Raw genomic sequence first — 57,129 nt, 5'->3', positions numbered from 1 at the left:
TTGACCGCCTTGGCGGCGTCGTCAAGCTTGTTCTGCTGCAGGCCCTGCAGGGCCTTCTGGTACTCGACATTGGCCGAGGCCAGCTTGCCGCCCTGATCCTTCTGGTACCACTGCCAGCCGGCAATGGCACCGATGGCGATGACTACGCCACCGAGGATGCTGGCGCCATTCTTCCGCAGCCAGCTGCGGACGCGTTCACTTTGTTCGTGCTCGTCGAGCAGATCGTCGATCGCCATGCGTACTCTCGCCCCGCCCATCGGGAGGGACCATTGGGATTATCGAAGGTGGTGAAACCGCGCCTCAGTGCGAAACCGGGACCACGGAGCCTTCAGAGGATACCTGAAAGCGTGCCACGTTGGCTCGCTGGTAGGGGGTCAGATCGACGATAGCGCCGTTCTGCTGAACCTGGACCGCCGAGGCGTTGCCCAGGGTCACCCGGGTCACCTGGCCCGGCGTGAAGCTGCGGGTTTCGCCGGACCTGATCAGCGCCTTCTCGACGGTGCTGCCGTCCGGGCCGCCGATGTCGACCCAGCTGTCGCCGCTGAACTGCATTTCCAGCGTGTTGCCAGCCGCTGCCGGGGCCGGGGCCGGACGCGGCACCGGCGCCAGCGAGGCCACGTACGGGGTGGCGGCCGGCTTGCTGGCCGGGGCGGTGGCCGTGTCAGCCGGGGCCGCGGCGTCGGTACCGGCGGCGGCCGGGGTCACCGGCACGGCCGCCGGGATCGCATCCAGCGAGGCGGTGTTCGGCAACGGAGTGGCGCTGTCGTCGAAATGGCCGCGGGTGGCGAACCACACCGGCACTGCCAGGACTGCGGTGATGCCGACATACAGCACGCGCCGGCCGAGGTTCTCGGCGATGCGGCGCGCACGCGGGGTATGGGTATGACTGACCAGGGTGGGCGGAACCACCGGGCCGACCTGGGCCTGTTCCAGCAGCTGGCCTACGTCCACGTCGAGCAGGCGCGCATAGCTGCGCAGCTGGCCACGCACGAACACCGGCGCCCCCAGCTTCTGCCATTGTTCCTCTTCCAGCGACTTGACCACCTGGACCGGCATGCGCAGGCGCGAGCCGACATCTTCGAGGGTCAGTCCGGCCGCTTCACGGGCCTGGCGCAGGCGGGTGCCGCAGCCGGCCGCAGTCTCGAGAGCGCTCACAGTCTGGTCATCAATCACAATGCATCAACCCTGGAGTTAGGAGCCCGCTTCCTGCGGAAATTCCTGTCGAATCCGCTGCAGATAACGATCAGATGCCGCCCGATCGCCCAGCTTCACTTCGATTTGAGACGCAAGTTGTAACACGGAACGCGTTGCGGGTGCAGCCGCAATCCTACGTTCGGCGAAGGCCCGGGCCTCCATGTAGCGGCCCTGGCGGTAGCTCAGCTGGGCCATCGACTCCAGCGCGACCGGGTTGGCCGGGGCCGCCACGAGCGCCGCACGCAGGTCGCGTTCGGCACGCTCAAGCTGGCCCGCATCCAGTGCGCAACTGCCGGCATTGGCCTGCGCTTCGCCCGGGGTGGGATAGCCCGGCGCCTGCAGCGCGCGGTCGAACCAGACCAGCGATTCGGCCGGCCGGCCCTGCTGGCACAGCCAGGCACCGTAGTTGTTGAGCACGTCGCCGCGCTGCGGCGCCAGTTCGGCGGCCTTGCGGAAGTTCTCGCCGGCCTGGCCGGTGCGGCCACGACGGTCGTCGATACCGGCCTGCAGCACCAGCGCGTCAGGGGCCTCGGGCGCCAGTTTCAGTGCGTCGCGCACCTTGCGCTCGGCGGCATCGAGGTTGCCGACCTGCATGTCGCGGGTCGCCAGCGTCAGCAGGTCGCGCCAGCGCACTTCGCGCCGGACGCTTTCCGGGTCACCGACCGAATAGACCGGGGCCTGGCTCGGGCCGAGCTTGGCCTTGGGATGGGATTTGCAGCCACCGACCGCGACGGCCAGCACGCCTGCGCACAGCACCAGCCAGAGGCGGTCAGGCCGCGGCATCGCTCCCCTTCCCCGCCTGCAGCGTCTTGTTGAACTCCGCCTGGCGGCGGGTGCGGTCCATCACCTGGCCCTTGAGCTGGCCACAGGCGGCGTCGATGTCGTCGCCACGGGTGCGGCGGACCATGGTCAGCACGTTGCTGTCGAGCAGGATCTTCTGGAAGGCGCGGATGTTGGCCTCCTCGGAACGCTCGTAGCGGGTGCCCGGGAACGGATTGAACGGGATCAGGTTGACCTTGCCCGAATCCTTGGCCTGCACCGCGTTGTCGAACTGGCGCATCAGGCGCGCCAGCTCGCGGGCATGCTCGGGCTTGTCGTTGATGCCCTTCATCAGCGTGTATTCGAAGGTGACCGATTCGCGGCGCTTGTTGGCGCGCAGGTAGCGGGCGCAGGAGGCCATCAGCTCGGCGATCGGGTACTTCTTGTTGAGCGGCACCAGGGTCTCGCGCAGCGCATCGTTCGGCGCATGCAGCGACACCGCCAGCGACACGTCGCTCTCGGCGGACAGGCGGTCGATCTGCGGCACGAGGCCGGAGGTCGACAGGGTCACGCGCTTGTTGGCCAGGCCGTAGCCCAGGTCGTCGCGCATCACGCTCATGGCGCGCACGACGTTGTCGAAATTCATCAGCGGCTCGCCCATGCCCATCATCACCACGTTGGTGAGGCGGCGCATCTGGTGCGGCACGTTGCCCAGGTGGCGCGCGGCGACCCACACCTGGCCGATGATCTCGGCGGTGGTCAGGTTGCGGTTGAAGCCCTGGGTGGCGGTGGAGCAGAACGTGCAGTTCAGGCCGCAGCCGACCTGCGAGGACACGCACAGCGTGCCGCGGGTCTTGTCCGGGATGTACACGGTCTCGATGGCGTTCTTGCCATCCACGCCCATCGCCAGCAACCACTTGTGGGTGCCGTCGGCGGAGGGCTTGTCGAACACGATGTTGGGGACAACGACCTCGGCATGGGCCTGCAGCTTGGCGCGCAGGACCTTGCCGAGATCGGTCATTTCATCGAAGTCGGTGACGTAGCGATGGTGGATCCACTTCATCACCTGGTGGGCACGGAACTTCTTTTCGCCGAGAACCTCGACGAAGAACTTCTCCAGGCCCGCGCGATCGAGGTCGAGCAGGTTCTGCTTGCCAGCCGTGGGTGCCGACTTCGGCAGCGGCTGGATGGCGGGGGACTGTACGACCTCGTTCACGGCATTACTCTCAGCGCGAGACGACTTCGGTGGCGGCGAAGAAGTAGGCGATTTCAATCGCGGCATTCTCGACCGAGTCCGAGCCGTGGGCGGCGTTGGCATCGATGGATTCGGCGAAGTCGGCGCGGATGGTGCCCGGCGCGGCTTCCTTCGGGTTGGTGGCGCCCAGCAGGTCGCGGTGGGCCAGGACGGCGTTCTCGCCTTCCAGGGCCTGGATCATCACCGGACCGGAGATCATGAACTCGACCAGCGCGTTGAAGAACGGACGCTCGCGGTGCACGGCGTAGAAGCCTTCGGCTTCACGGCGCGACAGCTGCTTGTACTTGGCGGCTACGATCTTCAGGCCGGCCTTCTCGAAGCGGGCGTAGATTTCGCCGATGACGTTCTTGGCAACGGCGTCCGGCTTGATGATCGAAAGGGTGCGCTCCAGCGCCATGGGATGTCTCCAATGGAATCGGGCCGCGGATGGCCCGAAGGGTAACATGAAAAAAACCCGCGTCGGAACGCGGGCTTAGCCTGATAAACGTAGGCGAATTGTAAGAGATAAAGCGCTGGCGTGGTAGTGCTGGCCGCTGGCTGGCATTGGGTGCCATTCAACCTCGGGGCTGCCGGCCAGCGGCCGGCCCCACCCCATTCACCCACCTGAGTGAAATCTGACCGGACCGGTCGATTTTGCTGCACTGCAAAATGCCATACGCTACCGTCTGGTCCTAGTATCAAACAATCGTTTGATTAAGGTCTGCCCGCCGATGGCCAAACCCGCCCACTTCTCGACCAAGGACCGGATCCTCGGCGCGGCCGAGGAGCTGTTCGCACAGCACGGCTTCGCCGGTACCTCGCTGCGCCAGGTGACCAGCCAGGCCGACGTCAACATCGCAGCGGTCAACTACCACTTCGGCTCCAAGGAAAACCTGGTCAACGAGGTATTCCGCCGCCGCATGGACGAGATGACCGGCGCCCGTCTGGCGCAGCTCGAGCGCGCCCGCAGCGAACACCCCGGGCAGCTGCGCCCGGTGCTGGCCGCCTTCGTCGAACCGGCACTGGCACTGGCCCAGGACCGCCAGAACGGCGGCGCTTTCGTGCGCGTGATCGCCCGCGCCTACGCCGAGAAGAACGACAACCTGCGCAAGTTCCTGTCCGACCACTACGGCCACGTGCTGCGCGCGTTCGGCAAGGCCATCGGCGAGTGCGTGCCCGGCCTGAGCAAGGAAGAGCTGTACTGGCGCCTGGACTTCCTGGCCGGTTCGCTCACCTATGCCATGGCCGACTTCGGGCTGATCAAGCGTCCCGCCGGTGTCACCGAAGCGGCGCATCGTGCCCATGCCGCCCACGAACTGATCCATTTCGCCGAAGCCGGGTTCCGCGCCGCCGCACGCGCCAGCGCCCTGCCCGCTTCCCTTGATTCCACCCAGTAACTGCTGACCAACAAAGGCCTTACACCATGTCCAATTCCCTGCTAGTCCGCCGCGCCGCCGTGCTGGGTGCCGGCGTCATGGGTGCCCAGATCGCCGCCCACCTCACCAACGCGGGCGTCGACACCGTGCTGTTCGACCTGCCTGCGAAGGAAGGCCCGGCCGACGGCATCGTGCTGAAGGCGATCGCCAACCTGGGCAAGCTGAGCCCGGCGCCGCTGGCCAGCAAGTCGCTGGCCGAAGCCATCACCCCGGCCAACTACGACTCCGGCCTGGAGCAGCTGAAGGACTGCGACCTGATCATCGAGGCCATCGCCGAGCGCATGGACTGGAAGCAGGACCTGTACAAGAAGATCGCGCCGTTCGTGGCCGACCACGCGGTGCTGGCCTCCAACACCTCCGGCCTGGGCATCAACAAGCTGGCCGACGTGCTGCCCGAGCAGCTGCGGCACCGCTTCTGCGGCGTGCACTTCTTCAACCCGCCGCGCTACATGCACCTGGCCGAGCTGATCCCGGCCACCACCACCGATGCCGCCGTGCTGGAAGGCCTGGAAGAGTTCCTGGTCACCACCCTGGGCAAGGGCGTGGTGTACGCCAAGGACACCCCGAACTTCATCGGCAACCGCATCGGCGTGTTCTCGATCCTGTCGACCATCCACCACACCCAGCAGTTCGGCCTGGGCTTCGATGAAGTGGACGGCCTGACCGGTCCGCTGGTCGGCCGCCCGAAGTCGGCCACCTACCGCACCTCCGACGTGGTCGGCCTGGACACCATGGCCCACGTCATCAAGACCATGGGCGACACCCTGCCGAACGACCCGTGGCATGCATTCTTCAAGTCGCCGAAGTGGCTGGACGCGCTGATCGCCAAGGGCGCGCTGGGCCAGAAGACCGGTGCCGGCATCTTCCGCAAGGTCGGCAAGGACATCGTCGTGCTGGACCTGGAGAAGCAGGACTACCGCCCGGCCGATCGCACCGCCGCCCCGGAAGTGGTCGAGATCCTGAAGATCAAGAATCCGGCCGAGAAGTTCGCCAAGCTGCGCGAAAGCCAGCACCCGCAGGCGCAGTTCCTGTGGGCGACCTTCCGCGACCTGTTCCACTACAGCGCCTACCACCTGGCCGACATCGCCGAGACCGCGCGCGACGTCGACCTGGCCATCCGCTGGGGCTACGGCTGGTCGCTGGGCCCGTTCGAAACCTGGCAGGCCGCCGGCTGGAAGCAGGTGGCACAGTGGATCGCCGATGACATCGTCGCCGGCAAGAGCATGAGCAATGCGCCGCTGCCGGACTGGGTGTTCGATGGCCGCGACGGCGTGCATGCCGCCGAAGGCAGCTACAGCCCGTCGCGCAACGCCAAGCTGCCGCGCTCGTCGCTGCCGGTGTACCAGCGCCAGCGCTTCCCGGACCCGCTGCTGGGCGAGACCTTCGCGCCGGGCGAGACCGTGTTCGAGAACGACGGCCTGCGCATGTGGCATGACGGCGATGGCATTGCGGTGGTCAGCTTCAAGACCAAGATGAACACCGTGTCCGACCAGGTGCTGGACGGCCTGCAGGAATGCGTGAGCCGCGCCGAGAAGGACTTCCAGGGCCTGGTGATCTGGCAGCAGAAGGAGCCCTTCTCCGCCGGTGCCGACCTGGCCGGTGCGCTGGGCCTGCTGCAGGCCGGCAAGGTTGACCAGTTCGAAGAAATGGTCGCCAACTTCCAGCGCACCAGCCAGCGCATCAAGTACTCGCTGGTGCCGGTGGTGGCCGCCGTGCGTGGCCTGGCCCTGGGTGGCGGCTGCGAGTTCCAGATGCACAGCGCCAAGACCGTGGCCTTCCTGGAAAGCTACATCGGCCTGGTCGAGGCCGGCGTCGGCCTGCTGCCGGCCGGTGGCGGCCTGAAGGAACTGGCCGTGCGCGCCTCACAGGCCGCCGGCCCGGGTGGCGACGTGTTCGCCGAACTGAAGAAGACCTTCGAGACCGTGGCGATGGCCAAGGTGTCCAACTCGGCGGTCAACGCCAAGGAACTGGGCCTGCTGCGCAGCACCGACAAGGTGGTGTTCAACAGCTACGAGGCCCTGCACATCGCGAAGGCCGAAGCACGCGCCCTGGCCGAAGCGGGCTACCGCCCGCCGCTGCCGGCACGCCGCATCCAGGTGGCCGGTGACGTCGGCATCGCCACCTTCAAGATGATGCTGGTCAACATGCTGGAAGGCCGCTTCATCAGCCCGTACGACTACGAGATCGCCGAGCGCATCGCCACCGTGCTGTGCGGCGGCAAGGTCGATCGCGGCACCCTGGTCGACGAAGAATGGCTGCTGACCCTGGAGCGCAAGCACTTCGTCGAACTGGCCCAGCAGGAAAAGACCCAGGCCCGCATCGCGCACATGCTGAAGACCGGCAAGCCGCTGCGGAACTGACGGAAGACATCGGTAGTGCCGGCCGCTGGCCGGCAACCTCTTCCAACCCCTATTCAAGAGATCATTGCAATGACCAAGCAAATCCAGGACGCCTACATCGTCGCCGCCACCCGCACCCCGGTTGGCAAGGCGCCCAAGGGCATGTTCCGCAACACCCGCCCCGACGACATGCTTGCGCACGTGCTGCGCAGCGTCGTCGCCCAGGCCCCGGGCGTGGACGTCAACCGCATCGATGACGCGATCATCGGCTGCGCCATGCCCGAAGCCGAGCAGGGCATGAACGTGGCGCGCATCGGCGTGCTGCTGGCCGGCCTGCCCAACACCATCGCCGCGCAGACCGTGAACCGCTTCTGCTCCTCCGGCCTGCAGGCCGTGGCGCAGGCCGCCGACGCGATCCGCCTGGGCAACGCCGACCTGATGCTGGCCGGCGGCACCGAGTCGATGTCGATGGTGCCGATGATGGGCAACAAGATCGCGATGGCACCGAGCGTGTTCGACAACGACCACGTGGCCATCGCCTACGGCATGGGGATCACCGCCGAAAAGGTGGCCGAAGAGTGGAAGGTCTCGCGCGAAGACCAGGACGCCTTCGCCCTGGCCTCGCACCAGAAGGCCATGGCCGCGATCCAGAACGGCGAATTCAAGGACGAGATCAGCCCGTACGAGATCGTCTCGCACCTGCCGGACCTGGCCGATGGACAGCGCATCATCACCCGCAACAAGATCGCCGACACCGACGAAGGCCCGCGCCCGGATTCCTCGGCCGAAGGCCTGGCCAAGCTGCGCCCGGTGTTCCGCAACGGCCAGTTCGGCGGCACCGTCACCGCCGGCAACTCGTCGCAGATGAGCGACGGCGCCGGCGCCGTGCTGCTGGCCTCGGAGCAGGCGATCAAGGATTACGGCCTGACCCCGCTGGCGCGTTTCGTCAGCTTCTCGGTGGCCGGCGTGCGCCCGGAAGTGATGGGCATCGGCCCGATCGCCGCGATCCCGAAGGCACTGAAGCAGGCCGGCCTGACCCAGGACCAGCTGGACTGGATCGAGCTCAACGAAGCCTTCGCCGCGCAGTCGCTGGCGGTGATCCGCGACTGCGGCCTGGACCCGGCCAAGGTCAACCCGCTGGGCGGCGCGATCGCCCTGGGCCACCCGCTGGGCGCGACCGGCGCGATCCGCACCGCGACCCTGCTGCACGGCCTGCGTCGTCGCCAGCAGAAGTACGGCATGGTGACGATGTGCATCGGTACCGGCATGGGCGCGGCGGGTATTTTCGAAGCGCTGTAAGGTTCAAAGCGTTGCCTCGATGGGCTTCATGGCGTGGGTCGGGTTGGCAGGGCTGCCCGGGACACGCCGTGAACCCTTCCATGGGGGCTCGATGGCGCCATCCATGGCGCCAACGGTCCCGGGCAGCCCTGCCAACCCGGCCCTTCCAGCCTCCCCGCGGCGGAGGGATGAGCAAAGGCAGGGTCAAAGGCCGGGGTCAGATCCCTTTGCTGCGCAAAGGGCTCTGACCCCAACCCACGAAAAAAGGCAGCCGGTGGCTGCCTTTTTGCTTTTGCCTTTGCCTTTGATTCCGCCCTTCCCGTCCGCGCCCGCAGGAAACCTGACAGGCGGGACGGGTGGGCCGTTGCAGGACCGTTGGCGCCATGGATGGCGCCATCGAGCCCCCATGGACGGGTTTACGGCGTGTCCTGCAACGGCCCACCCGTCCCGCCCATCACGTATCAATCAAAGCGCTGACGGAGCGCTTGATAAACCCCTTATTCCGCCAGCATCGCCGCCAGCTTCTCCCGCGCCGGGCCGGCCAGCTTCGGGTTGTCCAGCGCGAAGCGGATCGTCGCCTCCACCAGGCCCAGATGCGTGCCGCAGTCGAAGCGGGTGCCCTCGAAACGATAGGCGTCGACCTCTTCGGTCTTCAACAGCTCGGCAATCGCATCGGTCAGCTGGATCTCGCCGCCGGCACCGGTCTGGGTCTGTTCCAGCAGCTCGAAGATCTTCGGGCTCAGTACATAACGGCCGACCACCGCCAGGTCGCTCGGCGCGTCCTCCGGCTTCGGCTTCTCGACGATCTGCGAAATGCGGCCCTTGCGGCCATCGAACGCCTCGGTGGCGACGATGCCGTAGCTGGCGGTCTTCTCGTGCGGCACGTCTTCCACCGCAATCACGCTGGCACCGCTGGCCTCATTGAGGTCGGCCATCTGCTTCAGCGCACCGGCGCCGCGGTTCCAGATCAGATCGTCGGGCAGCAGCACCGCGAACGGCTCGTCGCCGATCACGGCCTTGGCACACAGCACCGCATGCCCCAGGCCCAGCGCCTCGGCCTGGGTCACGAAAATCGCGCGCACGCCATTGGGCAGCACGTGCCGGATCAGCTCCAGTTGCTCCTGCTTGCCGGCACGCTCGAGCTTCTGCTCCAGCTCGTAGGCCTTGTCGAAATAGTCGGCCACCGCGTGCTTGTAGCGGTTGGTGATGAACACCAGGGTGTCGCAGCCGGCCTCGATGGCTTCATCCACGGCGTACTGGATCAGCGGCCGATCAATGATCGGCAGCATCTCCTTCGGCACAGTCTTGGTTGCTGGCAGAAAACGCGTCCCCAGGCCTGCCACCGGGAATACTGCCTTGCGAATTCGCTTGCTCATTGGTGCCTGTTCGCCTCACGTGCCGGAAAGGGCACGACTTTAGCGGATGAAATGTAAGCATCCTGTTCGATTGGCGAGAATTCCGGCATCGTCGCAAACAGGATTTCCTGGATGCTGGCCGTGTCGTAGCTGGCAATCGCCTCACGCAGGCGCGGCACGTTGCCCAGCACCAGGTCGCGCGAGAACGCACGCACGCCAGCCTCGAGAATCTTGGGGTGCGCGGTCGAACGGTAGTCCTCGTCCGAATAGAACAGCGTCTCGTGCAGTTTCTCGCCCGGACGCAGGCCGGTATAGATGATCGGGATGTCCTTGTACGGCTGCTTGCCGGTCAGGCGGATCATCTGTTCGGCCAGCACGCGGATCGGCACCGGCTCGCCCATGTCGAGCGTGTAGATCGCGCCATGCGACGCGGAGGCGGCCGCCTGCAGGATCAGCTGGCAGGCCTCGGGAATGGTCATGAAGTAACGGCTGACTTCCGGATCGGTGACCGTGACCGGGCCACCGCGCAGGATCTGCTCGCGGAACAGCGGCACCACGCTGCCGGCCGATGCCAGCACGTTGCCGAATCGCACCGTGACAAAACGGGTATGCGTGGACTTCTGGTCCAGGCTCTGGCAGATCATCTCGGCGTAGCGCTTGCTCGCGCCCAGCGCATTGACCGGGTCGACCGCCTTGTCGGTGGAGATGAACACGAAATGCTCCACGCGGGCTTCCAGGCAGGCGCGGGCCACGTTCTCGGTCGCGAGGATGTTGTTGCGCACCGCTTCGCGCAGCTGGCGCTCCAGCACCGGGACGTGCTTGTAGGCGGCGGCATGGAAGGCGGTATCGACCGGATGCAGCGAGAGCGCGTGGCGGATCACCGCCGGGTCACCGCAGTCACCCAGCACCGCCTCGATCTCGACATCGGGGAAGCTGCGACGCAGCTCGCCCTCGATGGTCAGCAGCAGCAGCTCGCTGATCTCCAGCAGGATGATGCGACCGGCACCATGCCGCGCGCACTGGCGGCACAGCTCCGAGCCGATCGAACCACCGGCGCCGGTCACCATCACGGTGCGCCCACCCAACCAGCCGCGGATCAGGTTCCAGTCCGGCATGATCGGCTTGCGCCCCAGCAGGTCCTCGATCGCCACTTCCTTCAGCTGGCCCGGCAGCGACTGGCCCTGCAGGATGTCACTCAGCTTGGGCACGGTACGGAACGGCACGCCGGTGCTTTCGCAGATCGCCACCACGCGCTGCATGCCCGCAGCATCCAACGAGGGCATGGCGATGACCAGCAGCTTGGCGGCAGTCTCGCGGACCACCGTCGGTGCGTCGTCCAGGGTGCCGAGGATCGGCAGGCCCTGCAGCTTGGCGCCACGCAGGTGCGGTGCATCGTCGAGCAGGCCGACCGGCTCGAAGTTGCCGGAACGGCGCAGGTCGCGCACCAGGGTCTCGGCCGCCTGGCCGGCACCCAGGATCAGCACGCGGCGGGCGCTGGAATCGGACTGCAGCGCCTGGTAGTCCTTCCAGGCCCGGTACAGCAGGCGCGGCGCGCCCAGCAGGGCCGACAGCGCGAACGGATAGATCACCAGCACCGACATCGGCACGCCGTCGAAGCGCTTCCACATCAGCACCAGCACGATGGCCACCATGCCGATGAAGCTGGCCTTGAAGATGTTCAGCAGGTCGCTGACGCTGGCGAACCGCCACAGGCCGCGATACAGGCCCACGCGCCAGAACACCAGGCCCTGCAGCAGCAGCACCAGGGTGGTATCGACGTTCCACAGGGGCAGCGCCGGGGCGTTGGGGAGGATCGAGTAGCGCCCCGCGTGGAGCAGCTGCCAGCATGCCCAGACCATGAAAAGGTCGTGGCAGACGATGGCCGAACGCGGCATCAGGCCGAGGATTCTGTCCCGCCAGGGTGAAGCCATAAGTCAGGTATTTCCTTGTCGGTAGCGCATTCCATTGCGCAGGAGGAGCCAGAGGACGCTCAGCGCGGTGAACCACGCGATCGCCACGGCAGCCTCCCACCTCGGCTGCAGATTGGAGCAGACATTGAACACTGTAATGCTGAACAGGCCCAAAGCAAAGTACATCCCTGTCACCTGGGGGTGACTGGCTCCTGCCTGCACCGCGCGCTGGTAGACGTGCTGGGTATGGGGTTCCATCCAGCGTTGTCCTGAAATGATGCGCGCCAGCAGTGTGAAGCCCGCGTCCACGAGGAACGGCGAAACCGGTACCAGCAACAGGATCCAGTTGATATCGGTACGCACGCTGGCGAGCGCCAGCACGGCCGCGACCGCATAGCCGAGCGCTCCACTTCCGACATCGCCCATGAAGATCCGGGCCCGCGGGAAGTTGAACGGCAGGAATCCCAGGCAGGCCAGGCCCAGCGCCACCGCAGCCAGCGAGTACGGCCACGGCAGCACCGGCGCCAGCCCCAGCATCGCTACGACTGCCTGGCTGGCGGCGATGCCGTTGATGCCGTCCATGAAATTCCAGATGTTGATCAGCGAGGCAGTGAACAGCAGCACCAGCGCGGCCAACAGCCAGCTTCCGCCGTTCGCCTTGACCAGGCCGGCCAGCAGCGCCGCAGCGATGAAGTGCACCAGCAGGCGACGCATCGCCGGCAGGGGCTTGTGGTCGTCCCACCAGCCGATGCCGGCCACCAGCACCAGCCCAAGGCTGGCCACCAGCAAACTGGGAGTCGCTTCGGGCCAGGCCCACATGGCCACGCCAGCAGTCACCAGCAGGCTGATGACGATGGCGATGCCGCCACCGCGCGGGGTGGCAACGCTATGGCTGCGGCGTTCGCCGGGCTGGTCCATCAACTGCCGGCGCAATGCATAGCCGCGTGCCGCCCACGTCAGCAGCGCGCTCAGCAGGGCGAGCGCCAGCAGCGCGCCCATCACAAGCCAGGGCATGGATCAGAGCACCGCGTAATTCAGCAGCGGCTTGACCGTCCCCCACTCCTTGCAGCTCGGGCACTGCCAGTGGTGGGTACGCGCGCCGAAGCCGCAGCGGGTGCAGCGATAGGCCGGGTTGCGCACCAGCAGCTGGTCGGTGATGTGCTTGAGGTCGTGCAGGGTGGCCGTGGAATCGGCGCCCTCGGCCAGGGTCAGGTCGATCAGCGCGGACTCGCCACGCACCGACGGACGATCCTTGAGCTGGCGGCCCAGGTAGGCACGCGCCGGCGCCACGCCCTCCTGCTCTTCCATCAGCCGGGTCAGCGCCAGTACCGGGGCGATGCCGCGGTAATGCTCGGTCATCTCCGACAGGAACGCGCGCGCGCCTGCCAGGTCGCCAACCTTGCGGTAGTTCTGCATCAAGGCCGGCAGCAGTTCCGGCAGGTATTCGGGATCGTTGCGCGCGGCGCGCTCGAAGGCGCGTACGGCCGCCTCCGGGTTGCCGGCGTCGGTCTCCAGGCGGCCCTCGATGATGCCGGCGCGCACCGACATCGCGTCGGCCTGGTAGGCCCGCGCAATCGCTGCCCTCGCCTCTTCCAGCTTGCCGGCGCCACGGAACCGCTCGGCCAGTTCGCATTCGAACTGCCCGATCAGCTTGCCCATCGGCTCGCCGGTGACATCCTCGAAACGGGTGGCGTTGTCGATCGCCTTTTCCCAGTCGCGCTCGGCCTGGTAGATGCCGATCAGGTGCTTGAGCGCCTGCGGGGCGCGCTGGTCCAGCTGCGCCAGCTCGGTGAACACGGTCTCTGCGCGATCCAGCAGGCCGGACTTCATGTAGTCCTCGCCCAGCGCCAGCAGAGCCTGCACGCGCTGTGCATCACTGAGGTCGTGACGGTTGACCAGGCCCTGGTGCAGGCGGATGGCACGGTCGACTTCGCCGCGGCGGCGGAACAGGTGGCCCAGCGCGACCTGGGTCTCGAAGGTTTCCTTGTCCAGCTCGGCAATGTGCAGGAACAGCTCGATGGCCTTGTCCGGCTGCTCGTTGAGCAGGTAGTTCAGGCCCCGGAAATAGGTGCTCGACAGGCGGCTGACCTGGCTGTCACCGTGGCGTTGGCCGCCGCGACGTCCGATCACCCACCCGGCCAGTGCGGCCAGCGGAACGAACAGGAAGAACCAGAACCACTCGGTGACGAAATCCATCTTCGATCAACGTCCATCAAAAGATTGGTTGGAAGCGACCGGTGCCGGCGAAGCGACAGCGGACTTGTTGGCGCGGCGCAGCTGGCCGTAGAGCGGAATGACCACGCTCACCAGCACCAGCCCGGCACCGACCACCACACCGACCAGCAGCGCGGCGATCAGGGCCACGCCCACCGAGGTGTGCAGTTGGGTAAACAGCAGGTTGATCGACATCGCGGTCATGTTGACCGCACCAATGATCAACCCAAGGATCAGCACCGCCAGCAGGACCAGCAGACGAAAAACCTTCATGCGACAGCTCCAGTGGCAGGAGTCCGTAGCTTATCCGACTCGCGGCTGGATTCGCACGCGGTGGCGCGACGGCAGGCTCAGGCCGGATCGGCGTCCAGCGGCAGCACGCTGCTGACCCGCTCGCGCAGTTCCTTGCCCGGCTTGAAATGGGGGACATGCTTGCCCGGCAGGGCAACCGATTCGCCGGTCTTCGGGTTGCGGCCCAGGCGCGGCGGACGATAGTGCAGCGAGAAGCTGCCAAAACCACGGATTTCGATGCGATCCCCGGCGGACAGCGATCCGCCCATCATTTCCAGCAACGACTTCACCGCCAGATCGACATCATCGGCCTTCAGGTGCGCCTGCCGGCGCGCAAGGATTTCGATCAGTTCGGATTTGGTCATCACCGGCTCACATCAGGGGCATCTCAGCCTGAAACGGCCCGGGCAGAAGCCCGGGCCGTCCAGGAAACAACAAACAGCCTAAGGCCGATTACTCGGACTTGTTGCCGTTCAGCTGCGCACGCAGCAGCGCGCCCAGCTGGGTGGTGCCGCTGGAAGCCGAAGAGGACTGGTATTCCTCCAGCACTTCGCGCATTTCCGCGTCGTCCTTGGCCTTGATCGACAGCTGCAGGGTACGGCCCTTGCGGTCCATGCCCACGAACTTGGCTTCGATCTTGTCGCCGACCTTCAGGTGCTGGGTGGCGTCGTCAACGCGCTCGTTGGCGATGTCGCGGGCCGAGACGTAACCTTCGATGCCGTCAGCCAGCTCGATGATCGCGCCCTTGGCGTCGACTTCCTTCACCACGCCTTCGACCTTGGAGCCCTTCGGATTGGCGGCCATGTACTGGCCGAACGGATCCTGCTCCAGCTGCTTCACGCCCAGGGAGATGCGCTCGCGCTCCGGATCGACAGCCAGGACGACGGCGTCCAGGGTATCGCCCTTCTTGAAGTTGCGAACGACGTCTTCGCCGGTGGTGTTCCAGCTGATGTCGGACAGGTGGACCAGGCCGTCGATGCCGCCGTCCAGGCCGATGAAGATGCCGAAGTCGGTGATCGACTTGATCTGGCCCGACACCTTGTCACCCTTCTTGTGGGTGGCAGCGAAGGTTTCCCACGGATTGGCGGCAACCTGCTTCATGCCCAGCGAGATACGGCGACGCTCTTCATCGACGTCCAGCACCATCACTTCGACTTCGTCACCCACCTGCACAACCTTGGACGGGTTGACGTTCTTGTTGGTCCAGTCCATCTCGGAGACGTGCACCAGGCCTTCGACGCCCGGCTCGATCTCAACGAACGCACCGTAATCGGTGACGTTGGAGACCTTGCCGAAGACGCGGCTGTTGGCCGGGTAACGACGGCCGATGTTGTCCCACGGATCCTCGCCCAGCTGCTTCAGGCCCAGCGAAACGCGGTTGCGCTCGCGGTCGAACTTCAGCACGCGGACGTCCAGCTCGTCGCCGACGTTCACGACTTCCGACGGGTGACGCACGCGCTTCCACGCCATGTCGGTGATGTGCAGCAGGCCGTCGATACCGCCCAGGTCCACGAACGCGCCGTAATCGGTCAGGTTCTTGACGACACCCTTCAGGATCGCGCCTTCCTGCAGCTTGTCCATCAGCTGCTCGCGCTCTTCCGAGTGCTCGCTTTCGACGACAGCGCGGCGCGAGACCACGACGTTGTTACGCTTGCGGTCCAGCTTGATGAGCTTGAACTCGAGTTCCTTGCCTTCCAGGTAGGCCGGATCGCGCACCGGGCGCACATCGACCAGGGAACCCGGCAGGAAGGCGCGGACATCCTTGATGTCCACGGTGAAACCACCCTTGACCTTGCCGCTGATGCGGCCGGTGATGGTTTCGTTCTTTTCCAACGCTTCTTCCAGCTCGTCCCACACCATCGCGCGCTTGGCCTTCTCGCGCGACAGGACGGTTTCGCCGAAGCCGTTCTCGATCGAGTCGAGGGCGACCTTGACGATGTCGCCTTCGGCGACGTCGATTTCGCCAGCGTCGTTACGGAACTGTTCGATCGGCACGATGCCTTCGGACTTCAGGCCAGCGTTGATCACCACGACGTCGCCGCGGACTTCAACAACGGTACCGCTGACGATGGCGCCCGGCTTCAGCTTGGCCAGGTTGGCCTGGCTGGCTTCAAACAGTTCGGCAAATGATTCGGTCATTAGATTTACTCTGTTGGACACATGGGTCGGTGGCGTCCCCTTCAGGGGAATGGCGACCGCCCGCCTGTTGGTCGACCCCGGAAACGCAGGTCGTGTGTAGTAGGAAAACCGCCACGCATCATTGCGCGACGGAGCGGGTACAGCACTGCTATGCGCGACCACCGCCGATGCTGCTGGCAGTGCTCCCACGCGAACGGATCAGGCAGCCGGAACCGGAAGCAGATCCATCACTCGGGCAACGACATCATCGATGCCGATGCCTGTGGTGTCGATGAGGACAGCATCGTCTGCCGGCTTCAGGGGCGCCACGGTACGCTGGGCATCACGGGCGTCGCGGGCCATGATCTCGCGCAGGAGGTCATCAAAGTTAACAGAAACCCCCTTGTCTTTCAACTGCTTATGCCGGCGCTCGGCGCGCTCCTCGGCACTGGCGGTCAGGAAGACCTTGTAGGAGGCGTCCGGGAAGATCACCGTGCCCATGTCACGGCCGTCGGCGACCAGGCCGGGCAGCTCCCTGAATGCGCGCTGGCGCTCCTTCAGGGCGGCCCGGACCTCCGGGATGGCCGCAATCGCCGAGGCCAGCGCGCCGGTGGTCTCCAGGCGCAGCTCGTCGGTGGCGTCGGTGCCATTGACCATGACCCGCATGGCATCGCCCTGCTCGACAAACTGGACGTGGGTGTCGAAGGTGCAGCGGACCAGCGCCGAGGCATCGGAGGTGTCGATGTCGGCCCAGCTCGCGGCCACGCCCACCGCCCGGTACAGCGCGCCCGAATCCAGGTAATGCCAGCCCATCCTGCGCGCGATGATGCGGCTGATGGTACCCTTGCCGGCCCCGGATGGGCCGTCGATGGTCAGGACGGGAGCGAGTGGATTCATGGGGGTCCCATAGCGTGTGAAGAGGCCATTCTAGCCCCTGCCAGACGCCCCGAGCGGGATCTTTTGTGCAACCACTTGAAACCATGAGGAAAAGCCCGGTAGAATGGCGGGCTTGAACGAGCGTCAACTGCCGATTGTCTTTCGCATATCGCGGCCACGCTCCACCCGAACAACTACTGTTTACGCCGAGGTATGCCATGAAAGTCCTGTCCTCCCTGAAGTCGGCGAAGGCCCGTCACCGTGACTGCAAGGTCGTGCGTCGTCGTGGCAAGATCTTCGTCATCTGCAAGTCGAACCCGCGTTTCAAGGCGCGTCAGCGCTAAGCCTCACAGCCTCCTGGCTGCGGCGGGCCCTACGCGGGGCCGACCCGATGCAAGAAACCGCCTTCGGGCGGTTTTTTGTTTATGCGGCTTTTTCCTGCCGTTTTTGCTGTAATCGCCTTTCTTGACCACTGGGGAGTAGATCGAGATGAAGCGTTACCTGTCCGCCCTGGCCGTGATGGCCACCCTGGCCGCCGCCACACCGGCACTGGCCGATACCCTGCTTGTCGACCGTGCCCGCGAGAAGCCGGCCGGCGCCCTGCCCGTGCGCGGCCAGAGCATGCAGCAGGTGCAGGCGCAGTTCGGCGCGCCCAGCGAGCAGCTGCAGCCGCGCGGCGGGCAGAAGCGGCAATGGCCGACCATCAACCGCTGGGTGTACCCGCAGTTCACCGTCTACTTCGAGAAGCAGAAGGTGATCGACGTGGTGGCCAACCAGGCGGACCCGAACGAAATCGGCCCGAAACCGCCGATCCGTTGATCCCCTTACCCGCCGTGGGCGGGCCTGTGTAGCGAGACCATGAACCAGACCCTTCGTTTTCCTGCCGAGTGGGAAGCCCAGAGCGGCGTCCTCATTGCCTGGCCCACCGCCGACACCGACTGGGCCGACCGCCTGGGCCAGGTGGAAGAGACCTACATCGCCCTGGTCGCGGCCATCACCCGCTTCCAGCCGGTGCTGATCTGCGTGGCCGACGACGATGTGGAGACCTATGCCGAAATGCGGCTGCGTTCCAACCGCATCGACATGGACAAGGTCCACTTCACCACGGCCGCCTACGACGATACCTGGCTGCGCGACTCCGGCCCGATCACCCTGCGCCGCGCCGACGGCGGTTTCCAGCTGCTGGACTTCCGCTTCACCGGCTGGGGCGGCAAGTTCGACGCCACCCTGGATGACCAGCTGGTGGGCGTACTCGACCAGGCCGGCGTGTTCAACGATGCGCCGGTGCGCAGCATTCCGTTCGCGCTGGAAGGCGGCGGCATCGAGACCGACGGCGAAGGCACCTTGCTGACCACCTGGAAGTGCCTGCACGAACGCCACCCGGACCGTGACCGCGCCAGCCTGAGCGCCGACCTCGCCGACTGGCTGCAGCAGGACCGCGTGCTGTGGCTGGACCACGGCTACCTGGAAGGCGACGACACCGACGCGCACATCGACACCCTCGCCCGCTTCGCCTCGACCGACAGCATCGTCTACCAGGCCTGCGACGACGAGAGCGACTCGCACTACGCCGAACTGCAGGCGATGGGCAACGAGCTGGCTGCACTGCGCACCAAGGATGGCCAGCCGTACCGCCTGTTCCCGCTGCCGTGGGCCCGGCCGGTGATCGACGAAGGCCGTCGCCTGGCCGCGTCGTACGCCAACTACCTGATCGTCAACGGCGCCGTACTGATGCCGGCCTATGGCGACCCGGCCGACGACCTGGCCCGCGACGTGCTGGCGCAGGCCCACCCGGGCCGCGAGATCGTGCAGGTGCCCTGCCGCTCGCTGATCTGGCAGAACGGCAGCCTGCACTGCATCACCATGCAGCTGCCGGAAGGGCTGTTGAAGGCCTGAGAAAAGGTCGTGCCGGCCGCTGGCCGGCAACCAGGCAATGCCTGATGGATTGACGGGGATGCCGGCCAGCGGCCGGCACGACCATCACCCATTCAGCGCGCGACACGCCGCCGCCGTCCATCCGCGCTAACATGCAGGTTTTCCCCCGCAGGAACGCCCCGCATGAACTCGCGCAGCCCCCTTACCGTCGCCCTGATCCAGGAGCGCAACCACGGTGACGCCGCCGCCAACCTGGCGGTGATCGAAGCACGCGTGGCCGAGGCGGCTGCGCAGGGTGCCAAGCTGGTGCTGCTGCAGGAACTGCACAACGGCCCGTACTTCTGCCAGCACGAGTCGGTGGATGAGTTCGACCTGGCCGAGCCGATTCCGGGCCCGAGCACCGAGCGCCTGGGCGCGCTGGCGAAGAAGCATGGCGTGGTGCTGGTCGGCTCGCTGTTCGAGCGCCGCGCTGCCGGCCTGTACCACAACACCGCCGTGGTGTTCGAGAAGGACGGTACGCTGCTCGGCAAGTACCGCAAGATGCATATCCCGGACGACCCTGGCTTCTACGAGAAGTTCTACTTCACCCCGGGCGACATCGGTTTCACGCCGATCGACACCTCGGTGGGCCGCCTGGGCGTGCTGGTGTGCTGGGACCAGTGGTACCCGGAAGCAGCGCGGCTGATGGCGCTGGCCGGCGCAGAACTGCTGCTGTACCCGACCGCGATCGGCTGGGACCCGGACGATGTGCAGGACGAGAAGACCCGCCAGCGCGACGCCTGGGTACTGAGCCACCGCGGCCATGCCGTGGCCAATGGCCTGCCGGTGCTGAGCTGCAACCGCGTCGGCCATGAGGCTTCGCCGCTGGGTGCTTCGGGCATCCAGTTCTGGGGCAACAGCCACGTGCTGGGCCCGCAGGGCGAATTCCTGGCCGAGGCCGGTACCGAGGCCACCGTACTGCTGTGCGACGTCGACCTGCAGCGCAGCGAGCACGTGCGCCGCATCTGGCCGTTCCTGCGTGATCGCCGCATCGATGCCTACGGCGACCTGCTCAAGCGCTACATCGACTGAGCCGGAGCCCGCGCATGGCCGTCCTCATCCGTGATGCCGGCCCTGCCGACATCAATGCGATCACCGCGATCTACGCGGTGGAAGTGACCGACTTCGTCAACACCTACGAGTACGAGATCCCCGACGCGACCGAGATGCTGCGCCGCATGCGCGACATCGTCGATCGCGGCTTCCCCTACCTGGTCGCCGAGATCGATGGCCAGGTGGCCGGCTATGCCTACGCCAACACCTACCGCACCCGCGTGGCCTACCAGTGGACCGTGGAGAACTCGGTCTACGTCGATGCTGCGTTCCAGGGCAAGGGCGTCGGCACCGGCCTGCTGCAGGCGCTGATCGATGCCTGCGTGGCGCGTGGCTACCGGCAGATGGTGGCGGTGATCGGCGAACCGACCAACACCGCTTCAATCAAGCTGCACGAACGCTTCGGCTTCGAGCTTGTAGGCGTGTTCCGTGGCCTCGGCCGCAAGCATGGCCGCTGGCTGGATACCGTGCAGATGCAGCGCGCGCTCGGCGACGGCGCCGACACCGCACCCTCCAATGAATGAACCCATGACCGAAACCCTTCCCGAGACCGGTGACGACCTGTTCGCCGGCCAGCCGGTGCGCGTTGTCGAACGCGACGGCGTGCGTTACACCCTGCTGGGCACCGCCCACGTTTCACGCGCCAGCGTCGAGGCCGTGGAAAAAGCCATCGACAGCGGCCGCTTCGATGCAGTGGCTGTCGAGCTGGACCCGCAGCGCCTGCAGGCGCTGAGCGACCCGGACACGCTGGCCAAGCTTGATCTGGTCGAAGTGATCCGCAAGGGCCGCGTGGCTCTGTTTGCGGCCAACCTGGCGCTGTCCGCCTACCAGCGCCGCCTGGCCGAACAGCTCGACATCGAACCCGGTGCCGAGCTGAAGCGTGCGGTGGAGCTGGCCCGCGAGCGCAACCTGCCGGTGCACCTGATCGACCGCGAGGTCGGCCTGACCTTCCGTCGTGCGTCGCAACGGCTGGGCTTCTTCGGCAAGCTGAAGCTGGTTGCCGGGCTGGGCGCCGGCCTGTTCTCGTCGGAAGAAGTGGGCGAGAACGAGATCGAGAAGCTCAAGCAGGGCGACATGCTGGAGTCGAGCTTTGGTGAGTTCGCCAGCGAGAGCCCGGCGCTGTACGAAACCATCATCGGCGAGCGCGACCGCTACATGGCCACGCGCCTGCGCGAGGAACACACCCCGCAGCAGCGTGAAGTGCTGGCGGTGGTCGGTGCCGGCCATCTTGCGGGTCTCGCGCGCTACCTGGAAACCGACACCGAGGCCCCGGCACCGCTGCGCGCCGAGCTGGAGGCGGTGCCGAAGAAGCGCAACATTCCGTGGTTCACGCTCGGCATCCTGGCCATCGTGGCCACCGGCATCGGCGTGGGCTTCTACCGCGGCGGCCTGGGCGTGGGCACCGAACTGCTGGCGACCTGGGCGATGTACACCGGCGGCCTGGCGGGCCTGGGCTGCCTGCTGGCCGGCGGCCATCCGCTGAGTATCCTCACCGCGATCGCGGTGGCCCCGTTCAAGCCGTTCCGCCTGAGCATCCCGACCGGCGCCTTCTCGGCGCTGGTGGAAGCACGGCTGCGCAAGCCGGCCTACGAGGACTTCCTGAAGCTGCGCGACGATGCGCAGAGCCTGAAGGGCTGGTACCGCAACCGCGTCACCCGCGTGGTGCTGACCTTCATGCTGACCAACATCGGCAGCATGCTCGGCCTGTGGCTGACCACGTTCAAGGTGTGGGGCAAGGTGGCGGGATAACCCCCCAACACTCGTGGCTATACTCGGCGTTTAAGGAAGGAACACTCCAATGGATGCATACGATGCGCTGATGCGCGATGGTTTCGTGGTGGTGCGCCAGGCGATTGCACCCGCACTGGTCCAGGACATCAACGAGCGCATCGCGCGCTTCAAGCAGCGCAATCCAAAGGCGGTGTCGCGAAACCTGGACGGTCACAAGCGCATGTATCGGGTCGTCAACCTGCACCTGGCAGTGGATGCGATGACGCGCCTGCTCACTGACAACCCGGCCATCGACGTCTGCGATCGCTTCCTCGGCGAACCGACCACGCTCTACACCAGCCTCTACTACGAGCGCGGATCGGAGCAGTCATTGCATCGCGATACGCCAGTGTTCTGCACGTCCCCGGGCGAGCGCTACATGGGGGTATGGACCGCGCTGGATGCGGTTGACGAAAGCAATGGCCCCCTGCGCGTGGTTCCGGGCAGCCACCTGTTGCCGCCCATCGATGTGCAGGCACTGCGACGCGAAGTCTTCGGCGACGGCCCGATCAGCGCCATGTCGCCGGAGGGCTGGGCCGCCTATCAGGATGCGGTGGCGCGCCAGTGCGAAGACGCTGGCCTGAAGCCGCAGTCGGTGCACGTGCAGCCAGGCGATGTGATCGTCTGGCACCCGCAGCTGTTCCATGGCGGCGCGCCGCATCCCTCTGCCGGAACCCGCCGCAGCGTGGTCATGCACGTGACCCCGAAGTCGATGCCCGTGGGTCACATGGATGTTTTCTACGGGCAAACCCCTCCGCTGGCCAAAGCGCCCTGGCGCTATTACCGGCGTGGGCAGCGTGAGATCGCGCGATTCGGGCAGGTGGATTTCGGTCACGAGTACACGCGCCGGACCTGGTTCCTGCGCAAAGCCTGACTCAAGCCAAAAAAATGGGGGAGGCCGCCCCACTACGACCGGCCTCCCCCACACCACAACGCGTTGTCGCGCACTACAGCCGGGCAGCGCCCGGCTCTACCCTCTCCAGGCCACGCGCACGGCGGATCAGCCGCGTCACGGCAGTGCGCAGGTCATCGAGCACCGCGTAGATCGTCGGCAGGAACAGCAGGCTGACCACCGTCGAGAACGCCAGGCCGCCGGCAATCGCGCGCGCCATCGGCGAATACTCCGGGCCGTTGCCAAACATCTGCGTATCGGTCAGCGAGATCGGGATCATCGCCAGGATCGCCGTGCCCATCGTCATCATGATCGGGCGCAGGCGTTCGCGTGAGCCTTCCACCAGCGCCTGGGTGCGGCCCATGCCGCTGCGCCGCAGGTTGTTGATGTGCTCGATCATCACGATGCCGTTGTTCACTACCACACCCATCAGCACCAGGATGCCGATGAAGGACATGATCCCGAACGAGGTGCCGGTGATCCAGAACAGCCAGAACACGCCGAAGATCGAGAACAGCACGCCACTCATGATCGCCGCCGGGAACAGCAGCGACTCGAACACCGCCGCCATCACCACGTAGATCATCACCAGTGCGATCAGCAGGTTGAACACCATCTGCTGCATGGCTTCGTCGTCGTTGCCGTAGTCGCCGCCGTCGAAGGTGAAGCCATAGCCGGCCGGGAAGTTCATCGGCTTGAGCACGGCTTCGATCGCCTTGCGCCCGTCCGGCGCGGTGACCTTCTCGGCCAGGTTGGCCTTGATGGTCAACGTCGTCTGACGGTTGGTACGGCCGATCTGGGTGGCCGATGAACCAACGTCCACGGTGACCAGGCTCAGCAGCGGCACACTGCGGCCATCGCCGGTGCGCACGCTGAAACCGGCCAGGTCTTCCGGGCTGCTCTGCTCAGCGCCGGCAAAGCGCACCCACACCGGCACTTCATTGTCACCGCGGCGGAACTCGCGCATTGGGGCACCGCGCAGCGCCAGGCCGACGAAGCTGGCCACCTGTTCGGCGTTGAAGCCGAACGCTGCGGCACGCTCACGGTCGACGCGCACCTTCAGCTCGCCGCCCTTCTCGCCGTTGTCGATGCGCACGTCACGCAGCTCGGCACGCTGCGCCAGCAACGGCACCACTTCCTGGCCGATCTCCTGCAGCATCGAACTGGAGTCGCCCACCAGCTGCACCTGCACGCCCTGGTTGCCGCCACCACCGCCATCGCCCCCCTGGTTGCCGACGAAATAGTCGGTGCGGGCGGACTTCGGCAGGCCCTTGCGCAGCTCTTCCTGCAGCGCCTTGATGTCCTTGGCGTACTTCTCGTCCAGGGTGACCACCGTGGAGCTGCCCTCCTGCTCGCTGTACCAGGAGTACACCTGTTTCACGTGCAGGCGCTCGCGGTTCTGGTCGATCCAGTTCTCCACCCGCGCCACTTCCTCGGACATCTGCCGGTAGGTATAGGCGCCCTTCCACATGTAGCCGATGAAGATGTCCTTGCCGCCCTCGCCCCCGAACATGTCGACCTTGGTCAGCTTCATCGGCACCAGGCTGACCAGTACCACCAGCAGGATGCCGAGCAGGCTCCAGCCGCGGTGGTGCAGCGACCAGTCCAGCAGCTGCGCGTAGCGGCGCTGCAGCCGCGCGATCAGGCCGGTCTGCGAGTGCACCAGCTTGGGCGTGGCCATGCGCGCGGACAGCATCGGGATCAGGCTGACCGCGACCAGCCACGAGGCCAGCAGCGAGACCGAGATGGTGATCGCGATCTGTGCCATGAAGATGCTGATGTTGTTGGTCTCGCCGAACAGGTTCGGCACGAACACGATGCAGTGGCACAGCGTGCCGGCGCTGAGCGCGATGGCCACGTTGCGGGTGCCGATGATCGAGGCCAGCCGCGGCTGCCCCGGCATGCGCTCGCGCTCCTGGTAGATGCTCTCGACCACCACCACCGCATTGTCGACCAGCATGCCGACGGCCAGCAGCAGGCCCATCATGGTCAGGATGTTGAGTGTCACCCCGACGAAGTACATGAAGCCCAGGGTGATGGTGAAGCAGATCGGAATGGCCAGGGTCACCATCAGCGTCGACGGCCAGTGGCGCAGGAAGAAGAACAGCACGGTGACCGACAGGATCAGGCCGACCGCACCGGCTTCGGCCAGTTCCAGCAGCGAGGAGGTTACCGCCTTGCCCTGGTTGTCGATCACCTTGATCTGCACGTCACGCATCGACGGCTGCGCGCGGATCGCCTCGACCTCGGCCAACGCCGCACGCGAGACGTCCACCAGGTTGGCGCTGCGCTCCTTGAAGATGTCCAGGCCGACGGCCGGGTTGCCGTCCAGGCGGCGCCCGTAGTTCATCCGCGCCGGCTTCAGGCGGACGTCGGCGATATCACCCAGGCGCAGGCCCTTGGCGTTGATCACCAGGTCGCGCATTTCCTGCAGGTCGGTGATCTCGCCCACCGGCTGCACGCGCACGCGCTGGCCGTTGTCGTCGATCTGCCCGGCCGAGATCGAGAAGTTCAGCGTGCGCAGGCGCTCGCTCAGCTCGTTGATGCTCAACCCATGCGCGTTGAGCCGGTTCGGGTCGATGGCGATCTCCACCTCGTTCGGCGGCGCACCGGTGATATCGACGCGGGCCACGCCCGGGATGCGCTCGATGCGCCGCTTGAACTCACGGTCGAGCATGTCATAGGCAGTGGTGAGATCGGTGGTGCTGGCCAGCCGCACCTTCAGCACGGGCTGGTCGCTGCTGGACCACTTGAACACGTTGTAGCGCTGCAGGTCGTCGGGCAGGTCACTGCGGATCGCGTCGATACGCTCGCGCGCGTCGGACGCGGCAATGGCGATGTCGCGGTCCCAGTCGCTGAACTCGATGTAGATCAGTGCCGCCTCGGACGTCGCCGACGAACGCATCCGCTTGATGCCGGTCATCGTCGCCAGTGACTCCTCGACCGGACGGATGATGGTCCGTTCCACTTCCTCCGGGGTCGAGCCGGTATACGGAATCTGCACGAACAGGAAGGGCGCGGAGATGTCCGGCAGCGCCTCCAGCGGCAGCCGGAACGAAGCGATCAGGCCGATCACCACCAGCGACACGAAGCACATGATGGTGGTGACCGGGCGGCGGATGGAGAACTCGGCAACACTCATGCCGGCTCCTCCACGCCTGCCGCGCCGCCCTCAGCGCCGTGCAGCCCTGCGCCGGCATGCTTGCGGCCGCGCTCGCGGTAGTAGGCATCGCCACGACGATCCATCAGGTCGTACACCACCGGGATCACCAGCAGGGTCAACAGGGTCGACACCAGCAGGCCGCCGATCACGGTGATCGCCATCGGCGCGCGCACCTCAGCACCCTCGCCCATCGCCACCGCCAGCGGCAGGAAGCCGAACAGCGTGCACAGCGTGGTCATGATGATCGGCCGCAGGCGCGAGCGCGCACCTTCCACCAGCGCCTCTTGCTTGGCCACACCGGCCTCGCGCAGCTGGTTGACCTTGTCGATCAGGATGATCGCGTTCTTGGTGACCAGGCCGACCAGCAGGATCAGGCCGATGAACACCACCACCGAGATGGGCTTTCCGGTCAGCATCAGCGCCAGGATCGCACCGACCAGCGCCAGCGGGATGGTGAACAGGATCACGAACGGATGCAGCAGCGACTCGAACTGCGAGGCCATCACCAGGTAGACCAGGAAGATCGCCAGGCCGAAGGCGAAGATCAGCGACTTCGCCGCCTGCGCCAGCTCCTCGCCCTGGCCACCGATGTGCAGGCCCACGCCCGCGCCCAGCGGCTGCTCGGACACCATCTGCTGCACTTCGCGCATGGCCGCGCCGAGGTCGATGTCGCGCAGGTTGGCCGACACCACCGCAACCCGCGTCTGGTCGGCACGATGGATCTCGCTGGGGCCGGTGGTGGCGACCACGTCGGCCACCGCGTCCAGGGTCACCGGGCGGGTGCTGCCCGGGTTGACGATCAGCCGGCGGATGCTCTCCACGCTGGCGCGGTCACCTTCCTGCGCACGCACCAGCACGTCGATCTTGCGGTCACGGAAGCTGTAGCGGGTGGCGACGTCGCCACGCACCTTCTTCACCACCACGTCGGCGATCTGGCGGGTGGTCAGGCCCAGCGCACCGGCGCGCTCCTGGTCGAAGCGGATCTGGATTTCCGGGAAGCCCTCCTCCACCGTCGACTTCACGTCGGCGTAGTGGGCGTTGCCGCGCAGCATCGCCGCCAGGCGCTGGCCGGCCACTTCCAGGGTCGCCATGTCCTGCCCGCGCAACTCGATTTCCAGCGGCGTGGAGAAGCTGAACAACGCCGGCCGCGCGAAGTCGACCTGCGCGCCCGGATGCTGGCTCATGGTGCCGCGCAGGCGCTCGGTGATTGCCGCCTCGGTCTGGGCATTGCCACCACCGGCCATCACCACGGTCAGCTTGCCGATGTTCTCGCCGCTCTCGGTGGGGCTGGCGTCCAGGCGGGTGCCGCTGCCGCTGACACCGTACAGCGAAGCCACGCCCTCCCCCTTGCCATGCGCCAGTTGCAGCTCACGCACCAGCGCGTCGGTCTGCTTCAGCGGCGTGCCGGCCGGCAGCTTCACGGTCATCTCGAACCGGTCCTGCGCCAGCTGCGGGATCAGGTCGGCGCCGAGCATCGGGACCAGCGCCATGGTCGCCACGAAGATGATCGTGGCCACGCCCAGCACCTTGCCCGGATGTGCCAATGCGCTCGGCAACAGGCGCAGATAGCCGCGCTCGGCACCGGCGTAGGGCTTCATCGCCAGATCACTGGCCTTGCGCATCACCGGCCCGACCACCGCCACCACGCCACGCCACAGGCGCACCACCAGCCAGGCCAGCGCATAGAAGCCCCAGCGCACGCTGGCGACCACGCCACGGCGACCCAGCGCGACCGGCTTCTGCCAGCGTTTCTGCGGCTGCCACGCTGCGTTCGGTGCCTCTTCCGGGAACGCCAGCGGCGGCCGTCCCTTCAGCGAGCTCAGCATCGGGATCAGGGTCATCGACACCAGCAGCGAGATCGCGATGGCGATCGCCACGGTCAGCGCCTGGTCGCGGAACAGCTGCCCGGCGATGCCATCGACGAACACCAGCGGCAGGAACACCGCGATGGTGGTCAGGGTCGAGGCGACCACCGCCATGCTCACTTCACGGGTGCCGGCGATCGCCGCCTGCAGGATGCCCAGGCCACGCTCACGGGCCTTGGCGATGCTCTCCAGCACCACGATCGAATCATCCACCACCAGGCCGGTGGCCAATGCCAGGCCGCCCAGCGACATCACGTTCAGGCTCAGCCCGAGCTGGCCCATGAAGAAGAACGTGGCGATGATCGAGACCGGCAACGACAGGCTGATCACGAACGTGCTCCAGCCATCGCGCAGGAACAGGAAGATGATCAGGATCGCCAGCAGGCCACCGATCACGGCATCCTTCTTGACGTCGGCGATGGCGTGCTCGATGAAGCGCGACTGGTCCTCGATGGTGGTCAGCTCGACGTCCGACGGGAACGTGCCCTTGATCTGCTCCAGCCGCTTGCGCAGCGCTTCGGCGGTGGACACGGTGTTGGCGTCACCTTCCTTGTAGATGGCCAGCTCGACCGCCTCCTTGCCGCCCAGGCGGATGATCGCTTCGCGCTCCTTGTAGCCCTGGCGCACGGTGGCGACGTCCTTCAGGCGCACCGGCACGCCGTTGGCGACGACGCTGGAGCCCGCACCTGACGATGCGCTCTGCGCCGCCGACGCCGCGGCGATGGCCGCTGCCGAACCGGTCGACGCGGCGATGTTGAACATCTGCTGCAATGCCGAGTCGGCCGCGCTGCCGTTCGAGCCCTGGGTGGTCACCAGCAGGTTGCGGATCTCCTCCAGGTCGGCGAACTGGTTGACGGTACGCACCAGGAAGCGCTGCGATCCTTCCTCCAGGCGGCCGCCGGAGATGTTGATGTTCTCGTCTTTCAGGCGCTTGATGACGGTGTCGATCGGCAGGTTCAGCTGCGCCAGCTTCTGCTGGTCGATGTCGACCTGGATCTCGTCCTCCAGTCCACCGCCGACCTTCACTGCCGCCACGCCGGTGACCGGCTCGAGCTTCTTCTTCAGGTCTTCATCGGCATAGCGGCGCAGGCCGGTCAGCTCGCGGACCGCGTCGGCATCGCTGGCCGGCGCGACCTTGTTGGACAGCACCAGGCGCATGATCGGCTCGGTGGACGGATTGAAGCGCAGCAGCACCGGGGCCTTGGCCTCCAGTGGCAGGTTCAGCGCTTCCATCTTGTCGCGCACCTCCAGGCTGGCCTGGTCCATGTTGGTGCCCCAGGCGAATTCCAGCACCACGTCGCTCTGGCCGGTGCGCGAGACCGACTTCAGCTTGCGCAGGTTCTTGACCACGCCGACCGCTTCCTCGACCGGCTGAGTGATCAGGGTTTCGATTTCAGTCGGCGCCGCACCGGTGTATTCGGTGCGCACGGTCAGCGTCGGGTAGCTCAGGTCCGGCAGCAGGTTGACCTTGAGGTTGCCCAGCGCGATCAGGCCGAACAGCAGCAGGGTGACCGTGCACATGGCGATGGTCACGCGGCGGCGGGTGGCAAATTCCACCAGGCCGCCGCGCATGCCGGCGGCGGCGCCGTCGCTCGCCGGCGAGGCACCGTGGTCGTGGCCCGGGGCAGTCATTGCGTGCTCCCGGCCTTGGCTGCCGGCTTGGCGGCCGTTGCGACCGTCTTCGCCTTCGGGTCGGCAATCACCTGCACCGCGGTGCCGTCGCGCAGGGCGACCTTGCCGGCGGTGACCACCTGATCACCGGCCGCCAGGCCATCACGGATCTCCACCCACGGGCCCTCGGCGTAACCCAGTTTGACCGGAACGCGTGCGACCTTGCCTTCGCGCACGCGGAACACCGCCGGCTCACCGTCGTCGAGCAACGCCAGGCGCGGCACCACCAGCGCATCGGCACGCTGGTCGTAATCGATGCGGATGCGCCCGAACATGCCGGGCTGCAGCGCGTGTGCTGCGCCGTCGAAGGCGCTGACCACGCGAAACGTGCCACTGCCCGAGTCCACCACCGGCGCAATGCGGTCAACGGTGCCGGTGAAGCTCTGCCCCGGCAGCGCGTCGGCCGCCAGGGTCACCGGCTGGCCGGCGCGCAGGGTGGCCAGCTCGCGTTCGGGCACGTTGAGCGTCGCCTCCAGTCGCGAGTTGTCGACGATGCGGAAGATCGGCGTATTGATCTGCACGAAGTTGCCGGTCTTGATCGAGCGCGAGGCGATCACGCCGGAAATCGGTGCGACCACGGTGGTATAGGACAGTTCCAGCGTCGCCAGGCGGTACTGCGCGCGGACGTTTTCCAGATCGAAACGCAGCTGGTCGACATCGGCGGCGCTGACCATCTGCTGGCCGACCAGCTTCTGTGCGCGCTGGTAGTTGTTTTCCAGCTTGCGCATCTGCGCTTCGCTCTGTGCCACCGCCAGGCGCGCGCGGTCCGGGTCCAGCCGCACCAGCGGCTGGCCGGCGGTGACCCGCTGACCTTCCTCGACCAGCACCGCCAGCGCCACGCCGGAGGTCTTGGCGACCACCTGCGATTCGGCGCGTGGCTCCAGTGCGGCGGTACCGGTGTAGCTGGCCGCGACCGCGCGATGGCTGGCCACCGCCACCTCGACCGGGACCGCATCGACCTTCTTTTCCTCCTTGGTCTCGGCGGCCTTGGCTTCGGAATTGGGCCCTGCGGCGCAACCGCCCAGCAGCAGGGAGGTGGAGATCAGCAGTGCGGCAGCGCAGATTCCGCTGCGACGGCCGGACAGGAAGGTTGGGTGCGACATCGTCAGGTCCCTGGAGGATGCGTGGACAGGTGTGGTAGCAAAGTAATGCACCACTTCACGGCAACACCATATCCCAAAGGTCATGGTGCCTTCACGCCGCCGGTCGGCCCGACCCCGTTTCAGCTAGATGAAACCTGAGGCTATACTCGGGTCGTTCCGTACCCCACGCCGGAACGACCAGACCCGAATCCCCGGAAACGACACCATGCGCCCGCAGCCGCTCGCCGCTTGTCTCGCTCTGGCCGTCCTCCTGCCCCTTGGGGCCGCCGCACAGCCCGCTCCTGCTCCTGCTCCTGCTCCTGCTCCTGCTCCTGCTCCTGCTCCCGCTCCTGCTCCCTCCACGCCTGCCCCGGCCCCGGCTCCCGCTGCGGCGCCTGCGCCTGCCGCGCCCACCGGCAACTTCGACAATGGGCGCGTCCTGGCCTACACGTGCCAGGGCTGCCATGGCATTACCGGCTACAAGAACGCCTATCCCAGTTACCGGGTGCCGAAGATCGGCGGCCAGACCCAGCAGTACCTGGCCCAGGCCCTGACCGAGTACCGCCAGGGCAAGCGCCGGCATCCGACGATGCAGGCGCAGTCGATGAGTTTCAGCGAACAGGAGATCGCCGATCTCTCTGTTTACCTGTCCACCGTCAAGTAAGGCCCGCCCATGTCGAAAGCCGCGCATCCGATGCGTCACGCCATCGCCCTGTCCGTTGCCCTGCTGCTGGCGGCCTGTTCACAGTCGCAGGTGGAAAACAGCGAGACCTCCGCCGCCGACCCGGGTCATGCCAGCGGCGAGCACGGTTCTTCGTCCTCGGCCGGCCTGCCGACCGGCCGCGAGGCCGCCGGCGAAGCCCGCGCCAAGGTGAAGGGCAAGGCCACCAACCAGAGCTGCATCGACTGCCATGGCGCCGACGGCAACGCACCGATCGACCCGACCTACCCCAAGCTGGGTGGGCAGTACGGTGACTACCTGGCACACGCGCTGCAGGCCTACCGCGCCGGTGATCGCCAGCATGCGCTGATGACGCCGCAGGCGAAGGACCTGAGTGATCAGGACATCGCCGATCTGGCGGCGTACTTCGGCAGCCGGCCGAGCCAGCTGCGGGATCTGCACGGGGTCAAATGACGGCCGGCCCCCCAGTGGGGGCGGACCTTGGTCCGCACGGACCGTTGATTGGTGGGTGCGGACCGTTGCTCCGCACAGATCCGGATATCCACGCATGGCGTGGATCTACTGATTCTCCATCCGATCAATCGGCGCAGCCGCTGGCGCCGGTCAACGCTCAGCCGTCCAGCTCTTCCCAGCGCGCGTAGGCGGCATCCAGCTCGGCCTGCACCTTGGCCAGCTGCTGGGTGTGCGCCGTCACTTCGGCGCTGCTGCGGGTATAGAACGCCGGATCGTTCATCGCCGAGGTCAGCCCTTCGACGTCGCTTTCCAGCTTCTCGATGGTCTTCGGCAACTGTTCCAGTTCGCGCGCTTCCTTGTAGGCCAGCTTGCGCTTGGGCGCGGCGGGAGTCGCAGCCGCCGCCGCAGCCGGTGCAGCGGCCGCCGGCTTGGCGGCCGTAGCCGCCGCGGGCGCCGCCACGCTGGCCGCATAACGCTGCCAGTCGCTGTAGCCACCGACGTACTCGCCGATCACGCCATCGCCTTCCATCACCAGCGTGGAGGTCACCACGTTGTCGATGAAGTCACGGTCGTGGCTGACCAGCAGCAGCGTACCGGTGTACTCGCCCAGCAGCTCTTCCAGCAGCTCCAGGGTTTCCACGTCCAGGTCGTTGGTCGGTTCGTCCATCACCAGCAGGTTGGACGGCTGCGCGAACAGCTTGGCCAGCAGCAGGCGGTTGCGCTCGCCACCGGACAGGCGGGTGATCGGCGCACGCGCGCGCTCGGGGGTGAACATGAAGTCCTGCAGGTAGGCATGCACATGCTTGCGCTTGCCGTTGAACTCGAGGAAATCGCGGCCTTCGGCCACGTTCTCGATCGCGCTCCAGTCTTCGCGCAGCACCGCGCGGTACTGGTCGAAATAGGCGATCTGCAGGTTGGTGCCGGCGTTGACTTCGCCCTTGGCCGGCTGCAGTTCGCCCAGCAGCAGCTTCAGCAGCGTGGTCTTGCCGCTGCCATTGGGGCCGATCAGGCCGATGCGGTCGCCGCGCATGATGGTGGTGGTGAAGTCGCGGACCATGGTGCGCTCGCCGAAGGCGAACGAAATGTCCTTGACGTCGATGACCTTCTTGCCGGAGCTGATGCCCTGCGCGGCTTCCATCTTGACGTTGCCGCTGAGATCGCGGCGCTGCGAACGCTCCACGCGCATCGCCTTCAGGCGGCGCACGCGGCCCTCGTCGCGGGTGCGGCGCGCCTTGATGCCCTGCCGGATCCAGACTTCTTCCTGCGCCAGCAGCTTGTCGAAGCGCGCGTTTTCCTGCGCCTGCGCATTGAGCCGTTCCTCGCGGCGGCGCTCGTAGTTGGCCCAGTCGCCGGGCCAGCTGGTGACCTGCCCGCGATCGATCTCGACGATGCGGGTGGCCAGTGCACGCAGGAAGCGGCGGTCGTGGGTGACGAACACCACGCTGCCACTCCAGCCCTTCAGGAACGCTTCGAGCCAGTCGATGGCTTCGATGTCCAGGTGGTTGGTCGGTTCGTCCAGCAGCAGCACGTCCGGGCTGGAGACCAGCGCGCGGGCCAGCAGCACGCGGCGCTTCATGCCGCCGGACAGGCGGCCGAACTCGGCCTCGCCGTCCAGGTCGAGCTTGGTCAGCGTTTCGCTGACGCGCTGGTCCAGGCCCCAGCCGTTGGCGGCGTCGATCTTGGCCTGCACGTTGCCCAGGGCTTCGCCATCGAACACCTCGGCATGGCTGAGGTGGTGGAACTCGGCCAGCCACTGGCCCAGTTCGCCCAGGCCATCGGCAACGACGTCGAACACCGAGCCGGCCGCGCCGTGTGGCACTTCCTGCTCGAGGCGAGTGACGCGCACGCCCTGCTGCACGCGCACTTCGCCGTCATCGGGCTTGTGGTCGCCTGAGAGCAGCTTGAGCAGGGTGGATTTGCCGGCGCCGTTGCGGCCGATCAGGGCGATGCGTTCGCCCGGCTCGATCGACAGTTCGGCCTTTTCCAGCAACAACGGGCCGCCGACGCTGAAGTCGACGTTCTGCAGAGTAATCAGAGGCATCCGGACATTGTACGGGTTGGGGCCCCGGCCGGGTTGCACCCATCACCCGCGGTAGTGCCGGCCGCTGGCCGGCAACCTCAGCGGCAACGTCAAACGCTGGTTTCCTGTGGGACGGCGGGGTCGGATCCCGTTGCTGCGCAACGGGCTCTGACCCCGTCATGGAATGCGCGCAGTGTAAGACCGATCCCGGCTATCCCACCTCCCCCAGCAACGCCTGCAACCCCGGCAGCCAGTGCTTGCCCGGGTGGCGTACCAGCCAGAGCGTGCGCTGCAGGGGCGGCAGCGGAGTCTCGAGTACGCGCAAGCGGCCGAGGGCCAGCGGCTCTTCCAGCGCATGGCGCGAGAGACAGGCCAGGCCGAGGCCGGCGATGGCGGCCTGCTTGATCGCTTCGGTGTTGCCCAGCTGCAGGGTCTGCGCGAAGCCGCGCAGGTGCGGCAGCAACGCCTGTTCGACCGCTTCGCGGGTGCCGGAGCCCGGTTCGCGCAGCAGCCAGCGTGCGCGCCGCAGTTCATCCAGCGACCAGCGTGCGCGGGCATCGGCGGCGGCCACGATCACCAGCGGGTCCTGCTGCCAGGCGGTCACCTGCAGGCCACGCTCGTGGCAGGGGCCTTCGATCAGGCCCGCGTCCACATCCAGGCGCTGCACGGCGGCGACCACCCCGGCACTGTTGTCGATGCGCAGGTCGACCTCTGCCTGCGGGGCGTGCCGCAGCAGCTCGGCGATGCGCGGCGGCAGCAGGTAATTGCCGATGGTGGTGCTGGCGGCCAGTACCAGCCGCAGCGGTGCCCCCTGCGACGGGTCGCCACCGGCGGCCAGCTGCCGCTCCAGATCGGCGGCATTGACCAGCAGGCTGCGCGCCGGCTCCAGCAGTGCGCGGCCATGGCCGTTCAGGGCCAGGCGACGACCGATGCGGTCAAACAGCGGAGTACCGAAATGCGCCTCCAGTTCCTGCAGGGCGGCACTGCTGGCCGATTGCGAGAGCGCGATGGCCTGGCCCGCAGCCGTGGTACTGCCGTGATCGGCGATGGCCACGAAGACTTGGAGCTGGCGCAACGTCAGGCGCATGGCCGTTACCTTCTGGACAGGTAGATTTCACTCATATTATTCGTTTTACAGGTCAACGGCTGGGGCGCACGCTTGCCCCATCACTCCAGCCCTGCACTGCCATGAACGCCCCCGCTCTCTCCTCCTGGTCCCTGCCCGCCCTGCGCCAACGCTGGCAGCCTCGCCTGCCCGGCCTGCTGCTGGTGGGCCTGGTCGCGGCGGCGTCGCTGTACCTGGCCGAGCTTCCCTGGCTCCAGGCGCATGGCCTGAGCGCGCTGACCGTGGCCATCGTCGCCGGCATCGTGGTCGGCAACACCGTCTACCCGCGGTTGGCACCGGGCAGTGCGGCCGGTGTCGGTTTCTCCAAGCACTGGCTGCTGCGCGCCGGCATCGTGCTGTATGGCCTGCGCCTGACCTTCCAGGACATCGGCCACGTCGGCGTGGCCGGCGTGCTGATGGACGTGCTGGTGGTCGCCAGCACCTTCGGGCTGGCCTGCTGGCTCGGGATGCGTGTGTTCAGGATGGAGCGCGAGGCCGCCATGCTGATCGGCGCCGGCAGCGCGATCTGCGGCGCGGCGGCGGTAATGGCCGCCGAGCCGGTGGTGCGCGGCCGCGCTGCGCAGGTCACCGTCGCGGTCTCTACGGTGGTGGTGTTCGGCACGCTGGCGATGTTCCTGTACCCGGCGTTGTATGCGCTGGTGCAGTCGCACGGCTGGCTGGCAATGGACGCACGGCAGTACGGCCTGTTCACCGGCGCGACGGTGCATGAAGTGGCACAGGTGGTGGCGGCCGGCCGCGCGGTCAACGAAGCAGCGGCCGACACCGCGGTGATCACCAAGATGGTGCGGGTGATGCTGCTGGCGCCGTTCCTGGTCGCGCTGTCGCTGTGGCTGGCGCGTGGCGGCAAGGCCAGCGCCGACGGCAGCAAAGCGCGCATCGTGGTGCCGTGGTTCGCGTTCGGTTTCGTGGCGGTGGCCGGTCTCAACTCGCTGCATCTGCTGCCGGCCGGCCTGCAGGCCGGGCTGGTGCAGCTGGATACCGTGCTGCTGGCGATGGCGATGGCCGCGCTGGGCCTGACCACCCACGTCTCGGCGCTGCGCCAGGCGGGCCTGAAGCCGCTGCTGCTGGCGCTGATCCTGTTCGCCTGGCTGCTGTTCGGTGGCCTGGCGATCCACCAGGGTGTGCTGGCGGTGCTGGGCTGAGCGGGCGCGTGCCGACCCGGGCCGGCATACCGCCGGAGATCCACGCCATGCGTGGATGCCGCCCCCCACCCCATCAGGCGGGACCGGCCACGCAGGCAGGTACAATGCGCCATGACTGACTTTTCGACCCTGCCGCTGAGCCCGGCCCTGCAGCCTGGCCTGGACGCCCTCGGCTACACCACTCTCACCCCCGTGCAGGCGCAGAGCCTGCCGGCCATCCTGGACGGCCGCGATGTAATCGCGCAGGCGCCGACCGGCAGCGGCAAGACCGCCGCCTTCGGCCTGGGCCTGCTGCAGGCCATCGACCCCAGCGTGATCCGCGTGCAGGCACTGGTCCTTTGCCCGACCCGCGAACTGGCCGACCAGGTCGGCAAGCAGATCCGCAAGCTGGCCACCGGCATTCCGAATCTGAAGCTGTTGCTGCTGGTCGGTGGCGTGCCGCTGGGTCCGCAGCTGGCTTCGCTGGAGGGCCACGACCCGCACGTGGTGGTCGGCACGCCCGGCCGGGTGCAGGAACTGGCGCGCAAGCGCGCGCTGAATCTGGGCGCGGTGCGCACGCTGGTGCTGGACGAGGCCGACCGCATGCTCGACATGGGCTTCGAGGAGCCCATCCGCGAGATCGCCGGCCGCACCCACAGGGATCGCCAGAGCCTGCTGTTCTCCGCCACCTTCCCCGACAGCATCCGCGCCATGGCCCGTGACCTGCTGCGCGAGGCGGTGGAAGTGACTGTGGAAGGCGCCGACCAGGCCCCCGCCATCCGCCATCTGTTCTGCGAGGTTGAGCCGGCGCACCGCCAGAAGGCGCTGGCCGGCCTGCTGCTGAAGTACGCGCCGGAATCGGCGGTGGTGTTCTGCAACACCCGCAAGGACGTGGACGAAGTGGCCAACTCGCTGCAGCAGTTCGGCTTCTCCGCACTGGCCCTGCACGGTGACATGGAACAGCGCGACCGCGAGGAGGTGCTGCTGCTGCTGGCCAACCGCAGCTGCAACGTGCTGGTGGCCAGCGACGTGGCCGCACGCGGCCTGGACGTGGAAGCGCTGGCCGCAGTGATCAACTACGAACTGCCGACCGACGTGGAGAGCTACCAGCACCGCGTGGGCCGTACCGGCCGTGCCGGTGCCAGCGGCCTGGCGATCAGCCTGGTGGCCGGACGCGAGAAGACCCGCGCCGAAGCGATTGAAGCGCAGATGGGGCAGCCGCTGGACTGGCAGAAGACGCCGCTGGCGACCTCGCGCCCGGCCGAACTGCCGCAGGCCGCGATGCGCACCCTGCGGATCGACGGCGGCAAGACCGACAAGCTGCGCCCGGGTGACATCCTCGGCGCGCTGACCGGCGACGCCGGCCTGTCAGCCAAGTTCATCGGCAAGATCGCGATCTTCCCGACCCGTTCCTATGTGGCGATCGCGCGCGAGCAGGCCAACAAGGCCGTGGCCCGGCTGGAGGCCGGCAAGATCAAGGGCCGTCGCTTCCGCGTGCGGATGATGTGATTGAGGCCGCGTTGCCAACCACGGTTGGCAACGACCGGCTCCCGGCCATTCGCCAGTGTGGATGCCAACCCGGGTTGGCACCCAGCCCCTAATCAGAACACCAGTTCGGTGTGCAGCGGCAGGCCAGCTTCCCAGCGCGCGCGGCCACCCAGGCCGTCCAGCTCGACCAGCACGCCGGCACCAACCACATCCACACCCAGGCGGCGCACCAGCGACAGTGCGGCGACCAGCGTACCGCCGGTGGCCAGCACATCGTCGATGATCGCCACGCGCGCGCCGGCCGGCAGCGCATCGGCATGCACCTCGATGCAGTCGCTGCGGTATTCGAGCGTGTATTCCTCGCGCAGCACCTGGCCGGGCAGCTTGCCCGGCTTGCGCACCGGCACGAAGCCCACCCCCAGTTCCAGCGCCATCGCGGCGCCGAGGATGAAACCGCGCGATTCGATGCCCACCACGGCATCCAGCTTCTGATCGCGCCAGCGATCGGCCATCGCAGTGATCGCGCCGCGGAAATCCTCGCCGTGGGCGAGCAGCGGCATGATGTCCTTGAACAGGATGCCGGGCTTGGGGAAGTCGGCGATGTCGCGCAGGCGGGAGGACCAGGCGGAGACGGCCATGGTGGCGTCGGTCATTGCAGCTACCAGCGTGTATGGCGGCATAGGGTAACCGGTTCGCTCGCGCGCTGCCCGTTCCCGGTACCTGCGCGCCAATGCGTTCCATCAATGGCCACGTGCCGTCACGCCAAAATCGCACACGCGTGCGATAATCGCCCTAACCGGTCATTCACCCAGCCTGCGCCATAAGCAGGCCGACGCCTGCCCGCCTTCATCGGCCCGCAGCCGCCCGGGATGCCGATGGTCCCCGCCACGCTCTGCGCGCGCGGGCCTTTCCCCGCCTGCGCGCGGGTTACTGCAATGAGGTTCATGCAACGTGGACGAGACGACGAAGGTTCCGGCCCTGTGCCGTGTGCTGGTGGTCCTGCTCGGCATCCTGGTGACGCTGTTCGGCCTGGCTCTGCTGGTCGGCGGGGTTCGCCTGGTACAGCTGGGGGGCAGTTGGTATTTCCTGCTGATGGGCGCGGTGTCGGCGGTGGCCGGCCTGCTGCTGGTGCTGCGCCGGCCGAGCGGTGCGCTGCTGTATGGCCTGGCCTTCCTGGCCACGCTGCCGTGGGCACTGGTCGATGCGGGCTGGAATTTCTGGCCGCTGGTATCGCGGCTGGTGATGCCGGCGGTGCTGGCCCTTCTGGTCGCGCTGGCGTGGCCGGTGCTGCGTCGCAGCCGCGGCCAGGTGGCCGGCCGCGGCGCCTATGGCGTTGCCGCCGTGCTGCTCGTCGGCCTGCTGGGCACAGCGCTGTCGGCGTTCCAACCCCGACCGCTGCAGACTGCGCAGGGTGCGACGCCGCCGGTGGTACCGGTGGCCAAGGGTGCCGAGCAGCGCGACTGGATGCACTGGGGCAACACCACGGCAGGTACCCGCTTTGCCGCGCTGGACCAGATCACCCCGGCCAATGTGAAGGAGCTGCAGATCGCCTGGACCGCGCGCACCGGTGACGTGCCGGAAAGCAACGGCTTCGGCGCCGAAGACCAGAACACGCCGCTGCAGATCGGCGACACCCTGTACCTGTGCACCCCGCACAACCAGGTGATCGCCATCGATGCCGACTCCGGCAAGCAGCGCTGGGCCTTCGACCCCAAGGCCACTGCACCGAACTGGCAGCGCTGCCGCGGCCTGGGCTATTTCGATGCGACCACCGCGCCAGCCGTTACCGCGACCCCGGCACCGCTGCCGGCCCCCGCCACGACCGGCACCGGCGCGGCGCTGTGCGAACAGCGCATCCTGATGACCTCCATCGATGCGCGCCTGTTCGCGCTGGATGCGAAGACCGGGGCGCTGTGCCCGGACTTCGGCAGCAACGGCGTGGTCGACCTGAAGACCGGCATGGGCGAGATCAAGCCGGGCTTCTACACATTGACCGCTGCGCCGCTGGTCGCCGGCGAGCTGATCGTGGTCGGCGGCCGGGTGGCTGACAACATTGAAGTGGGCGAGCCGTCCGGTGTGGTGCGTGCCTACAACGTGCGCAGCGGCGCGCTGGCCTGGGTCTGGGATCTGTCGCGGGAAACCCCGGACGTGCCGCTGGATCCGTCCATCCACTACACGCGCGCCACGCCCAACGTATGGACCTCGATGGCCTACGATCCGCAACTGGGCCTGGTCTACCTGCCCACCGGCAATACCACCCCGGACCAGTGGGCGGGCGAGCGCACGCCGCAGGATGACAAGTACAGCTCGGCCGTGGTCGCGCTGGACGTGGCCACCGGCAAGGAGCGCTGGGTCTATCAGACCGTCCACCACGACCTGTGGGACTACGATCTGCCCGCACAGCCGACCCTGGTCGACGTGCCCGACGGCAAGGGCGGCACGTTGCCGGCACTGCTGCAGGTCACCAAGGCGGGCCAGATCTTCATGCTCAACCGGCAGACGGGCGTACCGATCAGCGAAGTACGCGACATTCCGGCGCCGCAGGGCAACGCCGAAGGCGAGCGCTACGCCGCCACCCAGCCGCTGTCGGTTGGCCTGCCGCAGATCGGCGCCGAAACGCTGACCGAGTCGGACATGTGGGGGGCTACCCCGATCGACCAGATGCTGTGCCGCATCCAGTTCAAGCAGTTCCGCTACGACGGCATGTACACGCCGCCGGGCGAGGATCTGGCGCTGCAGTGGCCGGGCTCGCTGGGAGGCATGAACTGGGGCAGCGCTTCGGTCGACCCGACCACGGGCTACCTGTTCGTCAACGACATGCGCCTGGGCCTGTGGACCCGGCTGATCCCCCGCGCGCAGATGACCAGCGGTGCCGGCGGCGTGGAAATGGGCGCGGCCTCGCAGACCGGTACGCCGTACGGCTCGCTGCGCGACCGCTTCCTGTCCAAGCTGGGCATTCCCTGCCAGAAGCCGCCGTTCGGCACGATGTCGGCGATCAACTTGGCTACCCGGCAGCTGGTCTGGCAGGTGCCGGTGGGCACGGTGAAGGACACCGGGCCGATGGGCATCAAGATGCGCCTGCCGATCCCGATCGGCATGCCGACGCTGGGCGGGTCGCTGGCTACGCAGTCGGGCCTGCTGTTCTTCGCCGGCACCCAGGACTACTACCTGCGCGCCTTCGACAGCCGAACCGGCGAAGAAGTGTGGAAGGCGCGCATACCTGTGGGCAGCCAGGGCACACCGATGACCTACGTCTCGCCGAAGACGGGCCGCCAGTACGTGGTGATTTCCGCCGGCGGCGCGCGCCAGTCGCCAGACCGTGGCGACTACGTGATCGCCTACGCGCTGCCGAAGCGCACGTAGCCCGTGCCATGGGGCGCGGCCTGCCTGGCCGCGCCCCGTGGGTACCGGTTGCGGGTTCCAGCGCTTACCATTCAAGGTCGAACCTGATGAAAGCTGCTGCCATGCCTGCCGTTCCTCCCAGCCGTAGCACCAAGCGCCCCCCTGCGCCACCGCGGGATCGCGGCCTGGCCCATGAGCTGATGCAGCAGATCCAGGAAAACCAGGGGGACCCGGATTTCATGACCTCGCTCGGCCGCGGCCTGGCCGTGCTGAGCGTTTTCTCGCAGCATCCGCGCGAAGTCACCATGTCGCAGATCAGCAGTGACACCGGCATCTCGCGCGCAGCGGTGCGACGCGTCCTGTACACGCTGGAAAAGCTCGGCTATGTGGGTGAGCAGGGACGTGGCTACGTGCTGCTGCCGCGTGTGCTGGGCATGGGGGGCGCCTACGTTGCGTCGTCCTCGATGACCGCTGCGGCGCAGCCGGTACTCGATGCGCTGCGCGATGACGTGCACGAATCGTGCTCGCTGGGCGTGCTCGATGGCGATGACATCCTGTATGTCGCCCGCGCGGAGACAGTGCGCATCATGTCCATCGGCCTGCGTGCGGGCAGCCGCCTGCCCGCGTATTGCACTTCGATGGGCCGGGTGCTGCTGGCCGCACTGCCGCGCGACACGCTCGAAGGCTATCTGGAACGCACTCCCTTGCGGCCGCGCACCGAACGCACAGTCACGCGCATGGAGGACTTCCTTGAACTGCTGGAGAAGGTGCGACGCGAAGGCGTTTCGCTGGTCGACCAGGAACTGGAGATCGGCCTGCGCTCGATCGCGGTACCGGTGCGTTCGCGCAGCGGCGAAGTGATCGCCGCGCTGAACATCGGCACCCAGGCCGGCCGCATTGGCCTGGGCGTGATGCAGACCCAGCTGCTGCCCCGCCTGCGCGAAGCCGCGCAACGCCTCGGTACGCTGTTGAATTGAACTGCACTGAATCTGGTAGTGCCGGCCGCCGGCCGGCCTTGCCGATGTGCAGGAGGTTGCCGGCCAGCGGCCGGCACTACCGTTCCGAAGCCTGCTCTTCCAGGATCGGCCTGGCCAGCGCGAAGGCGTGGTTGGCCGCAGGCACACCGCAGTAGATCGCAGCCTGCAACAGCGCTTCCTTGATCTGCTCCGGCGTCACGCCGTTGTTGCGGGCCGCGCGGATGTGCAGCTTGAACTCCTCGTCATGGCCCAGCGCCACCATCATCACGATGGTCAGCAACGAGCGCGTGTGCCGCGGCAGGCCCTCGCGCGTCCATACCGTGCCCCATGCGGTGCGGGTGATGAATTCCTGGAATTCGGCGGTGAAGTCGGTGCGGGCTTCCAGCGAGCGCTCCACATGGGCCTCGCCCAGCACCTGGCGGCGCACCGCAAGGCCAGCTTCGTAACGTTCCTGTTCGTCCATCGGGGTCTACCTGTTGTGCGAAGGTCAGTGCTGCACGGAAAGATGCGCGGCCAGTGCATCGGTGAAGGCCCGCGGCGATTCCACGTTGCAGAGGTGGCGGCCAGGCACCTGCGCATAGTGGCCATGGGCCACGCCGTGGGCGATCGCCTGCAGCTCGGCGGGGACGCACACCGAATCCTCGTCGCCGGCAATGGCCAGCAGCGGCACGCTGATGCGCCCCAGCGCCTCCCGGAAGTCGGCCGTGCCGACCGCGTTGCAGCAGCCCACATAGCCGGCGACGCGGGTAGCCAGGAAGCGCTGCAGAATGTCTTCAACCTGGCTGGCGTGGGTCTGTGCAAAGGCAGCCGTGAACCAACGCTCGCGGGTGCCATCGACCAGCGGCAGCAGTCCATCGTGCTGGACCTGGGCGATACGGGCCTGCCAGCCGTCCAGCGTGCCGATCTTCGCCGCGGTGGCCGCGACGGTGAGCGTGCGCAGCCGGTTGCCGGCGTGCACGCCCAGCCACTGCCCGGTCAGGCCACCGATCGACAGCCCGCAGAAGTGGCTGCGCTCGATGCCCAGGTGATCCCACAGGGCCAGCACGTCCGCGCCCAGTTCGGCCACCGTGTACAGGCCCGGCGGTGCACTGGACTGCCCGTGGCCGCGGCGGTCGTAGCGCAGGATGCGGTAGTGGGCGGCCAATGCCTCGACCTGCGGCTGCCACATGCCCAGGTCGGTGCCCAGCGAGTTGCAGAACGTCAGCCATGGCCCGTCGGCTCGGCCTTCGGTCCGGTAGTGCAGGCGATGCTGGGGGAGATCGAGGAAGGGCATGGGTACTCCAGCGGTCAACGTCACGGTCAGCCGCGCGCGAGCACGCGGTCGATCCAGGTATCGGCCATGCCACGCCAGCTGTCGGCAGCGAACAGGGCATCCAGTTGCGCAGCAGACAGCTGCGCGGACACGTCCGGCATCTGCCCCAGCACCTCGCGCAGATGCTGCGATTGTGCCAGCGCCTGCTTGGCCGCGCGTTCCACCAGGGCGTGCGCGGCCTGCTTGCCAATGCGCTCGCCCAGGGTGACCGCCACCGCCTCGGCATAGAGCAGTCCGCCATGGCTGTCCAGGTGCTGGCGCATGCGCACGCGGTCCAGCTGCAGGCCCTGTACCACCACGGACACCTGGGCCAGGCTGCCGGCACACAGCCGCACGATTTCCGGCACGGTGTCCCACTCCGCGTGCCATTGCCCCGCCGCGCGCTCGTGCGGCTGTGGCATCGCGCTGAACAGCGTGGACAGCAGGCCCGGCACGCGCGTGGCGGCGGCGATGGCCGCCACGCAGCCGACAGGATTGCGCTTGTGCGGCATCGCCGACGATCCGCCCTTGCCCTCGCCCGCCGGCTCAAACGCTTCGGCCACCTCGGACTGCATCAGCAGTACGATGTCGGTGGCGATCTTGCCGAGGCTGCCGGCCAGCAGCGCGAACACGCTGCCAAGCTCGGCCAGGCGATCGCGCGAGGTGTGCCAGGGCAGCGCCGGCAGCGGCAACTGCAGCTCATCGGCCAGCGCCTCGGCCACGTCCAGTCCTCGTGATTGCAGCGAGGCCAGCGTGCCGGCTGCACCACCGAACTGCAGCACCAGGGTATCGTTGGCAAGTCCCTCCAGGCGACGCTGGCTGCGTTGCAGGGCATCCAGCCAACCCGCCGCCTTCAGCCCGAACGTCACCGGCACCGCCTGCTGCAGCAGCGTACGCCCGGGCAGCCCGGTACCGCGCTCGGCCTGGGCCAGCCGCGCCAGCGCGGTGCACAGGACCTGCAGGCGCGCCCGCACGTGGCCGACGGCCGCGCGCAGCTGCAGCATCGCGCCGGTATCGATGATGTCCTGGCTGGTGGCGCCCCAGTGCACCCAGCGCGCGGCTTCGGCGTCGCGCGCCGCGACCTGCGCGGTGAGCGCCTTCACCAGGGGAATGGCCGGGTTGCCGGCCAGGGCCGTTGCTGCCGACAGCGCCGGCAGCGGGTACAGGCCCGCGCTGCAGGCTGCTTCGATCGGGGCGAGCGCCGCAGCGGGAATCACCCCGCATCGCACCTGCGCACGGGCCAGCGCGCGTTCAACATCCAGCATCGCCTGCAGGCGCGCCTCGTCGGTGAACGCAGCGTCGACGGCGGGGTCGCCGAACAGACCGCCCAGCAGCGTTGGGGAGTGACTCATCGGTGCAGTCCATCATGGGTGGCCACAGCTTACCCGCGCCCGCCGAACGCGGGCGTGGAGTGGGCCGGAAGGCGCGTCGAGGGCGCCGTGATCAATAGGAAAAGAACACCGTCTCGTGCGGGCCCTGCATGTGCACGTCCCAGCGGTACAGGCCGCCGCCCTGCGCCTGCGCGACCAGGGTGTGGCGGCGCTCTGCAGGCACCAGCGCCAGGATGCCGTCCTCGCCGTTGCTGGCCTCGTCACTGAAGTAGATACGGCCACGGGCGGCCTGCAGCAGGCCGCGCATGAACACCAGCACGATCAGATGCGGCGCCTGCGGCGCGCCGCGCAGGCCCGGCACGCGCCCCGGCTTGACGGTACTGAAGGCGAAGCGGCCCTGCTCGTCGGTGGGCACCCGGCCCCAGCCATCGAACGCCGGGTCGTGGTCGTCACTACGCGGGTCCTCGGCATGGGCATAGATGCCCTGCGCATCCGCCTGCCAGATTTCCAGTACTGCATCGGACACGGGCACGCCATTGCCATCGAACACCTGGCCCTGCACTTCCACGCGCTCACCGCGCGCGGCAGCCGAGGCGATGTCGGTGCGGTACAGCGGCTCCAGGCCCAGGCGGTAGTACGGGCCCACGGTCTGCCACGGAGTGGATTGGAAACTCATGGTCTTACTCCCAGACGGTCATCTTGCGACCGCGCAACACGATGTCGAAGCGGTAGCCCAGCGCGAATTCGTTGGCGGTGTTTTCCCAATCGAACGAGGACACCATGCGCTCGCGCGCATTGGCATCGTCCACGCAGTTGTAGATCGGATCGAACGCCAGCAACGGGTCGTTGGGGAAATACATCTGCGTGACCAGGCGCTGGCCGATGCCATCGCCATGCAGGGAGAAATGGATGTGCGCCGGCCGCCAGGCGTTGTAGTGGTTGCGCCACGGGTACGCACCCGGCTTGATGGTGGTGAACCGGTAGCGGCCTTCGCTGTCGGTCAGGACCTGGCCGGTGCCCTTGAAGTTCGGGTCCAGCGGCGCGTCATGCTGGTCGCCCTTGTGCAGGTAGCGGCCGGCGGCGTTGCACTGCCACACCTCGACCACGGTATTGCGCACTGGACGGCCGTTCTCGTCCAGCACGCGGCCACTGACGATGATGCGTTCGCCCTGGGGCTGGCCGGCGAAGCCTGCGGTCAGGTCGGCGGCATGCGCCCCGAGGGTGATCCGGTCCAGGCGCGGGCCGGTCACTTCCGAGAGCGTCACCGGGATGGCGATCGGGTCGGTGCCCGGCCCGCGCAGCGCAGTAGAGGCATAGGGCAGATGGATGCGCGGCGGCTGGCTGCCGGGATACGGCTTGCGGTAGCCGCGCAGTTCGGTGGGATCGCTCATGGCGTGCTCCTGTTGGCGAGCGGCCCGCAGGCCGCAGCTGTCGTGCAGATTACGGGGTCGCGGGGTGACTCACACGCGTTCAAGGGCCAGGGCCACGCCCTGCCCCACGCCAATGCACATCGTGGCCAGGCCGCGCCGTCCACCGCTGGATTCCAGCTGGCGCAGCAGGGTCAGCGCCAGGCGCGCACCGCTCATGCCCAGCGGATGACCCAGGGCGATGGCACCGCCATTGGGGTTCACGTGCGCGGCATCATCGGCCAGGCCCAGCTCGCGCATGCAGGCAAGGCCCTGCGAGGCAAATGCTTCGTTCAGTTCGATGGCATCGAAATCGGTGATGGACAGGCCCAGGCGGGCCATCAGCTTGCGGCTGGCCGGCACCGGGCCCATGCCCATGATGGCCGGCTCCACGCCGGCGCTGGCAAAGCCGAGGACGCGTGCGCGCGGGGACAGGCCCAGCGCCTTCACCTGCGCACCGGACGCCAGCAGCAGTGCGGCGGCGCCGTCGTTGATGCCCGAAGCGTTGCCGGCGGTGACCGTGCCCGGCTGACGGAACAGCGGTTTAAGCCTGGCCAGCGCTTCCATCGTGGTATCGCCGCGCGGGTGCTCATCGCGGTCGACGGTCACGGTTTCGCCGCGCTTGCGCCCCGGCACGTCCACCGCCACGATCTCGCCGTCGAAGAAGCCTCGCGCCTGCGCGGCCGCTGTCCGCTGCTGGCTCCGCAGGGCGAACGCATCCTGGTCCTCGCGGCTGATGCCCTGCCGCTCGGCCACGTTCTCGGCGGTCTGGCCCATCGTCTCCACGCCATGCAGTTCGCGCAGGCGCGGATTGATGAAACGCCAGCCCATGGTGGTGTCTTCCATCTGCTGGTCACGGGCGAATGGGGAGGTCGCCTTGCCCATCACGAACGGCGCGCGCGACATTGATTCGACACCGCCAGCGATGGCCAGGCCGAGTTCGCCTGCGGCGATGCCACGGGCCACGGTGCCGATCGCATCCAGCCCCGAACCGCACAGCCGGTTGACCGTGCTGCCCGGTACCGTCACCGGCAGGCCGGCCAGCAGCAGGCTCATGCGGGCGACGTTGCGATTGTCTTCACCGGCCTGGTTGGCGCAGCCCAGATAGACATCCTCGACCAGCGCCGGGTCCAGCTGCGGATGGCGTGCCAGCAGTGCCTTCAGCGCCATCGCCGCGAGGTCGTCGGCACGCACGCCGGACAGCGCGCCGCCGTAACGACCGATCGGGGTGCGGATGCCATCAACGATGTAGGTTTCGTGCAGGCTCATCTCAGGCTCCCTCGGCCAGTGCCAGCGGCAGGCCAGTCAGTTCACGCAACTGTTCGATGTCCATGCCGTCCACCATTTCCAGCACGGTCGCGCCATCGGTACCGAGGTCGAACACCGCCACATCGGTATACACCCGCGACACGCAGCGCAGCCCGGTCAGCGGGTAACTGCATTCGGACACCAGCTTGCTTTCACCGTGCTTGGTGAACAGATCCATCATCACGAAGACCTGCTTGGCACCGATGGCCAGGTCCATGGCACCGCCCACGGCGGGGATCGCGTCGGCAGCACCGGTACTCCAGTTGGCCAGATCGCCGTGTGCCGACACCTGGAAGGCACCGAGGACGCAGATGTCCAGGTGACCACCGCGCATCATCGCGAACGAGTCGGCATGGTGGAAATAGCAGCCCCCGGTCAGCAGGGTGACCGGCTGCTTGCCGGCGTTGATCAGGTCCGGATCTTCGTGGCCCGGGGCCGGCGCCGGCCCCATGCCCAGCAGGCCATTCTCCGACTGCAGGAAGATCTCCTTGTCGGCCGGCAGGAAGTTGGCCACCGTGGTCGGCAGGCCGATGCCCAGGTTGACGTAGGCACCTTCGGGAATGTCACGCGCCACGCGCGCGGCCATCTGTTCGCGGCTGAGCCTGTTCATGCCTGCACTCCTTCGGCTGCAACCTGCACCACGCGCTGCACGAAGATGCCGGGGGTCACCACCGCCTCCGGGTCCAGTTCGCCCAGCGCCACCACATCACGCACCTGCGCGATGGCGCAGCGTGCGGCCATCGCCATCAGCGGGCCGAAGTTGCGCGCCGTCTTGCGATACACCAGGTTGCCCCAGCGGTCACCGCGGTCAGCCTTGATCAGCGCGAAGTCAGCGTGCAGCGGGTATTCCAGCACGTACTGGCGGCCATCGATCTCGCGCGTCTCCTTGCCCTGGGCCAGCTCGGTGCCATAGCCGGTGGGGGTGAAGATCGCGCCCAGGCCGGAACCGGCGGCGTGGATGCGCGCGGCCAGGTTGCCCTGCGGCACCAGTTCCAGTTCGATCTCGCCGGCGCGGTAAGCGGCGTCGAAGTGCTGCGAGTCCGCCTGGCGCGGGAACGAGCAGACGATGCGGCGCACGCGCTTGTGCTTGATCAATGCCGCCAGCCCGGTATCGCCGTTGCCAGCATTGTTGTTGATGATCGTCAGTTCGCGCGCGCCCTGTGTGATCAACGCATCGATCAGCGCGTCGGGCATGCCGGCGGTACCGAAGCCACCGATCATCACCGTGGCGCCATCATGGATATCGGCCACCGCTGCTTCCACGCTGGCCAGGGTCTTATCGATCACTGCATTGCTCCTTGCCCACGCGGCCGGCGACCATCACCGGCGTACTGCGGGGACACTGCGAAGGGAAAACACAACCCGGCCATGGTCGCCATGTCACCTCGCCCGGTCAATGCGATATTCGGCCATGTGATTCGATAATCGCACATTGCATGACATGCGAGGCGCATGGGGTTCAGCGCCTTTTCTGTCCCACGCCTACGCGCAGGCCCAGGCACGCCCAGGCCGCGAGCAGCAGTGGCAGCGCGCACAGCACATACAGCGCCGCAGGCTGCCAGTGGCGGTCGACCAGCACGCCTACGGTCAGCGGCGAGAGAATCGCGCCGACGCGGCCGATGCCGATCGCCCAGCCCAGGCCGGTCGTCCGCACGTCGGCGGCGAACACCACCGGCGCGGCCGCATACAGGCCAGCCATCGCCGCGAACAGCGCCGCGCCGATCACAAAGGCCAACGGGAAGGCCACGCCCAGCCGCGTGTTGAAGGCAGCGAAGCCCAGCATCGACACCATGGCCAGCAGCAGCGCGCCTGCGGTCAACTTCGACAGCGACCAGCGCGAAGCGAGCCAGCCGAACAGGCTGCCGCCGACGATGCCGCCCAGGTTCAGCAGCACGCCACCGGTGATGCCCTGCTGTGCCGACACCCCGGCCGAAACCAGCAGTTTCGGGGTCCAGCTCAGCACGAAATAGAATGCGAACATGTGCAGGAAGAAGGCCAGTGCGATCAGCAGCGCGACCCGGCGCAGATCACCCACGAACAGCGCCGCATAGCCCTGCCGCTGCCCCGTACGCACGGCGGCAGGCGGCAGGGCCGGCAGTTCCGGCATGCGCATGCGCGCGCGCAGTGCATTCAGCCGCGGCAGCGCGTTGGGCGGGCGACGCGCAACCAGGAAGTCCAGCGATTCGGGCAGGCACGTGAGCACCAGCGGAATGCACAGCAGCGATGCCGCAGCACCGATCAGGAACACGCTGTGCCAGGACCAGTGCTCCAGCATCCACGCCGCCAGCAGGCCACCGGCGGTGGCCCCGATCGGATAGCCGGTGGCCTGCAATGCGACCGCCGTGCTGCGCCACTTGGCGTTGGCGTATTCGGCGGTGATCACGCCCACGCCGGCCAGCATGCCGCCGATGCCGATGCCGGTGTACACGCGCAGCGCGCCCAGCTGCCACGCATTGGCCGCCAGCGCCGACAGCGCCATTCCGCTGGTCAGGATCAGCAGGCAGCAGATGATCATCGGCCGCCGGCCCCAGCGGTCGGCCAGCGGCGCCAACAGGAACGATCCCAATGCCATGCCGACCAGTCCGGCACTGAGCATCAGCCCCAACACCTTGCCCGACAGCGCCCAGTCCGCCGACACATGTGGCGCGGTGAAGGCCATGACCATCACATCGAAGCCATCGAGCATGTTCAACAGCACGCAGATGGCGATGGCGGTCCACTGGAAAGGACTCATCCGTTCCAGGATGAGCGAGGGTGCAGCGGTGGGGGCATGGCTCATGGCGCGGTTTCCTGCAACAGCATGGTGCGATGGAACGTCTGGCGGGGAAGGTCTCAGTGACCGGCCTGGCTGGAGGCGTGGATGACCTGCAGAACGTCCTGCAGGCGATCAACCTCGACCTGGCCAGGCGCCGAGGCGGTGCCGATCATGCCGAAGGTCAGCGCCTGCCCGAAGGTCTCGCCGGCCAGCCGCGAGACCACCCCGGTGCCGCCCATCGACATGGTCAGCAATGGCCTGTCGCTCTGCTGGCGCACCTGCCAGGTGGCGTCGAGCAGGGCCAGCACGTCGCCGGCATCGCGCGGCATCACCGCGATCTTCAGCACGTCCGCACCCAGTGCCTGCTGCTTCAGCAGCCGCGCGACGATCTCCTCGCGCGGCGGGGTGGCGTGGAAGTCATGGCTGGACATCACCACCTTCACCCCGGCCTTGTGCGCCTGCGCTACCAGCGCCCTTACCACGGCCGGGTCGCGGAACATCTCCACGTCGATCAGCTGGGCCACGCCTGCACGCAGCAGCGTGGCGTACAGCGCGCCGTAGTCGGCATCGCTGATCGGCCTTGCGCCGCCCTCGGCCTTGGTACGGAAGGTCACGATGACCGGCTTGCCCGCCAGCGTCTGCTGGATCCGCTTGCCCAGCGCCACCAGCGCCTGGCCATCGGTGGCGATGTCCAGGTAGTCGATGCGCCATTCGGCGATGTCGGTGGCCTTGCTGGCGGCGATGGCGGCCGCCTGCTGCAGGGCGAGGTCTGCGGTGGCACCGGTGATCGGCACGATGGTGCGGGGGCTGCCTTCGCCGATGCGCAGCGAACCCACCTGCAGTACCGCCGGCGGGGGCGCGGCCAGGGCCGGTACGGACCCGGCGCACAGCGCACCGGCGAGGACGACCGAGGCAAACGGAATCTTCATGGCAGATACCCAAGCAGGAATGGAGCGCGCGACCATCAGAAGGTCACCTTGGCCTGGACGCCCACGGCCCAGGCGTTGTCGGTACCGCTGTAGTTGAACGTGCCCGGGTTGACGATGTACTGCACGTCCGGGCGGATCATCAGCCACGGATTCACCTGGATGCTGTAGGACAGTTCGAACAGCTCCTCGGCCTGGCTGAGGTGGTACAGCGGCGAATCGATGGGCACGCCACCGTCGGCCAACGCGGCCCGTCGCGCATCGACCAGCCGGTTGTTGATGTCGGCGCCCACGTAGCCCAGGGCGATGCTGTCCTGCGCGCGCCGACCGATGCCCTGGTAGACGCCGCCCAGCGCATACCAGCGCTTGATCTGCGCCGTCTGCCGGTCCGACACCATGTACTGCGCGAACGCGGTCAGGCCACGGGAAGGGTCGGCCGACTCCTGCGTAAGGCGCTGCTCGGCCAGGAGGTACGCACCATGGCGACCGGTGGTCGGCGAGGTGTCCAGCCCACGCTGGGCCACGCGCGAGGTGTCGTAGTATCCGCCGAACTTGTAGACGCCGGCGTAGCGGCTGCCCTTGGCAGGCGTCCAGGTCACTTCGACCGGGAACAGCGAACCGGTGGTGCCCGAGGCGAACGGACGGAAGGCATTGCGTTCGATGTTGCCGCCCAGGTTCGGATTGACCTGGAACCAGCCGGCTCGAACGTTCACTGCCGGGCTGATCTGCTGGGCAAACTCTCCGCCCCAGCGCGCCACCGGGTAGTTGTACCAGCCACTGTTGCCGGACATCGCCAACGGGTGCGCACAGAACGCGGCGTTGACGAAATGGGTCAGCAGGCTGTGCAGGCCGAACTGGTTGCCCATCGCGTAGTAGCCGAGCTTGTAGTACGACTGGCCGGCGTTGAAGGTCTGGTCGTAGCTCAGTTCGGTCAGCCGGGTGTACTGGCCACCGTAGGCTTCCTGGATCGGGAAGCGGTTGCCGACGAGGTCCGCCGACGTACTGCGGCCGCGACGGTCGTTGAGGGTGAAGTGGAACGCCCCACCGCTCCAGCCGGCCAACCGGCCCATGTCCAGGTCCATGCCCACGCGCACCTGCTGCGCGTAGCGCGCGCCGGTTTCGCCATAGCCGCCATCGACCACACCCATGGCTTCGCCCACGTAGTCGCCGCGGAAGGCGACGCCACGCTCGAACAGGTCGGTGCGGGTGCCACCCCAATCGCCGGTCAGGGTGCTGCCTTCGTAGCGGTTGCTCGATTGCGCGCAGGCCAGCGCCGGCAGCAGCGCAGTGGCCAGGATACCCAGGGCAACGGATGTGGGACGTGTCATGATCGCAGTCTCGTAGAGGGGATCAGCGCAGCGACAGCGGCGCGCTCAGGGGGGAGGTGGCGCCCTGCGCCGAGGTGACCGTGGCGGTCACGCTGCCGGCCACGGCAGCATCCACGGCTGCAGCGAGCGGGAAGGTGAAGCGGCCCTGCCCCTGCGCGTCGGTACGCGCTTCCACGCTGCCCAGCATCCATTCGGCCTCGCTGCCGCCGGCAGCGCGGTTGCCGAACACTTCCACCTGGTAGCGGGTGTCGGGCACGCCGTGGAAACGACCGCTCAACTGGCGCTGCGCGCCCTCGCCGCGCACGTCGACCCACGTCGGCGCGGCCTGTCCCAGGTTCGGCAAGGGCTGGCAGTCGGCCTGGCCGGCAGCCGTGCAGATGCGCGCGCGCCGGGCGGGATCGCTGTCGACGCCGCGACCGCGTGAACCGACGAAGCTGGCATGTTCCAGCCCCGGCACGCCGAACACGATGGCCCCCCGCGGCTGGCCCTTCACGCAGGCACCGCCCGCTTCGCAGCGCTCGATCGGCAGGCCGTTGCCGTAGATGCGGTTGGCGGTGAAGCGGTTCGGCGCACTGACCGGTTGTGGGCGCACGCCGATTCCAATGCCGTTGCCGGTGATGGTGTTGCCGTCAACCACGTTGCCGCTGCCGGTGATGCTCAGGCCCAGCGAGTTCCCGGTGAAGGTATTGGCCGCGATGTAGTTGCGGTTTCCCCAGTTGATCTGCAGGCCGTCGGAGTAGTCCACGAAGCGGTTGTGAACCACGGTGTTGTCGTTGCCCCACAGGATCTCGATGCCCTGCGAGGGTTCCGGGTTGGCCGCAGTGGACTGGAACAGGTTGTCGGCCACCAGGTTCCAGGCCGCGCCACGGGTCAGCTCCAGGCCATCGCCATTGTCGAGGAACACATTGCGCACGATGCGGTTGTGCACCGTGGTGGTCGCGGTGGACTGGCCCTTGCCGTCATCGCCGGTGAGCATGATGCCGGCACCGCCCTTGTTGGCGACGATGCGGTTGTCATGGATCTCGTTCTGGCTGGAGCGGTTGACCAGCACGCCAATGCAGAAATTGCGGATTTCCAGGCCTGCCAGCTCCACGCCCTGGGTATCCCGCAGGACCAGGCCCGGCAGCGAGGTTGTGCGCACATTGGTGCCGGACTGCCCTGGCTCGGCGCCAGGGCAAGCATCGGTACCGCTGCCGGTGACGTAGGCCGAGCCATCGATGGCGATGTACTGGCCGTCGCGCGCCCAGGACGTACCGATGATCTGCACCGGACCCTTGACCTCCGGCAGCGGCGAGGCCGGCCTGATGACGTAGGGCGCAACGCCGACGGCGTCGATCTCGATGCGGTAGCGGCCCGGATCGGCATTGGCGGTGGTGATCGCCCAACGCAGCGAGCCGGCGTTGGCGTCGTCGGCGTAGCGATCCACGCGGAGCACCTGCAGCGGCGCGCGCGGTGGCTCGGCCTGGTAGGCCAGCGCCAGCGTCGGCAACACGGCAAGCAGGGACAGGGCAACAACGGACAGACAACGGGACATGCGAACACTCCGCACAGGTGAAGGGACATCCGGCGGCCTTCCCCTGCACCTGGCTTCAGCACCGGACCGGCTGCTGCCCTCGCCCCGCCAGGGGTGGATCGCTTGGACTGCTACGAAACTGTGGAGTGAAATTAGGTTTATCGCACTGCACCATTCAAGTGCGATAATCGACTATGCGTGCGAATATCGAACTTAACGGGTACGACCATCGTTGTAGGCGGGCCGCGCAGCGACGCCGTCGACTGCGGTGCCGGCCAGCAGATGCGCGCCTTGCGCGGATGAAATCTGCCTGCGATCGCAACAGATCACGAACGCCCGTCGAAGGCCTGTTGTTGTTTCTGCGGGCGCCGGCCGGCGCCCGGGCGAACGCTCAGGAACTGCAGGACAGCATCGAGCAGCCGGCGCGGTGGTCGGCCCACCCCGGCCGCTTGCCGGCAAAGTGCTCCAGGCCGGCGCGCTCGGTGTATGGCTCGCGCAGCACGTCCTGCAGTGCGTGCACACCGCCGAGGTCGCCCTGCTCGGCGCGATCGATGGCCTCCTGGGCCAGCCAGTTGCGCAGCACGTACAGCGGGTTGGCCGCTGTCATCTTCGCCAGGCGTTCGCTGGCCGACAGTGGATCGCTGCGCAGGCGCGCCGCGTAGTCCTGCAGCCACTGCTGCAACGGCGCCTGCACCGCCTGCTGGCGCGCCTGGTCGTAGTAGACGGCGTCGAGCAACGCTGCCTCCGGTGCCAACGGATCGAGCCGCATCAATGCGCGCCAGGCCAGGGTCATGTCCATGGCACCCTCCTGCATCAGCTGCTGCCAGCGCTGGTAGAGCTGCAGGTCGTCATCGTCGGCGGCGGCCAGCCCCAGCTTCGCTGCGGCATCGCGGCGCGTGCAGGCCAAGAAGGTGGACGCATAGGCCGCCAGGCCCGCCTGCAACGGCGCCACATCGGCAAACAGCGGCGACAGCGCCTGCGCCAGTCGGCTCAGGTTCCAGTACGCCACCTGCGGCTGCGTGCCGAAGCGGTAGCGCCGGCCCTGCGCGTCGGTGGTATTGGGCGTCCAGTCCGGATCGAAGTCCTCGACCCAGCCGTAGGGGCCGTAGTCCAACGTCAGGCCGAGCACGGACAGGTTGTCGGTGTTCATCACGCCATGGACGAAGCCAACGCGCATCCAGTGCGCGATCATCTCGGCGGTCCGCAGCGCGATCTGCGCGAACCACGTGCCGTAACGTGCCTCGCCCTGCCCTTCAATCTCGGCGAAGTCGCGCGCGATGCAGGCATCGACCAGCTGCTGCAGCAGCGTGGTTTCACCACGCGACGCCGGAAGTTCGAACGAACCGAAGCGCAGGAACGACGGCGACACCCGGCAAACGATGGCGCCGGGCTCCGCACGCGGGTGGCCGTCATAGAACATGTCGCGCACCACGTCCTCGCCGGTACCGACCAGTGACAACGCACGCGTGGTCGGCACGCCCAGGTGATGCATCGCCTCGCTGCACAGGAATTCGCGGATCGACGAACGCAGCACGGCCCGCCCGTCGGCGCCACGCGAGTACGGCGTGGGGCCTGCTCCCTTCAGCTGCAGCTCCCAGTGGCGCCCGTCCGGTGCAACCAGTTCGCCCAGCGAAATCGCGCGACCATCGCCCAGCTGGCCGGCCCAGTGACCGAACTGGTGGCCACCGTAGTTGGCAGCCCACGGCTGCATGCCGGCGTACAGGGCATTGCCACCGAACACACGCGCAAAGCCTTCGCTCTGGACTTCGGCGGCGGGCAGGCCAAGCATCGCGGCCACGTCAGCCGACCAGGCCAACAGCGTGGGCGCCGCCACCGGCGTCGGCATCACCGGCGACCACGCCGCGCCCAGCACCTCGCGGCGGCGTGGGCCGGATTCGGCGTCGCCCGGCAGGGTGCGCAGCAGGCGGTTGTCGAAACGAAGGCTGTCGGTATCCATGGCGTTGAAGATGGGGGCGACGGCCGCCCGCCTCAATTGCCGCTGAGCGCCTGCAGGTGGCCGCCGTGGGCCTCGGCCCGCTGGTAGGCCGGGCGCTCACCGATGCGCTTGAGGAAGCCGCGCAGCCCCGGCTTGTCGTCGAGGCCACCGCCTCGCGCGGCAGCGGCCTGGATCGGGAAGCTCATCTGGATGTCGGCCGCACTGAAGCGCTCGCCCGCGAACCAGGGGCTTTCGGCGAGGCGGCGCTCCATCCAGTCCAGGTGCAGGCGCCGCTGCGGACCGATGAAGCCGCGCTCGGCCTTGTCGGCGATGCTGCGCGCGATCGGGCGGGCGAAGAACGGCATCGGCGCGTTGCGGATGCGCCCCATCACCAGGGTCAGCAACAGCGGTGGCATTGCCGAGCCTTCGGCGTAGTGCAGCCAGTAGCGATAGGCCAAGCGCTCGGCCCCGTCGGCCGGCATCGGCGATGGCGACAGCTGGCGCTGGGTGTCGTAACGGTCCGCAAGGTAGTCCAGGATCGCGCCGGACTCGGCCAGCACCAGGTCGCCATCCTGCAGGACCGGCGACTTGCCGAGCGGATGCACCCTGCGCAGCTCCGGCGGTGCCAGCAGTGTCTTCGGATCGCGTGGATAGCGGCGCAGCTCGTAGTCCAGCCCCAGCTCCTCCAGCATCCACAGCACGCGCAGTGAGCGGGAGTTTTCAAGATGGTGGACGATGCGCATGGGGATGATCCTTGGGAAGGGCCACATCGTACCGCGCGCAGTGCATGCCCTTTGTAGAGTCGAGCCATGCTCGACTGGCGTTGAGAACACTCAGGCGCGGCTCGACGCCGCAAGGACAGCGGGCAATAAAAAACGCCGGAAGCTTTCGCTTCCGGCGTTCTGGCTACCCAACGGTAGCAGACGGATTAGACCGCCTGCACCTGGTCAGCCTGCATGCCCTTCTGACCCTGGACGGCGATGAAGGTAACCTTCTGGCCTTCCTGCAGGGTCTTGAAGCCGGTGCCCTGGATCGCGCGGAAGTGCACGAACAGGTCCGGGCCGCTTTCCGGGGTGATGAAGCCGAAGCCCTTGGCGTCGTTGAACCACTTGACGGTACCGGTCTGACGTTCAGACATTTTTACTAACTCCTGAAACACATGTTGAAAAAAATCGCAGCCACCGGGTATCGGGGCCGAGACTGAGTTGCAGGCGTTGGTAAAGCGGATCGATGAGCGGATCGTGAGATCAACTGCACCAGGCCACGATTCACGGTGACCCTAGCAAACACAGTGGGTCGCACGATACGCGTGTTTTCTGCAAAAAGCGATAGCCCCGGCGTTCATCGGAACACCTCGCCCGCTAGGCGTGGCAAGGGCTGGCAGCCTTTCGCGGCTAACCCCGAGTCCCCATTCAGGTTTTTCCTACCCTACACTGGGTAAATGACTGAAGCTGAAATCCCCGCTGAACACGCGTCTCCCCGCATCTGGGTGGACGCAGACGCCTGCCCCACCGTCATTCGCGACATCCTGTTCCGGGCCGCCGAACGGGTCGGGATCGAGCTGACCCTGGTCGCCAACCAGTGGATCCGCACCCCGCCGTCGCGCTGGCTGCGCTCGATCCAGGTACCGCAGGGGCTGGATGTGGCCGACAGCGCCATCGTCGAGCGGGTCGGCGCCGGTGACCTGGTGGTCACCCAGGACATCCCGCTGG

At 67.4% G+C, this 57,129-nt stretch carries 50 protein-coding genes and 1 pseudogene (2 of these 51 running past the window's edge); 17 read left to right on the top strand and 34 right to left on the bottom strand.

Going from position 1 to position 57,129, the window contains the following annotated elements; all coding sequences use genetic code 11:
• The 5 genes from LRM18_RS06825 to ndk all read right to left on the bottom strand — a co-directional run.
• Positions 1-236, bottom strand: the beginning of a protein-coding gene (locus LRM18_RS06825; RefSeq protein ID WP_014646859.1) for a tetratricopeptide repeat protein. The gene continues 403 nt to the left of window position 1, outside the view; 236 of the gene's 639 nt are visible here — the first part of the coding sequence; the start codon lies at positions 234-236; its stop codon lies off the left edge, out of view.
• Positions 237-300: 64 nt separating this feature from the next.
• The gene (locus LRM18_RS06820) at positions 301-1,173 is read right to left on the bottom strand and encodes a helix-turn-helix domain-containing protein (protein ID WP_197638920.1); all 873 of its coding nucleotides are present in this window, start codon (positions 1,171-1,173) and stop codon (positions 301-303) included.
• A gap of 18 nt (positions 1,174-1,191) precedes the next feature.
• Entirely contained in the window at positions 1,192-1,977 is a 786-nt protein-coding gene (gene pilW / locus LRM18_RS06815; protein ID WP_270952823.1) for a type IV pilus biogenesis/stability protein PilW, read from the bottom strand.
• Positions 1,964-3,169 carry a 23S rRNA (adenine(2503)-C(2))-methyltransferase RlmN gene (gene rlmN, locus LRM18_RS06810; RefSeq protein ID WP_049464712.1) on the bottom strand — a complete coding sequence of 402 codons (1,206 nt, stop codon included), beginning with the start codon at positions 3,167-3,169 and terminating at the stop codon, positions 1,964-1,966. Before rlmN ends, pilW begins: the two co-directional genes overlap by 14 nt.
• Before the next feature lie 10 nt (positions 3,170-3,179).
• Positions 3,180-3,605 (bottom strand): nucleoside-diphosphate kinase, encoded by a 426-nt coding sequence (gene ndk, locus LRM18_RS06805; RefSeq protein ID WP_270952821.1) that lies wholly within the window; start codon positions 3,603-3,605, stop codon positions 3,180-3,182.
• Between the two features lie 313 nt (positions 3,606-3,918).
• Between ndk and LRM18_RS06800 the strand changes: the two genes are divergently transcribed.
• From LRM18_RS06800 to LRM18_RS06790, 3 genes are all read left to right on the top strand, one after another.
• Complete coding sequence (locus tag LRM18_RS06800; RefSeq protein WP_053463242.1) at positions 3,919-4,584, top strand: TetR family transcriptional regulator; 666 nt, start codon at positions 3,919-3,921, stop codon at positions 4,582-4,584.
• A 26-nt stretch (positions 4,585-4,610) separates the two neighbouring features.
• Positions 4,611-6,983 carry a 3-hydroxyacyl-CoA dehydrogenase/enoyl-CoA hydratase family protein gene (locus LRM18_RS06795; protein ID WP_049464708.1) on the top strand — a complete coding sequence of 791 codons (2,373 nt, stop codon included), beginning with the start codon at positions 4,611-4,613 and terminating at the stop codon, positions 6,981-6,983.
• Between the two features lie 69 nt (positions 6,984-7,052).
• Positions 7,053-8,261, top strand: coding sequence for an acetyl-CoA C-acyltransferase (locus LRM18_RS06790; protein WP_019661304.1), 1,209 nt, complete (start codon positions 7,053-7,055; stop codon positions 8,259-8,261).
• Between the two features lie 476 nt (positions 8,262-8,737).
• Here LRM18_RS06790 and galU read toward each other — a convergent pair whose 3' ends face one another.
• The 8 genes from galU to cmk all read right to left on the bottom strand — a co-directional run bounded on the left by galU (position 8,738) and on the right by cmk (position 17,025).
• A complete protein-coding gene (galU, locus tag LRM18_RS06785; RefSeq protein ID WP_032954121.1) occupies positions 8,738-9,616 on the bottom strand; it encodes a UTP--glucose-1-phosphate uridylyltransferase GalU in 879 nt (292 codons plus the stop codon).
• Positions 9,613-11,526: a nucleoside-diphosphate sugar epimerase/dehydratase gene (locus tag LRM18_RS06780; RefSeq protein WP_049464485.1), complete on the bottom strand. Its 1,914-nt coding sequence runs from the start codon at positions 11,524-11,526 to the stop codon at positions 9,613-9,615. Before LRM18_RS06780 ends, galU begins: the two co-directional genes overlap by 4 nt.
• Before the next feature lie 3 nt (positions 11,527-11,529).
• On the bottom strand, positions 11,530-12,519 hold the full coding sequence (locus tag LRM18_RS06775; protein ID WP_270952813.1) for a glycosyltransferase family 4 protein: 990 nt from the start codon (positions 12,517-12,519) through the stop codon (positions 11,530-11,532).
• A 3-nt stretch (positions 12,520-12,522) separates the two neighbouring features.
• Positions 12,523-13,701, bottom strand: coding sequence for a lipopolysaccharide assembly protein LapB (lapB, locus tag LRM18_RS06770; protein ID WP_005416232.1), 1,179 nt, complete (start codon positions 13,699-13,701; stop codon positions 12,523-12,525).
• A 6-nt stretch (positions 13,702-13,707) separates the two neighbouring features.
• Positions 13,708-13,992, bottom strand: coding sequence for a lipopolysaccharide assembly protein LapA domain-containing protein (locus LRM18_RS06765; protein WP_049464482.1), 285 nt, complete (start codon positions 13,990-13,992; stop codon positions 13,708-13,710).
• Positions 13,993-14,069: 77 nt separating this feature from the next.
• The gene (locus tag LRM18_RS06760) at positions 14,070-14,375 is read right to left on the bottom strand and encodes an integration host factor subunit beta (RefSeq protein ID WP_005409286.1); all 306 of its coding nucleotides are present in this window, start codon (positions 14,373-14,375) and stop codon (positions 14,070-14,072) included.
• An 88-nt stretch (positions 14,376-14,463) separates the two neighbouring features.
• Positions 14,464-16,149: a 30S ribosomal protein S1 gene (rpsA, locus tag LRM18_RS06755; RefSeq protein WP_005409285.1), complete on the bottom strand. Its 1,686-nt coding sequence runs from the start codon at positions 16,147-16,149 to the stop codon at positions 14,464-14,466.
• A 198-nt stretch (positions 16,150-16,347) separates the two neighbouring features.
• Positions 16,348-17,025 carry a (d)CMP kinase gene (gene cmk / locus LRM18_RS06750; protein ID WP_014036894.1) on the bottom strand — a complete coding sequence of 226 codons (678 nt, stop codon included), beginning with the start codon at positions 17,023-17,025 and terminating at the stop codon, positions 16,348-16,350.
• A gap of 197 nt (positions 17,026-17,222) precedes the next feature.
• On the opposite strand from cmk, the gene ykgO reads away from it, so the two are divergent.
• The 7 genes from ykgO to LRM18_RS06715 all read left to right on the top strand — a co-directional run bounded on the left by ykgO (position 17,223) and on the right by LRM18_RS06715 (position 22,615).
• The gene (gene ykgO / locus LRM18_RS06745) at positions 17,223-17,348 is read left to right on the top strand and encodes a type B 50S ribosomal protein L36 (protein ID WP_005409283.1); all 126 of its coding nucleotides are present in this window, start codon (positions 17,223-17,225) and stop codon (positions 17,346-17,348) included.
• Between the two features lie 145 nt (positions 17,349-17,493).
• On the top strand, positions 17,494-17,823 hold the full coding sequence (locus LRM18_RS06740) for a hypothetical protein (RefSeq protein ID WP_005416228.1): 330 nt from the start codon (positions 17,494-17,496) through the stop codon (positions 17,821-17,823).
• Between the two features lie 39 nt (positions 17,824-17,862).
• Positions 17,863-18,900: an agmatine deiminase family protein gene (locus LRM18_RS06735; protein WP_206632532.1), complete on the top strand. Its 1,038-nt coding sequence runs from the start codon at positions 17,863-17,865 to the stop codon at positions 18,898-18,900.
• A gap of 162 nt (positions 18,901-19,062) precedes the next feature.
• A complete protein-coding gene (locus tag LRM18_RS06730; protein WP_008267821.1) occupies positions 19,063-19,950 on the top strand; it encodes a carbon-nitrogen hydrolase in 888 nt (295 codons plus the stop codon).
• A gap of 14 nt (positions 19,951-19,964) precedes the next feature.
• A complete protein-coding gene (locus tag LRM18_RS06725; protein WP_099605906.1) occupies positions 19,965-20,495 on the top strand; it encodes a GNAT family N-acetyltransferase in 531 nt (176 codons plus the stop codon).
• Positions 20,488-21,720: a TraB/GumN family protein gene (locus LRM18_RS06720; protein ID WP_049464471.1), complete on the top strand. Its 1,233-nt coding sequence runs from the start codon at positions 20,488-20,490 to the stop codon at positions 21,718-21,720. Before LRM18_RS06725 ends, LRM18_RS06720 begins: the two co-directional genes overlap by 8 nt.
• A 49-nt stretch (positions 21,721-21,769) precedes the next feature.
• Positions 21,770-22,615, top strand: coding sequence for a phytanoyl-CoA dioxygenase family protein (locus LRM18_RS06715; RefSeq protein WP_064238285.1), 846 nt, complete (start codon positions 21,770-21,772; stop codon positions 22,613-22,615).
• 73 nt (positions 22,616-22,688) lie between these two features.
• Here the strand turns inward: LRM18_RS06715 and LRM18_RS06710 are convergent, their stop codons facing one another.
• The 3 genes and pseudogenes from LRM18_RS06710 to LRM18_RS06700 all read right to left on the bottom strand — a co-directional run bounded on the left by LRM18_RS06710 (position 22,689) and on the right by LRM18_RS06700 (position 30,435).
• Entirely contained in the window at positions 22,689-25,775 is a 3,087-nt protein-coding gene (locus LRM18_RS06710) for an efflux RND transporter permease subunit (RefSeq protein WP_270952730.1), read from the bottom strand.
• Positions 25,772-29,227, bottom strand: a pseudogene (locus tag LRM18_RS06705) (efflux RND transporter permease subunit); the annotation flags it as partial. The gene LRM18_RS06710 and the pseudogene LRM18_RS06705, both read right to left, overlap by 4 nt.
• 62 nt (positions 29,228-29,289) lie before the next feature.
• On the bottom strand, positions 29,290-30,435 hold the full coding sequence (locus tag LRM18_RS06700) for an efflux RND transporter periplasmic adaptor subunit (protein ID WP_074726043.1): 1,146 nt from the start codon (positions 30,433-30,435) through the stop codon (positions 29,290-29,292).
• Between the two features lie 205 nt (positions 30,436-30,640).
• On the opposite strand from LRM18_RS06700, the gene LRM18_RS06695 reads away from it, so the two are divergent.
• Both LRM18_RS06695 and LRM18_RS06690 read left to right on the top strand, forming a co-directional pair.
• Positions 30,641-31,078 carry a c-type cytochrome gene (locus tag LRM18_RS06695; protein WP_270952727.1) on the top strand — a complete coding sequence of 146 codons (438 nt, stop codon included), beginning with the start codon at positions 30,641-30,643 and terminating at the stop codon, positions 31,076-31,078.
• A gap of 9 nt (positions 31,079-31,087) precedes the next feature.
• Entirely contained in the window at positions 31,088-31,549 is a 462-nt protein-coding gene (locus tag LRM18_RS06690; protein ID WP_049464462.1) for a cytochrome c, read from the top strand.
• A gap of 157 nt (positions 31,550-31,706) precedes the next feature.
• On the opposite strand, the gene LRM18_RS06685 is transcribed toward LRM18_RS06690, so the two are convergent.
• Positions 31,707-33,590 (bottom strand): ATP-binding cassette domain-containing protein, encoded by a 1,884-nt coding sequence (locus LRM18_RS06685; RefSeq protein ID WP_270952724.1) that lies wholly within the window; start codon positions 33,588-33,590, stop codon positions 31,707-31,709.
• A 190-nt stretch (positions 33,591-33,780) separates the two neighbouring features.
• On the bottom strand, positions 33,781-34,656 hold the full coding sequence (locus LRM18_RS06680; RefSeq protein ID WP_049464458.1) for a LysR family transcriptional regulator: 876 nt from the start codon (positions 34,654-34,656) through the stop codon (positions 33,781-33,783).
• A 101-nt stretch (positions 34,657-34,757) separates the two neighbouring features.
• Between LRM18_RS06680 and LRM18_RS06675 the strand changes: the two genes are divergently transcribed.
• Positions 34,758-35,837, top strand: coding sequence for a YeiH family protein (locus tag LRM18_RS06675; protein WP_270952721.1), 1,080 nt, complete (start codon positions 34,758-34,760; stop codon positions 35,835-35,837).
• 111 nt (positions 35,838-35,948) lie between these two features.
• Positions 35,949-37,325: an ATP-dependent RNA helicase DbpA gene (gene dbpA, locus LRM18_RS06670; protein WP_064238272.1), complete on the top strand. Its 1,377-nt coding sequence runs from the start codon at positions 35,949-35,951 to the stop codon at positions 37,323-37,325.
• 92 nt (positions 37,326-37,417) lie between these two features.
• Here dbpA and LRM18_RS06665 read toward each other — a convergent pair whose 3' ends face one another.
• Positions 37,418-37,957: an adenine phosphoribosyltransferase gene (locus tag LRM18_RS06665; protein WP_049464452.1), complete on the bottom strand. Its 540-nt coding sequence runs from the start codon at positions 37,955-37,957 to the stop codon at positions 37,418-37,420.
• Positions 37,958-38,255: 298 nt separating this feature from the next.
• On the opposite strand from LRM18_RS06665, the gene LRM18_RS06660 reads away from it, so the two are divergent.
• Together LRM18_RS06660 and LRM18_RS06655 are read left to right on the top strand one after the other, a co-directional pair.
• The gene (locus LRM18_RS06660; RefSeq protein WP_270952718.1) at positions 38,256-40,667 is read left to right on the top strand and encodes a membrane-bound PQQ-dependent dehydrogenase, glucose/quinate/shikimate family; all 2,412 of its coding nucleotides are present in this window, start codon (positions 38,256-38,258) and stop codon (positions 40,665-40,667) included.
• Between the two features lie 101 nt (positions 40,668-40,768).
• Positions 40,769-41,623 (top strand): IclR family transcriptional regulator C-terminal domain-containing protein, encoded by an 855-nt coding sequence (locus LRM18_RS06655; protein WP_270952716.1) that lies wholly within the window; start codon positions 40,769-40,771, stop codon positions 41,621-41,623.
• 76 nt (positions 41,624-41,699) lie between these two features.
• Here the strand turns inward: LRM18_RS06655 and pcaC are convergent, their stop codons facing one another.
• The 15 genes from pcaC to LRM18_RS06580 all read right to left on the bottom strand — a co-directional run bounded on the left by pcaC (position 41,700) and on the right by LRM18_RS06580 (position 56,555).
• The gene (gene pcaC, locus LRM18_RS06650) at positions 41,700-42,086 is read right to left on the bottom strand and encodes a 4-carboxymuconolactone decarboxylase (RefSeq protein WP_049464447.1); all 387 of its coding nucleotides are present in this window, start codon (positions 42,084-42,086) and stop codon (positions 41,700-41,702) included.
• A gap of 24 nt (positions 42,087-42,110) precedes the next feature.
• Positions 42,111-42,896, bottom strand: a complete 786-nt coding sequence (gene pcaD, locus LRM18_RS06645; protein ID WP_270952714.1) for a 3-oxoadipate enol-lactonase — start codon at positions 42,894-42,896, stop codon at positions 42,111-42,113.
• A 26-nt stretch (positions 42,897-42,922) separates the two neighbouring features.
• Positions 42,923-44,266, bottom strand: a complete 1,344-nt coding sequence (locus tag LRM18_RS06640; RefSeq protein ID WP_270952712.1) for a 3-carboxy-cis,cis-muconate cycloisomerase — start codon at positions 44,264-44,266, stop codon at positions 42,923-42,925.
• 91 nt (positions 44,267-44,357) lie between these two features.
• Complete coding sequence (gene pcaG, locus LRM18_RS06635) at positions 44,358-44,921, bottom strand: protocatechuate 3,4-dioxygenase subunit alpha (RefSeq protein ID WP_270952710.1); 564 nt, start codon at positions 44,919-44,921, stop codon at positions 44,358-44,360.
• Positions 44,922-44,925: 4 nt separating this feature from the next.
• Complete coding sequence (gene pcaH, locus LRM18_RS06630) at positions 44,926-45,636, bottom strand: protocatechuate 3,4-dioxygenase subunit beta (RefSeq protein WP_049464439.1); 711 nt, start codon at positions 45,634-45,636, stop codon at positions 44,926-44,928.
• 69 nt (positions 45,637-45,705) lie between these two features.
• The gene (gene pcaF / locus LRM18_RS06625) at positions 45,706-46,914 is read right to left on the bottom strand and encodes a 3-oxoadipyl-CoA thiolase (protein WP_064239640.1); all 1,209 of its coding nucleotides are present in this window, start codon (positions 46,912-46,914) and stop codon (positions 45,706-45,708) included.
• Positions 46,915-46,921: 7 nt separating this feature from the next.
• Complete coding sequence (locus LRM18_RS06620; RefSeq protein WP_049464437.1) at positions 46,922-47,569, bottom strand: 3-oxoacid CoA-transferase subunit B; 648 nt, start codon at positions 47,567-47,569, stop codon at positions 46,922-46,924.
• The gene (locus tag LRM18_RS06615; protein ID WP_057493777.1) at positions 47,566-48,246 is read right to left on the bottom strand and encodes a 3-oxoacid CoA-transferase subunit A; all 681 of its coding nucleotides are present in this window, start codon (positions 48,244-48,246) and stop codon (positions 47,566-47,568) included. The genes LRM18_RS06620 and LRM18_RS06615 overlap by 4 nt, the downstream gene beginning before the upstream one ends.
• Positions 48,247-48,418: 172 nt before the next feature.
• Positions 48,419-49,738, bottom strand: coding sequence for an MFS transporter (locus LRM18_RS06610; protein ID WP_231353060.1), 1,320 nt, complete (start codon positions 49,736-49,738; stop codon positions 48,419-48,421).
• Positions 49,739-49,791: 53 nt separating this feature from the next.
• The gene (aroD, locus tag LRM18_RS06605; protein ID WP_270952703.1) at positions 49,792-50,643 is read right to left on the bottom strand and encodes a type I 3-dehydroquinate dehydratase; all 852 of its coding nucleotides are present in this window, start codon (positions 50,641-50,643) and stop codon (positions 49,792-49,794) included.
• A gap of 35 nt (positions 50,644-50,678) precedes the next feature.
• On the bottom strand, positions 50,679-51,968 hold the full coding sequence (locus LRM18_RS06600) for a carbohydrate porin (RefSeq protein WP_270952701.1): 1,290 nt from the start codon (positions 51,966-51,968) through the stop codon (positions 50,679-50,681).
• Positions 51,969-51,990: 22 nt separating this feature from the next.
• Positions 51,991-53,502 (bottom strand): right-handed parallel beta-helix repeat-containing protein, encoded by a 1,512-nt coding sequence (locus LRM18_RS06595; RefSeq protein WP_182068376.1) that lies wholly within the window; start codon positions 53,500-53,502, stop codon positions 51,991-51,993.
• A 370-nt stretch (positions 53,503-53,872) separates the two neighbouring features.
• Complete coding sequence (locus tag LRM18_RS06590; protein WP_270952698.1) at positions 53,873-55,438, bottom strand: YdiU family protein; 1,566 nt, start codon at positions 55,436-55,438, stop codon at positions 53,873-53,875.
• A gap of 32 nt (positions 55,439-55,470) precedes the next feature.
• Positions 55,471-56,160, bottom strand: a complete 690-nt coding sequence (locus tag LRM18_RS06585; protein WP_057493783.1) for a glutathione S-transferase — start codon at positions 56,158-56,160, stop codon at positions 55,471-55,473.
• 185 nt (positions 56,161-56,345) lie between these two features.
• Positions 56,346-56,555 (bottom strand): cold-shock protein, encoded by a 210-nt coding sequence (locus LRM18_RS06580; protein WP_005416210.1) that lies wholly within the window; start codon positions 56,553-56,555, stop codon positions 56,346-56,348.
• A gap of 303 nt (positions 56,556-56,858) precedes the next feature.
• Between LRM18_RS06580 and LRM18_RS06575 the strand changes: the two genes are divergently transcribed.
• A protein-coding gene (locus tag LRM18_RS06575; RefSeq protein ID WP_057493784.1) for a YaiI/YqxD family protein crosses the window boundary here: on the top strand, positions 56,859-57,129 show its 5' portion. The gene runs 218 nt beyond the window's last position; 271 of the gene's 489 nt are visible here — the first part of the coding sequence; the start codon lies at positions 56,859-56,861; its stop codon lies beyond the right edge, outside the window.

The organism is Stenotrophomonas sp. PI_27 (assembly GCF_027854495.1).
Taxonomy (GTDB): domain Bacteria; phylum Pseudomonadota; class Gammaproteobacteria; order Xanthomonadales; family Xanthomonadaceae; genus Stenotrophomonas; species Stenotrophomonas pavanii.
This window is presented reverse-complemented; position numbering and strand designations above follow the sequence as displayed.

Excerpts from the sequence above, each read along its gene's own strand:
- LRM18_RS06715 (WP_064238285.1), top strand. The coding sequence starts at position 21,770 with ATGGATGCATACGATGCGCTGATGCGCGATGGTTTCGTGGTGGTGCGC.
- LRM18_RS06700 (WP_074726043.1), bottom strand. The coding sequence starts at position 30,435 with ATGTCGCACCCAACCTTCCTGTCCGGCCGTCGCAGCGGAATCTGCGCT.
- LRM18_RS06790 (WP_019661304.1), top strand. The coding sequence starts at position 7,053 with ATGACCAAGCAAATCCAGGACGCCTACATCGTCGCCGCCACCCGCACC.
- LRM18_RS06775 (WP_270952813.1), bottom strand. The coding sequence starts at position 12,519 with ATGCCCTGGCTTGTGATGGGCGCGCTGCTGGCGCTCGCCCTGCTGAGC.
- LRM18_RS06685 (WP_270952724.1), bottom strand. The coding sequence starts at position 33,590 with ATGCCTCTGATTACTCTGCAGAACGTCGACTTCAGCGTCGGCGGCCCG.
- LRM18_RS06655 (WP_270952716.1), top strand. The coding sequence starts at position 40,769 with ATGCCTGCCGTTCCTCCCAGCCGTAGCACCAAGCGCCCCCCTGCGCCA.
- LRM18_RS06760 (WP_005409286.1), bottom strand. The coding sequence starts at position 14,375 with ATGACCAAATCCGAACTGATCGAAATCCTTGCGCGCCGGCAGGCGCAC.
- LRM18_RS06600 (WP_270952701.1), bottom strand. The coding sequence starts at position 51,968 with ATGACACGTCCCACATCCGTTGCCCTGGGTATCCTGGCCACTGCGCTG.
- LRM18_RS06800 (WP_053463242.1), top strand. The coding sequence starts at position 3,919 with ATGGCCAAACCCGCCCACTTCTCGACCAAGGACCGGATCCTCGGCGCG.
- pcaG (WP_270952710.1), bottom strand. The coding sequence starts at position 44,921 with ATGAGTTTCCAATCCACTCCGTGGCAGACCGTGGGCCCGTACTACCGC.
- galU (WP_032954121.1), bottom strand. The coding sequence starts at position 9,616 with ATGAGCAAGCGAATTCGCAAGGCAGTATTCCCGGTGGCAGGCCTGGGG.
- LRM18_RS06665 (WP_049464452.1), bottom strand. The coding sequence starts at position 37,957 with ATGACCGACGCCACCATGGCCGTCTCCGCCTGGTCCTCCCGCCTGCGC.
- ndk (WP_270952821.1), bottom strand. The coding sequence starts at position 3,605 with ATGGCGCTGGAGCGCACCCTTTCGATCATCAAGCCGGACGCCGTTGCC.
- LRM18_RS06740 (WP_005416228.1), top strand. The coding sequence starts at position 17,494 with ATGAAGCGTTACCTGTCCGCCCTGGCCGTGATGGCCACCCTGGCCGCC.
- ykgO (WP_005409283.1), top strand. The coding sequence starts at position 17,223 with ATGAAAGTCCTGTCCTCCCTGAAGTCGGCGAAGGCCCGTCACCGTGAC.
- cmk (WP_014036894.1), bottom strand. The coding sequence starts at position 17,025 with ATGAATCCACTCGCTCCCGTCCTGACCATCGACGGCCCATCCGGGGCC.
- lapB (WP_005416232.1), bottom strand. The coding sequence starts at position 13,701 with ATGGATTTCGTCACCGAGTGGTTCTGGTTCTTCCTGTTCGTTCCGCTG.
- pcaD (WP_270952714.1), bottom strand. The coding sequence starts at position 42,896 with ATGCCCTTCCTCGATCTCCCCCAGCATCGCCTGCACTACCGGACCGAA.
- LRM18_RS06695 (WP_270952727.1), top strand. The coding sequence starts at position 30,641 with ATGCGCCCGCAGCCGCTCGCCGCTTGTCTCGCTCTGGCCGTCCTCCTG.
- LRM18_RS06720 (WP_049464471.1), top strand. The coding sequence starts at position 20,488 with ATGAATGAACCCATGACCGAAACCCTTCCCGAGACCGGTGACGACCTG.
- LRM18_RS06640 (WP_270952712.1), bottom strand. The coding sequence starts at position 44,266 with ATGAGTCACTCCCCAACGCTGCTGGGCGGTCTGTTCGGCGACCCCGCC.
- LRM18_RS06765 (WP_049464482.1), bottom strand. The coding sequence starts at position 13,992 with ATGAAGGTTTTTCGTCTGCTGGTCCTGCTGGCGGTGCTGATCCTTGGG.
- LRM18_RS06595 (WP_182068376.1), bottom strand. The coding sequence starts at position 53,502 with ATGTCCCGTTGTCTGTCCGTTGTTGCCCTGTCCCTGCTTGCCGTGTTG.
- LRM18_RS06610 (WP_231353060.1), bottom strand. The coding sequence starts at position 49,738 with ATGAGCCATGCCCCCACCGCTGCACCCTCGCTCATCCTGGAACGGATG.
- LRM18_RS06675 (WP_270952721.1), top strand. The coding sequence starts at position 34,758 with ATGAACGCCCCCGCTCTCTCCTCCTGGTCCCTGCCCGCCCTGCGCCAA.
- LRM18_RS06680 (WP_049464458.1), bottom strand. The coding sequence starts at position 34,656 with ATGCGCCTGACGTTGCGCCAGCTCCAAGTCTTCGTGGCCATCGCCGAT.
- pcaC (WP_049464447.1), bottom strand. The coding sequence starts at position 42,086 with ATGGACGAACAGGAACGTTACGAAGCTGGCCTTGCGGTGCGCCGCCAG.
- dbpA (WP_064238272.1), top strand. The coding sequence starts at position 35,949 with ATGACTGACTTTTCGACCCTGCCGCTGAGCCCGGCCCTGCAGCCTGGC.
- pcaH (WP_049464439.1), bottom strand. The coding sequence starts at position 45,636 with ATGAGCGATCCCACCGAACTGCGCGGCTACCGCAAGCCGTATCCCGGC.
- pilW (WP_270952823.1), bottom strand. The coding sequence starts at position 1,977 with ATGCCGCGGCCTGACCGCCTCTGGCTGGTGCTGTGCGCAGGCGTGCTG.
- LRM18_RS06590 (WP_270952698.1), bottom strand. The coding sequence starts at position 55,438 with ATGGATACCGACAGCCTTCGTTTCGACAACCGCCTGCTGCGCACCCTG.
- LRM18_RS06690 (WP_049464462.1), top strand. The coding sequence starts at position 31,088 with ATGTCGAAAGCCGCGCATCCGATGCGTCACGCCATCGCCCTGTCCGTT.
- rpsA (WP_005409285.1), bottom strand. The coding sequence starts at position 16,149 with ATGACCGAATCATTTGCCGAACTGTTTGAAGCCAGCCAGGCCAACCTG.
- LRM18_RS06620 (WP_049464437.1), bottom strand. The coding sequence starts at position 47,569 with ATGAACAGGCTCAGCCGCGAACAGATGGCCGCGCGCGTGGCGCGTGAC.
- LRM18_RS06795 (WP_049464708.1), top strand. The coding sequence starts at position 4,611 with ATGTCCAATTCCCTGCTAGTCCGCCGCGCCGCCGTGCTGGGTGCCGGC.
- aroD (WP_270952703.1), bottom strand. The coding sequence starts at position 50,643 with ATGAAGATTCCGTTTGCCTCGGTCGTCCTCGCCGGTGCGCTGTGCGCC.
- LRM18_RS06580 (WP_005416210.1), bottom strand. The coding sequence starts at position 56,555 with ATGTCTGAACGTCAGACCGGTACCGTCAAGTGGTTCAACGACGCCAAG.
- LRM18_RS06585 (WP_057493783.1), bottom strand. The coding sequence starts at position 56,160 with ATGCGCATCGTCCACCATCTTGAAAACTCCCGCTCACTGCGCGTGCTG.
- LRM18_RS06730 (WP_008267821.1), top strand. The coding sequence starts at position 19,063 with ATGAACTCGCGCAGCCCCCTTACCGTCGCCCTGATCCAGGAGCGCAAC.
- LRM18_RS06725 (WP_099605906.1), top strand. The coding sequence starts at position 19,965 with ATGGCCGTCCTCATCCGTGATGCCGGCCCTGCCGACATCAATGCGATC.
- LRM18_RS06710 (WP_270952730.1), bottom strand. The coding sequence starts at position 25,775 with ATGAGTGTTGCCGAGTTCTCCATCCGCCGCCCGGTCACCACCATCATG.
- LRM18_RS06780 (WP_049464485.1), bottom strand. The coding sequence starts at position 11,526 with ATGGCTTCACCCTGGCGGGACAGAATCCTCGGCCTGATGCCGCGTTCG.
- LRM18_RS06735 (WP_206632532.1), top strand. The coding sequence starts at position 17,863 with ATGAACCAGACCCTTCGTTTTCCTGCCGAGTGGGAAGCCCAGAGCGGC.